Raw genomic sequence first — 55,270 nt, forward strand, 5'->3', positions numbered from 1 at the left:
CGAGACCAAGGACAAGTCCAAGCTGCGCGACGACGCCGACTCCGCGTCCAGCATCCGGCTGCTCGACCCGAACATCGTCTCCCCGACGTTCCAGCAGCGCCAGCAGATGAAGGACTACTACGGCTTCCCGTCCAATCTGGACGTGGACCGGTACAAGGACAAGGACGGCAAGGAGCAGGACACCGTCGTCGGCCTCCGCGAGCTGAACCTCGACGGTGTGCCCAAGAACAACTGGATCAACGACCACTTCCGCTACACCCACGGCTACGGCGTGGTCGCGGCGAAGGGCACCAGCGCCGACGCCCAGGGCCGCCCCGAGTTCACCGAGTCCGACCTGCCGTCCCGCGGCCAGCTCGGTGAGTACGAACAGCGGGTGTACTACGGCGAGAAGACCACCCACTACTCGATCGTCGGCGGTCCGCAGAAGGAGATCGACTACACCGACGACGCGGGCAACGAGAAGTCGTACCAGTACCGGGGCAAGGGCGGCGTCGATCTGTCCGGGCCGATCAACCGGGCCGCGTACGCGGTGGCCTTCGGGGAGCCGCAGATCCTCTACTCGGGGGCCATCGGCAAGGACTCGAAGATCCTCTACAACCGCACCCCGAAGGACCGGGTGGAGGCGGTGGCGCCCTGGCTGACCATCGACGGCGACGCCTACCCGGCGGTGGTCGACGGCCGCATCCAGTGGATCGTGGACGCCTACACCACCACCAACGGCTATCCCTACGCCTCGCGCACGACGCTCGGTGACACCACGGCCGACTCGCTGACCGCGCAGAACAACCAGCGCGCGGTGGTCGCCCAGCAGAACCGGGTCAACTACATCCGCAATTCGGTGAAGGCCACCGTGGACGCCTACGACGGCACGGTGAAGCTGTACCAGTGGGACACCAAGGACCCGGTGCTGAAGACGTGGATGAAGGCCTTCCCGGGCACGGTGAAGTCGAAGAGTGAGATCTCGCCCACCCTGCTGAGCCATCTCCGTTATCCGCAGGACCTGTTCAAGGTCCAGCGCGAGCTGCTCACCCGCTACCACGTGAAGGACGCGCAGACCTTCCTCAGCGGCAGCGAGGTGTGGCAGGTGCCGGACGACCCGACGAATAAGTCGGGCAATTCGGTACCGGCCTACTACCTGAGCATGAAGATGCCGGACCAGAAGCAGCAGGACTTCTCCCTCACCACCACCTTCACCTTCACCGGGCGGGACAACCTCAGCGCCTTCATGGCGGTGAACGCGGAGGCGGACAGCCCCGAGTACGGCAGGATCAGAATCCTGAAAATGCCGTCCAGCATCACCGTGGACGGCCCCAGACAGGTGCAGAGCAAGTTCAACTCCGAGCAGGACATCGCCGAGCAGATCAGACTCCTGCGCGGCGGCGACTCGGAGGTCGAGTACGGGAACCTGCTGACGGTGCCGCTGGACGGCGGGCTGCTCTACGCGGAGCCGGTCTATGTGCGCGGCGGCGGGCTCAAGTACCCGCTGCTGCGGAAGGTGTTGGTGACCTACGGTGGCGCCACCGCCTTCGAGGACACCCTGGACCAGGCGCTGACCAAGGTGTTCGGCGCGGATGAGGCGACGAGTCCGCCGGGTGACGGCCAGAGCGACCAGCCGCCACCGCCCAAGTCGAGCAACCCGACCGTGCAGAAGGCGCTGGAGGACGCGCAAAAGGCCTTCGAGGACGGGCAGTCGGCGATGAAGAAGGGCGACTGGAAGGCGTACGGCGAGGCGCAGAAGAAGTTGCAGGACGCCTTGCAGCGCGCGGCCGACGCCCAGGACAAGGGGGCGTCCGGCAGCAAGGACAGTAGTAAGGACGGCGGGAAGACGGGGGGCGGGTCGGGCGACAAGTCCGGTGACCAGGCTGCCGGTTCGGCCGCCCAGCCCGCCCGCAGAGAGAGCTGAGCAGGGCACGCCCCGCGTCGTGGTAGGTTGGAGTCACACGACGCGGGGTGGAGCAGCTCGGTAGCTCGCTGGGCTCATAACCCAGAGGTCGCAGGTTCAAATCCTGTCCCCGCTACTGCGGTTCGGAAGGCCCGGATCCTGGAAACAGGATCCGGGCCTTCCGGCTGTCCCGGGCCGTTAGCGTCAACTCGGCCGCGGATCACGGCACTTCGTTCACACGTTCCTCACTGGTTCAAGGCCGCGCCGTCTAGGGGGAGTTACCCCGACTGTGTTTCACTTATCGTTCTGTGGGCATGTCGACAAAACGCTGAAGTGACCTCACGGGCTGCGGTATTCCAGGTGTACCCAGGGTGCAGGTGGTGCGACGATGGATGTTATGGGGGAAAAGGCAACTCTGTTGGAGACGGGGCGGTTTGCACAGCCGACCGGTCGGGACGATCCCGGCCCGGCGCCGGACGAGGTGCGCCGACGGCTGGCAGCGGAGTCCGGTGACGTCGAGGCGATGAGCGTCCTCGGCGCGATGCTGCTGCGCCGCGGCGACCTGGACGGCGCCGAACCTCAGCTCCGTGCCGCCACCGCGGCCGGCGACCGCGCTGCCGCCAACAACCTCGGCGTCCTGCTCCACCAGCGGGGCTACGCGGACGAGGCGGCCGGCTGGTGGCGGGTCGCCGCCGTCGCCGGTTCCGCCGCCGCCGCCCACGCCCTCGGCCGGCACCACCGCGAGCGCGGCGACGAGCCGGCCGCCGAGTACTGGCTGCGGCAGGCCGCGGAGCAGGGCCACGCGCTGGGCGCCTACGCCCTCGCCGACCTGCTGGAGCACCGCGGCGACGAGGACGCCGGCCGCTGGATGCGGTCCGCCGCCGAGCGCGGCCACCGCGAGGCCGCGTACCGGCTGGCCCGCGCCCTGGACGGCGGCCAGCAGTCCGGCACCGCGGCCCGGACCGCCGCGGAGGAGGCCGAGCAGTGGTACCGCCAGGCCGCGGCCCGCGGGCACCGGAGCGCCGCCCTCCACCTCGGCACGCTGCTCGAACACCGCGGCGAGCTGAAGGAGGCCGGCCGCTGGTACCTCAACGCGGCCAAGGACGGCGAGGCCCGCGCCGCCTGCGCCCTCGGCTTCCTGCTGCGGGACGAGGGCGACGCGGAGAACGCCGCCGTCTGGTGGCTGAAGGCGGCCAAGGGCGGCGACGGCAACGCGGCCAACGCCCTCGGTGCCCTGCACGCCGAGCGCGGCGAGAAGCAGACCGCGGAGCGCTGGTACCGGGCCGCCATGGACGCGGGCGACGAGAACGGCGCGTACAACCTCGGGCTGCTCTGCGCCGAGCAGGGGCGGAACGCGCAGGCCGAGCAGTGGTACCGCCGCGCCGCCTACGCCGGGCACCGCGAGGCGGCCAACGCGCTGGCCGTGCTGCTGCTCCAGGGCGGCGACGCGGCGGGCGCCGAGCCGTGGTTCTCCAAGGCCGCCGAGTCCGGCAGTGTGGACGCCGCATTCAATCTGGGCATCCTGCACGCCGGGCGGGACGAGGAGCCGGCCGCGCTCGGCTGGTACGAGCGGGCCGCCGCGGCCGGGCACGCCGAGGCCGCGCTCCAGGTCGGCATGGCCCGGCTGCGGACCGGCGACGAGGCGTCTGCCGAGCGCCATCTGCGGTGCGCCGCGGGCGGCGGCAGCGCGGAGGCCGCGTACCGGCTGGCCACGCTGCTGGACGCGCGCCGCCCGCCCGCCCCCGCGCATGAGCTGGGCCAGCCGGCGGGCGAGAAGAGCGAGTGCGAGGAGTGGTACGAGCGGGCCGCCGGGCAGGGGCACCGCCCGGCCCAGGTGCGGGTCGGCATGTTGGCCGCGGCCCGCGGCGATGTGGTCGAGGCCGCCGACTGGTACCGCAGGGCCGCGGAGGCCGGCAGTCCCGGTGGCGCCTTCAACCTCGGCCTGCTGCTGGCCCGGGAGGGCGGCGAGCCGGAGGCCGCCGTCTGGTGGCGCAAGGCGGCGGACGCCGGTCACGGCCGGGCCGCGCTGCGCCTGGCGCTGCTCTTCGCGCGCCGCGGCGAGCTGGCCGAGGCGCAGCGCTGGAGCGGCCGCGCGGTGGACCTGGGTCCGCCCGAGGTCACCCGCCGCGCGGCCCGCCTGCGGGACGCGGTTCGGCAGGAACTCACGGCGTAGGCAAGCCGGTTGGGCGGTCCGGGCGCGGGCTCGGACCGCTCGGGCGGTGGCCGTTCCGAAAGGGATTTGCACTGCTCGGGGGATGGCCCGTAAGGTGGTGTTCACCGACGCGGGGTGGAGCAGCTCGGTAGCTCGCTGGGCTCATAACCCAGAGGTCGCAGGTTCAAATCCTGTCCCCGCTACTGAACCGGAGGCCCGGTCCTGATCTTTCAGGACCGGGCCTCCGATGTATGTGCAGATGTGAAGTGCCGCCGGGGTGACGGCAGTTGACGGAAGACCGCGGCCGCCGGGGACGGCGGGATTCGGTAAGTGGCCGGTGGGCGCGGGGAGTTCAGGCCTGGGTGCAGCTCGGGCAGAGGCCGCGGTAGGTGACCTCGACACCGGAGACCGTGAAGCCGAACCGCTCCGAGTCCGGCAGGTCGGCCAGTGGGTCGCCGGCCGGGTGCACATCGCGGATCGCGCCGCAGTTCGCGCACACCAGGTGGTGGTGCGGGCGGTGGGCGTTGGGGTCGTAGCGCTTGGCGCGGCGGTCGGTGGCGACCTCCAGGACCTCGCCCAGCGACACCAGCTCGCCCAGGGTGTTGTAGACCGTGGCCCGGGAGATCTCGGGCAGCTTGCCCACGGCGCGGGCGTGCACCTCGTCGGCCGTCAGATGGACATGGTCGCCGTCGAGGACCTCGGCCACCACGCGCCGCTGCGCGGTCATACGCCAGCCGCGTCCGCGCAGTCGCTCCAAGAGGTCACTCATACGACCAGCGTAACAGCAGCCAGACCAGATCCCGACCGGGTGTGGAATTGGAAGCCCGCTCGACTTAGACGAAGTCCATGTGGTGTCCCCGCTGCCCCGGTGGGCCTCAGTACCGCTGGTTGAGATAGCCCAGCAGCTCGTCGTGGAGCAGGCCGTTGGAGGCGGCGGCGTCGCCGCTGTGCGGGCCCGGGCGGCCGTCCAGACCGGTGAAGTGGCCACCGGCCTCGGTCACCACGATCGACGGGGCCGCCATGTCCCACAGCGACAACTCCGGCTCCGCGCACAGATCCACGGATCCCTCGGCCACCATCATGTACGGCCAGAAGTCGCCGTAGCCGCGGGTCCGCCAGACGGCGCGGGTCAGGTCGAGGAAGCCGTCCAGGCTGCCCCGGTCCTCCCAGCCGGTGAGGCTGGAGTAGGCGAGGGAGGCGTCGGAGAGCTGCGCCACCCGCGAGACCCGCAGCGGCGAGGCGGAGGTGAGGCTGCGCCCGGTGTACGCGCCGTGGCCTTTCGCGGCCCACCAGCGGCGGCCCAGCGCCGGTGCCGACACCACGCCCACCACCGGTTCGAAGCCCGTCTCGCCCGCCTCCATCAGCGAGATCAGCGTGGCCCAGACCGGCACGCCCCGTACGTAGTTCTTGGTGCCGTCGATCGGGTCGATCACCCAGCGGCGGGGGCCGGTGCCCGCCACGCCGAACTCCTCGCCGAGGACGGCGTCCCGGGGGCGGGCCCGCCCCAACTGGCCCCGGATGACCTCCTCGGCCGCCTTGTCGGCCTCGGTGACCGGCGTCATGTCCGGTTTGGTCTCGACCTTCAGATCGAGTGCCTTGAACCGGTCCATGGTGGCGGCGTCCGCGGCGTCCGCCAGGACATGGGCGAGCCGGAGATCATCGTGGTAGTCGGGCATGACTGCACAGTATCGATCTCCCTCGGCCCGCGGCCAGCACAGTCCGCGCAGCGACCCTTGACAGGCGGTCCGGGCGCGTCAACTCTGGCCGGGAGCGCGGCCGGTCGGCCCGGGGAGGCGAGGATGCCCACAGCGCGGGAGTCCCTGCTGGACGCGGCCGAGCGGGCGCTGGGCCGACTACCCTGGACCCGGATCCGGATGGTCGACGTGGCCGCCGTCGCCGGGGTCTCCCGGCAGACCCTCTACAACGAGTTCGGCTCCAAGGAGGGGCTGGGCCGGGCCCTGCTGCGGCGGGAGGCCGACACCTGCCTGGCCGGCGCGGAACGGGTGCTGGCCGGGCCGGGGCCACCCGAGGAGCGCCTCGCCGCACTCGCCGAGTGGATGGTGACGGCCGCCCGGCGCCCCCTCGCCCGCGCCCTGCTGACCGGCCTCTGGCCGCCCCGCCTCCCCGCCCCGGTACGGACCGCGATGCCGTCCGCCGCGGTGGCCCCGGCCCAGCGCCGGGCTGACCAACCGCTGCCGACGCCCGCCGAACTCGCCACCGCCATGAGGGACTTGGCCCTCACCGCGACCTGCCCGCCGGACACCGCACCCCGGACCCGCGCCGCCTGGTCCCACCGCTGCGAGATCACGGTACGGCTGGCGCTCTCCTGCCTGCTGGTCCCACCGGGCCCGGCGGGACCGGCGGCCCTGGTGGCGAGAGGAACCGGCTTGAGAAGGACAGGACCTAGTGGCCCGAGCCCGAGAGCTGGAGGCCGACGACGCCGATGATGACCAGGGAGATGGACACGATCTTGAGGGTGGAGACCAGGTCGCCGAGGAAGACCATGCCGTAGATCGCGGTTCCCGCCGCCCCGATGCCCGTCCACACCGCGTACGCCGGGCCCACGTCGAGGCGGCGCAGCGCGAGCGTCAGCAGGCCGAAGCTGCCCAGGGCGAACGAGGCGAAGGCGACGGTGGGCCACAGCCGGGTGAAACCGTGCGACAGCTTCAGGCAGACCGCGAACCCGGTCTCCAGCAGCCCGGCCACCAGCACCAGCACCCACGCCATGCCAACGCCCTCCGCTCGTACCGTGGTTCGCGCCGTCCCGCCCGTGCCCGACGGCGGGGGTGCCGCTCTCGGCGGTGCGATCCCGCCCCGCGGATTATGCCCTTACCTGTGCCGCGGCCGGGCAAACCCGGGCCGGGCTCAGTCGCCCTCGCGGCGCTCCCGGGTGGCCAGCAGCCGCCGCAGCGAGTACAGCCGGGCCGGCTCCGCGTGGCCCTCGGCCACCCAGGCGTCGAGCGCGCAGTCCGGTTCGTCATGGCTGCAGGCCCGCGGGCAGCCCTCGGTGCCGGGCTCCAGGTCGGGGAAGGCGTGGATGACCCGGGTCGGATCGACATGTGCGAGACCGAAGGACCGTACGCCCGGGGTGTCCACCACCCAGCCCCGCCAGTCGCCGCCGTCGCCGGTCCCGTCCCCGCTTCCGCCGAGCGGCAGTGCCAGGGCCGAGGTGGTGGTGTGCCGGCCACGGCCGGTGACCGCGTTGACATGGCCGGTGGAGCGGCGCCGGCCGGCCGGTACCAGCGCGTTGACCAGGGTGGTCTTGCCGACGCCCGAGTGGCCGACGAAGGCGGTGACCCGTCCGTCCAGCAGCCGCCGCACCCGGTCCGCGGCAGCGCCGTCCGCCAGCTCCTCCCGCGAGGTCACCACATACGGCACGCCCAGCGTCCGGTAGGTCTCCAGCAGCTTGTCCGGCGGCGCCAGATCGGACTTGGTCAGCACCAGCAGCGGTTCAAGACCCCCGTCGTAGGCGGCGACCAGGCAGCGGTCGATGAGGCGGGGCCGGGGCTCAGGGTCGGCGAGCGCGGTCACGATGGCCAACTGGTCGGCGTTGGCCACCACCACCCGCTCGTACGGGTCGTCGTCGTCCGCGGTGCGGCGCAGCACCGAGGCGCGCTCCGCGATCCGCACGATCCGCGCCAAGGTGTCCTTGTGGCCCGAGAGGTCCCCGACCAGCGCCACCCGGTCGCCCACCACGGCGGCCTTGCGGCCCAGCTCCCGCGCCTTCATCGCCATCACCACCCGGTCCTCGACCAGGCAGGTCAGCCGGCCCCGGTCCACGGTGAGCACCATGCCCTCGGCGGCGTCCTCATGCTTGGGCCTGATGCTGGTACGGGGCCGGTTGCCCTTGCGGTTGGGGCGGACGCGGACGTCGTCCTCGTCGGTGTGCTTGCCGTAGCGGCGCATGGCTCGATCCGCCCGTCAGTTCCCGAGCATCCCGGTCCACAGGGCGGGGAAGTCGGGCAGGGTCTTCGCGGTCGTCGCCACGTTCTCGATGTCGACGTCCTTCACGGCGAGGCCGAGTACGGCGCCCGCGGTGGCCATCCGGTGGTCGTCATAGGTGTGGAAGGTGCCGCCGCGCAGGGTGCGGGGTGAGATGCGCAGTCCGTCCTCGGTCTCCGCGACCTCGCCGCCGAGGCCGTTGATCTCCCGGGTGAGGGCGGCCAGCCGGTCCGTCTCGTGCAGCCGCAGATGGGCCACGCCGCGCAGCACGGAGGGGGAGTCGGCGAGCGCCGCCACCGCCGCGATGCCCGGGGTCAGCTCGCCCACCTCGGACAGGTCCGCGTCGATGCCGTGCACCCGGCCGGAACCGGTGAACTCCAGCCCCTGGTCGGTGAGTCGGCAGGAGCCGCCCATCTCGGTGAAGATCTCCCGCAGCCTGTCGCCGGGCTGGGTGGTGTGCGCGGGCCAGTCCGGGATCAGCACCCGGCCGCCGGTCACCAGCGCCGCGGCGAGGAACGGCTGCGCGTTCGACAGATCCGGCTCCACCGTCAGGTCCAGCCCCAGCAGCGCACCCGGGGTGACCCGCCACACATCGGGCTCGCCGCCCGACTCGGGGGTGTCCACCTGCGCGCCCGCGTGCCGCAACATGTCCACCGTCATCCGGATGTGCGGCATCGACGGCACCGCGGAGCCCACATGCCGCACCTGGACGCCCTGGTTGAACCGCGGCCCGGACAGCAGCAGCGCGGAGACGAACTGGGAGGACGAGGAGGCGTCGATCTCCACCGGCCCGCCGTCCAGCGCACCCCCGCCGAACACCGTCATCGGCAGCGCGCCCCGGCCGTCGTCGTCGATCCGCGCGCCCAGCGCCCGCAGCGCCCCGATCACCCCGTGCAGCGGCCGCTCGTAGCACCGCGGGTCGCCGTCGAAGCGGATCGGGCCGTCGGCCAGCGTCGCCACCGGCGGCAGGAAGCGCATCACGGTGCCCGCGTTGCCCACGTCGACGGTGGCCGGGCCGTGCAGGCCCGCCGGGATGACCCGCCAGGCCTCACCGGAGTCGGCGGCGCCGGCCGCGGCCGCCGAACTCGACGACACCGTCTCCTCGATGCCGACGCCCATGGCGCGCAGCGCCGCCGCCATCAGCAGGGTGTCCCGGGAGCGCAGCGGGCGGCGCAGCCAGCCCGGCTCGGCGGCCAGCGAGGCCAGCACCAGCGCGCGGTTGGTGACCGACTTGGACCCGGGTACCTGGACCGTCGCGTCGACGGCTCCGGTCGCGTACGGGGCGGGCCAGAGGGCGGGAGGCGCGGCATGTGCGGTCATGACCGCCACTTTAATCGCTGCCCGACGGGCCGAACCCGGTCATGGGCCGGCCCCGCACCGGTCAGGCCTGGTCAGAAGAGGGTGCCGACCTCGGGGGCGGCCAACTCCTTCAGCAGTTCGGGTCCGTTGTTGCGCACATTGCTGACGGCCGTCGACACCGGGTAGGCGCGCATCAGCCCCTCCGGCGGCGGCGCCAGCAGTTCCCGCAGCTCCTCCGGCCCGGTCCTGGCCGGATCGAGCCAGGCGTCCCAGCGGTCCGGGGTCAGCATCAGCGGCATCCGCGGATGGATGTCGGCCAGCGCCCCCGGGCCGTCGGCCGGGGCCGCCGCGAGCGGCGCGGTCTCCGCCTCGGTGGTGATCACCGAGCAGGTCACCCACCAGGCCCGCGGATGGTCGCCGGGCAGCGTCGGGTCCCGCCAGAACTCGTAGAGCCCGGCCATCGCGAAGACCGAACCGTCCGCCGGGGTCACGAAGTACGGCTGCTTGCGGGGCCGCTTCCGCTTGCCCTCCACCTCCAGGTCCCGCTCCTCGGTACCGGTGACCCACTCGTAGTAGCCGTCGGCGGGCAGGATGCAGCGGCGGGCCGCGAACGCCCGCCGGTAGGAGGGCTTCTCGTGCACCGTCTCCGCGCGGGCGTTGATCATCCGTGCGCCGCCCTCCGGGGTCTTCGCCCAGGACGGCACCAGGCCCCAGGTCAGTTTCCTGAGCTGGCGAACCGGACGGGGATCGGCGGCGTCCTTCTCCGGACGGTCCAGTACCGCGTAGACCTCCTTGGTGGGGGCCACGTTCCAGTCCGGTTCGAGGGACTCCTCGGCCGTGGCGGGCTCCCACCGCTCGATGCCGAAGATCCCGGCGAGGTCCTCCGGGCTGCGACTGGCTGCATATCGTCCGCACATGAGTGCCACACTGCCACGGCCGACACCCGACTGAGGAGCCGTCCGAGAAGCCATGGACCCCCTGCACCACATGGGCACCGCCCTCGCACCCCCGCCGCATCCCCTCGCCGTGGAGTCCCTGGCCTCGCTCTGGGACCGGATATTCGGCGGCCAGCCCGCCCCCGACACCTGGGTGGTGGTGGCCACCGGCGTCCTCGCGCTCGCCGTGGTGGTGCCGCACGGCATCTGGCTGGTGGCCCGTAACGCCATCACCATCGCGCACGAGGGCGGCCACGGACTGATCGCGCTCCTCACCGGCCGCCGCCTCGACGGCATCCGGCTGCACTCCGACACCTCGGGGCTCACCGTCAGCCGCGGCCGCCCCACCGGGCTCGGCATGATCCTCACCGCGGCCGCCGGGTACACCGCGCCCTCGCTGCTCGGCCTCGGCGGCGCCGCCCTGCTCGCGGCCGGCCACATCACCGCCCTGCTCTGGCTCGCCACCGCCCTGCTGCTCGCCATGCTCGTCATGATCCGCAACGCCTACGGGGCGCTCACCGTGGTCGTCTCCGGTGGCGCCTTCCTGCTGGTGTCCTGGCTGGCCGGGCCGCAGGTGCAGGCCGCGTTCGCTTATACGGTGGTGTGGTTCCTGCTGATCGGCGGGGTGCGGCCGCCCTTCGAGCTCCAGTCGAAGCGGCGCCGCGGCGGCGCCGGGGACTCCGACGCCGACCAGCTCTCCCGCCTCACCCATGTCCCGGCCGCGCTCTGGCTGTTCCTCTTCCACGCGGTGTCCGTCTGCTCGCTCCTCGGCGGCGGACGCTGGCTGGCCGGGCTCTGACCGGAGTGTGATTCCGGCCACCATCGGACCGCGCGGCAGGATGGACATGTGACCTCCTCCCACGAATCCCGCAGTCCCCGCAGCTCCGCGGACGCCGCCGCCCCCGTACTCGAAGTCCCCGACTCCGTGGACCCCGCCACCGTGGACACCGTGCCGACCGCCGTGGGGGACGCCCGGGTGAGCTGGTTCCCCGCGGGGGCGCCCCGGCTGGTGCTCGCGCTCGGGCACGGTGCGGGCGGCGGGATCGGTGCCCGCGACCTGGCCGCGCTCGCCGCCGCCCTGCCCGCCCGCGGCGTCACCGTCGCCCTGGTGGAACAGCCCTGGCGGGTCGCCGGACGCAAGGTGGCGCCCGCGCCGAAGACCCTGGACACCGCCTGGCGTGAGCTGTGGCCGGCGCTCACCGGGGCGGGTCCGCCGGTGGTGGCCGGCGGCCGCAGCGCCGGCGCCCGGGTCGCCTGCCGTACCGCGGGGCCGCTCGGTGCGCACGCCGTGCTGGCGCTGTCCTTCCCGCTGCACCCGCCGGGCCGCCCGGAGAAGTCACGCGCCGCGGAACTCCTCGGCACCGGGCTGCCCACCCTCGTCGTCCAGGGCGAACGGGACCCCTTCGGGCGGCCCCCGGAATTCCCCGCCGGGGACCACGAGCTGGCCGGGGTGCCGGCCGCCGACCACGGGTTCGCGGTGCCCCGGCGGGGCGGGCCCGGGGAGGCGGCGACCCTCGCGCTGATCGCCGGCCGGGTCGCCGGTTGGCTGGCGGCGCTGCCCGGCTGATCCGGGAATGCGGACCGCGGGACGGCTGTTGTGCCAGGCGTAACGAGCTGTTCAGCCCCGCGTACGAGAGGGAGTCCCCCGCATGGGTTCGACGTACTGCCCGGCCCGCCGCAGCGCTGAGGGTGCCGGGCTGGAGTGGTCGGTGCTGCACACCGCGGCCACCACCGGCGAGGCCTCTCGCGGAGCGGAACGCACAAGCCCGCGCGGCCCGGGTCGACTATTCTCCGAGGCAGGTGCGGCCACCTCGGCCCGCACACACACGGAGGAGGTGGGTCCGGTCACAGGGACCGACGCGGAGACCGGTCACGGCCCGGCGGAGCGGCCCGGCGAGACCGCCACGGAGCGCAGCGCACGATTCGAACGGGACGCGCTGGCGTTCCTCGACCAGATGTACTCGGCCGCGCTGCGGATGACGCGCAATCCGGCCGACGCCGAGGACCTGGTGCAGGAGACCTACGCCAAGGCGTACGCGTCCTTCCACCAGTTCCGCGAGGGCACCAACCTCAAGGCCTGGCTGTACCGCATCCTCACCAACACGTTCATCAACTCCTACCGCAAGAAGCAGCGCGAGCCCCAGCGCAGTGCCGCGGAGGAGATCGAGGACTGGCAGCTGGCGCGCGCCGAGTCGCATATGTCGACCGGGCTGCGCTCCGCCGAGTCGCAGGCCCTCGACCATCTGCCCGACTCCGATGTGAAGGCCGCCCTCCAGGCGATCCCCGAGGAGTTCCGGATCGCGGTCTATCTCGCGGACGTGGAGGGCTTTGCGTACAAGGAGATCGCGGACATCATGGGGACACCCATCGGCACCGTGATGTCCCGGCTGCACCGCGGCCGCCGCCAGCTGCGCGGCATGTTGGAGGATTACGCGAGGGACCGCGGTCTGGTCCCCGCGGGTGTGACGGACTCGGACGAAGCGAAAGGCTCGGGCTCATGAGCTGCGGAGAGCCGCATGAGACGGACTGCAGTGAAGTCCTGGACCATCTCTACGAGTTCCTCGACAACGAGATGCCGGACAGCGACTGCACCAAGTTCGAGCACCACTTCGAGGAGTGCTCGCCGTGCCTGGAGAAGTACGGCCTGGAGCAGGCCGTGAAGAAGCTGGTCAAGCGCTGCTGCGGCCATGACGACGTGCCGAGCGATCTGCGCGCCAAGGTGATGGGCCGGATCGACCTGATCCGCTCCGGCCAAGCCGTCCCCGAGCACGACGTCACCGCCACCGACGTCACCGCCACGGACATCTCCGCGACCGCCGAAGGCAGTTGACCTCCGCCCGCGCGAACTGCCGGGGAACCGAAGGCGGTTGACCCCGGCTCACCCGGAACTGCGAGAGCGCCGGGGGCGATTGGGACCGCCGGACACCGGCGCATCGCCCGCGCCGAGGCCCGGCGCAGACCCGCACCACGTCACCCGAACGTGCTAATCCGGCGCCGGGGCGCCACCCGATTCACCGCTGCCGCCCCCGCGCCGGTCCCCGCCGCCCTATTCTCCGGAACCTGACCGGACCCGTGTGTGCCGTCCCGGCACCCGGGTCCGCGACCGGGGGGAGGGGGCGTGATGCGACAGGTGCCGCCGGCCGGCACGCTCTGCGTTCTCGGTGCCGCGCTCGCCGCCCTCTGCTGCTGCCGCGCCGCCCTCGGACCCGGCACCCCCTGGGCAGCGCTGGCCCTGCTCGCCTCCCTGCACACGGCCTGCGCCCTGCTGCCGCGCCGCCGCCTCCTGGGCCGCCTGGTACCGGCCGCGTTCGGCACCTTCTTCCCGGTGCTGCTCGCCGCGGTCTTCGTACTGCCGCCCGCCGCGGCCGCCCTGGTCGCGGTGCCGGGGGCGCTCGCCGGGACCGGGGACGACCCGCGGCCGGTGTGGCTGCACCGGCTGTGGCGAGCCGCCCGGCTCGCCCTCGGAAGCTGGGCCGCGGCCACCGTCTGGCGCGCCGCCGGCGGCCCCGCCGACCTCCTCGGCACCTCCGGCGTGCCCCGCTTCCCGTACGCGCTGCTCCCCGCCGCGGCCGCGGTGCTGGCCTTCTGCCTGGCGCTGGCGCTGCTGGACGGGGCCGTTCTCGCCGCGGCCGAGCGGCGGGGCCCGCGGGCCGCCTGGCGCGGACGGCTGCTGCGGCTGCTCGGCCCGGTCGCGGTGCACGGGCTGGCCGGGCTGATGGCGGCCGTCCTCTGGCGCAGCCGCTACGGCCCGCCCGCCGCCCTCCTCGCCCTGCTGCCGATGTACGTCTCCTGCTGGGCCTTCGCCCAGTACCACCGGGAGCGCGCAGCGCACCGGAACACCATCCGGGCCCTGGTGCAGGCCGTCGACATCAAGGACGGGTACACCCGCGGCCACAGTGAGCGCGTCGGCCGCGCCTCGGTGCTCATCGGCCGCGAACTCGGCCTGGACGACGACCGGGTGGAGGCCCTGCGCTTCGCGGGGATCCTGCACGACGTGGGCAAGCTGGGGGTGCCCACCCGGCTGCTGCGCAAGGACGGCCCGCTCACCGCGGAGGAGCGCCGCGTCATCGAGCTGCACCCCGAGTACGGCCATGAGATGGTCCGCGGCATCGGCTTCCTCGGCGAGGCCAGGGCGGCGATCCTGCACCACCACGAACGGCTCGACGGCAGCGGCTACCCGTACGGTCTGGCCGGGGCGCAGATCCCGGAGTTCGCCCGGGTGGTGGCGGTCGCCGACGCCTTCGACGCGATGACCTCGACCCGTTCCTACCGTCGGGCCCGACCGGTGCCGGCCGCGCTGACGGAGCTGCGGCGGTGCGCCGGCGCCCAGTTCGACCCGCGGATGGTGACCGCCCTGGTGCGCGCCCTGGACCGCTGCGGCTGGCACCCGGCGGTCACCGCGGACACCCCACCACCCGCGTCCGCACCCCGCGCGGAGCCCAAGTCCCGTACGGAGCCCGCCTCGTGAGCCGTAGCGGTGGCGGGGCCGGGTGGCCGGTGCCGGTGGTGCGGGTGGCGGCCGGGGTGCTGGTGGTGGTGGCGCTGGGCGGGACGCTGCTGCGGGGGCTGGACGAGCGGGGCACCGCGTTCGCCTTCGGGGCGCTGGTCGCCGCGGGCGAGCTGACCCGGCACAGCGGCGAGGACCGGGAGCCGGCGCCCCTCGCCGCGGCCGGCGCCATCGCCTACGCGCTGCTCGCGCAGAACGCGGGCCACCCCACCCAGCAGGGCGTGCTCCAGACGGTGGCGGTGGTGACGGCCGGCACCCTGCTCGGCTCGGTACCGAGGGTGGCGGCCGGCCGCGGACCGACCCCGGACCAGTGCGTACGGCGGCTGTTCGGGGTGGCGCTGGCCGCGGTCTGTATGAGGCCGGTGCACGGCGGCGGACGGCTGGCGTCCCTGGCGGACGGCCCCGCCTATCCGCTGCTGATCACCGCCGTCCTGGCGGTGACCGCGCTCGGCGATGTGGTGCTGGCCGCGGCACTCGCCCGCGCTCGCGCCCGGACACCCGGCTTTGTGCCGCTGTTGCGGGAGGAGGCGCGCGGGCTGCTCGGTATCGGCTCCGCGGTGGGCGCCACCGGCGTCGTGCTGGCGCTCGCCGTCGCCGTCGCCGGACTGTGGGCGCTGCCCGTCTTCTCCCTGCCGCTGCTCCTCACCCAGCTCTCCCTGCGCCGGTACACCGCGGTACGCGCCACCTACCGCCAGACCATCGCCTCCCTGGCCCGCGCCACCGAGGTCGCCGGCTGCACCCCGCACGGCCACGCCCGCCGGGTCGCCGAGCTGAGCGGTGCCGTCGGCCGCGACCTGGGCCTGTGCGGGGAGCGGCTGAAGGTGCTGGAGTACGCGGCGCTGATGCATGACATCGGGCAGTTGTCGCTGGTCGACCCGGTGCCCGAGGGCGCCACCGCCGGTCTGCCGCCCGCCGAGCAGCGGCGGATCGCCCTCCTCGGCGGGGCGGTGGTACGGCAGACCGGGGTGGAGGCCGAGGTGGCGCGGGTGGTGGAGCAGCAGGCCGACCCGTACCGGGAGCAGCCGCTGGCGGCGCGGATCGTGCGGGTGGCCAACGCCTACGACGAACTGGTCCGCACCGAGGGGCCGGCCGGGGCGCTGACCGCGCTGGAGAAGCTGCGGCTGGCGACCGGGCGGGAGTACCAGCCGCAGGTGGTGGAGGCGCTCGGCCGGGTCCTCGGGGCGGGGGCGGCGGCGCTGCCGGGGCCGCGTATCGCGCCCGGTCACAGGGGTCTGACCGGGCCTCCAGCCGGGTAACCCATGGGTAATGAGCGGGCGTCGGACCGTCCGTGGTTGGATGCGAACGTGAGGGTGTCCGGGGGTGCAGGCGGACCGGGCTGTGCCCACCCGGGGGCGGCGGCCTCGTCGCTCCCGGTCGAGACGGCAGGCGGGAATCGTGAGGATCTTCGGCAAGGGACACAACAGGCCCTCCGCCTCCTGGCGGCAGGCCACCGACCGCGCGTTCACGCTGATCGGCGACGGCCGGTACGAGGACGCGGGGGCGCTGCTGACCCGCGCGGCCGATCTGGAGCCGTGGCTGTCGGAGTCCTGGTTCAATCTCGCGCTGCTGCACAAGTTCCGGCACGACTGGGAGCAGGCCCGTACCGCCGGGCTGCGCGCGGTGGCCCTGCTGGACCGGGAGGCCGGCGCCCCGGACTGGTGGAACGTGGGCATCGCCGCCACCGCACTCCAGGACTGGCCGCTGGCCCGCCGCGCCTGGCAGGCGTACGGGCTGCGGCTGCCCGGGGCGGGTCCCGCCGCGGCCGGTGAGCCGCTCGGCATGGAGCTGGGCAGCGCCGCGGTACGGCTGTCCCCGGAAGGCGAGGCGGAAGTGGTGTGGGGCCGGCGGATCGACCCGGCGCGGCTGGAGGTGCAGTCGATCCCGCTGCCGTCCTCGGGCCGCCGCTGGGGCGAGGTGGTCCTGCACGACGGGGTGCCGCACGGCGAGCGGACCACCGCCGCCGGGCACGCCTACCCGGTCTTCGACGAGATCGAGTTGTGGGCGCCGTCCCCGGTGCCGACCTGGGTGGTGCTGCTGGAGGCGGCGACCGAGGACGACCGGGACGCGCTGGAGCAGTTGGCCGCGGACGCCGGTTTCGCCGCGGAGGACTGGTCGTCCTCGGTGCGGCTGCTGTGCCGGATGTGCTCGGAGAGCCGGATGCCGAGCGACGAGGGCGACGGCGAGCACCTCGACCCGCACGACCACAGCGAGCCGGGCCACCCCGGTCCGCTGGGCCACCGTACGGACGGGCAGTTGTGGGTGCCGGAGCGGGAGTGCGGGATAGCCGCGCCCGCGTCGCTGGTGCGCGGGCTGCTGGACGGCTGGGTCGCCGACAGCCCGGACTCCCGGGACTGGCGGGATCTCGAAGAGGTCTGCTGAGCCGGACGTCTCCCGGATGAGGGCGGGGCGGGGCGCCGTAGGCTGTACCGCACGGCATTTCGTAGGTTCCCAGGAAGGCTCACGGCCAAGATGGCGCAGCAGGACACGGATCAGCAGCAGGACCAGGGGGTCCTCCCCGTCGACGACGAGGGCTTTGTCATCGACTCGCAGGACTGCGAGAAGCGCGAGGCCGCCTACCGGGAGCGCGGCACCTCCCGGCCGATCACCGTGGTGGGGAATCCGGTACTGCACCGGGAGTGCCGCGATGTCACCGAGTTCGGCGCCGAGTTGGCGGCGCTGGTGGACGACATGTTCGCCAGCCAGCGCACCGCGGAGGGCGTGGGCCTGGCCGCCAACCAGATCGGCGTGGACCTGAAGGTCTTCGTCTACGACTGCGGCGACGAGGACGGGGTGCGGCACGTCGGCGTGGTGTGCAACCCGGTGCTCCAGGAACTCCCCGCGGACCAGCGCAGCCTGGACGACGCGGGCGAGGGCTGCCTCTCGGTGCCGACGGCGTACGCCTCGCTGGCCCGGCCCGACTACGCGGTCGTCACCGGGCAGGACGAGCAGGGCAACCCGATCCGGGTGCGCGGCACCGGCTACTTCGCGCGCTGCCTCCAGCACGAGACGGACCACCTCTACGGCCGGCTGTACATCGACCGGCTCTCCAAGCGGGAACGGAAGGACGCCCTGCGGCAGATGGCCGAGGGCACCCCGCGCTACCCCGTGGTCGCCAACGACTAGGCCAACGACCAGCACCCGCAGGCGGGTTGACGCCCGGTCGGAGCTCCTGCTCCGGCCGGGCGTCTGCATATGCCAGGGGATAATGCGCGCATGGACCGGGGTGCGTAAGGGGATGTTCTTGGCATCACGGGGGAGTGAGTGGAGCAAATCTGTTCCCTGAACGGTCAGTTGTGGTGCTGAATGGAAAATGCGGGGATACTCGCGGAGCACATCTGCATGACCCGGGGGAGAGGTGTGCCCGCACCCGAAGACGGCGGAAGGAAAGTCAAGTGTCTGCTTTCACCTACAGCAGCGCGCCGGAACAGGCGGCACCACCCCCGGAAGTCCCCGTGCCGGCGGCGTTCCGGCTCCCGGTCGTAGAGGAGCGTTTTCCGCGGCACCGCCACCCGTATTGGCCGCGGCTCCAGGAGACGACGCGCGAGTGGCTGCTGGAGAAACGGCTGATGCCCCCGGAGAAGGTCGCACGCTACGCGGACGACCTGCGCTACACCGACCTGGTCGCCGGCTACTACACCGGGGCACCCGATGAAGTCCTCAGTGCGATAGCCGACTTCAGTGCCTGGTTCTTCGTCTGGGACGACATCCACGACCGGGACGCGGTGCACGGCCGCAGCGAGGCCTGGCGTCGGCTCAGCACCCTGCTGCACGCGGCACTCGACGCACCCGAGTCCCATCTGCACCACGAGGATCCGCTGGTGGCGGCCTTCGCCGACACCATCGTGCGGATCTTCTCCTATCTGGGCCCGCGCTGGAACGCCCGCTTCGCCGAGCACTTCCACTCCGTGATCGCCGCCTACGACCAGGAGTTCGAGAACCGCAGGAACGACTGCGTACCCCCCGTCGACGCCTATGTGGAACTCCGCCGCCACACATTCGGGCACTGGGTCTGGCTCGACCTTCTGGAACTCGCCGCGCAATGCGAACTCCCGGCCGTCATCCGTACCGATCCCGCATATCGGCGGGCCGCACTCACCAGTCAGGATTTCTCCGCCTGGTACAACGACCTCTGTTCACTGCCCAAGGAAATGGCGGGCGGTGAGGTCCACAATCTCGGTATCAGCATCATTCATCACAAGGGAATGACGCCGGACGAATCCATGGCGGAAGTCAGGCGCCGTGTGGGTACCTGTACCGCTGATTTCCTGGAGGCCGAGCAGGAAGTCCTCAGACTCGCCGCGGAATTCGGTGAGCAGAGCTCCGCGAGCGCGCGGACGGCCGACGGGATCCGGTCATGCCTCTTCAATATGCGCAACTGGTTCTCCTCCGTCTACTGGTTCCACCACGAGTCCGGTCGCTATCGCGTGGACACCTGGGAGGACCGCTCCAATCCCCCTTACATCAGCGACCCGGCAGGTGAGGTATGAGCAGCGAATCCACCGTGGCGGCGGACCCGGACACACCCCCGGCCGCCGCCGAACCCCCGTACGCAGGTGGCCGGTTGCCGCTGCTGGGGCACGCGGGGAAGCTGGTCGGCGACCCGCTGGGGTTCCTCGCCGGGCTCCGCGACCACGGCGACGTGGTGCGGCTGCGCCTCGGCCCGAAGACGGCGTACGCGGTCAACGACCCGGAACTTGTGGGGGAGTTGCTCAAGAGCCCGGGATATGAGGTCGGCGGGCCGCTGTGGGAGACCCTGGAGGTGCTTCTCGGCAAGGGCGTGGCCACCAGCAACGGGGCCGACCACCGCCGTCAACGGCGCATGATGCAGCCGTCGTTCAGGCCCGAGCGGATCGCCGACCACGGCCCCGTGATGGAGGAGGAGGCGCGGGCCACCGCCGACCGCTGGCAGCCCGGCGAGACGGTGGACGTGGCGGCCGAGACCTTTCGCACCGCGGTCCGCATCGTGTCCCGTTCGCTGCTGGAGGTGGACTCGATCGGGGAGAAGGCGGACCGGATCTCCGCCTCCCTCGGCACCGTCTTCGAGGGCCTGTACCGGCGGGTGGTACTCCCCGTGGGGCCGCTCTACAAGATGCCCACTCGGGCCAATCGGCGATTTGAGCGCGCACTGGCCGATCTGCACACCCTGGTCGACGAAGTCATTGCGGAACGTCGCTCCTCGGGTGCATTGGGTGAGGACCTGCTCGGGGTTTTGCTGACGGCCACTCAGGAATCCGGCGCACCCCTCGCCGACCAGGAGATCCATGACCACCTGGTGTCCTTGATCGTGGCCGGATCGGAGAATGTGGCCTCCACCCTCGCCTGGACCTTCCAGCTCCTCACCGAGCACCCGGAGCAGGAAACCCGGGTGGTTGAAGAAGTGAATTCCGTGACGGGTGACCGGCCGGTTTCATACGGTGACCTCGACGCCCTCGTCCACACCAAGAATGTGATCGTGGAGGCCATGCGGGTACGGCCCGCCGCCTGGATATTCACCCGGCGCTCGGTGGCCGAGAACGAACTCGGCGGCTATCGCATTCCGGCCGACACGGACATCGTCTACAGCGCGTACGCAATGCAGCGCGATCCGCGGTCGTTCGAGCGGCACCTGGAGTTCGACCCGGACCGCTGGCTGCCCGAACGGGCCGCGCGGGTACCGAAGTTCGCCATGATGCCGTTCAGTGTCGGCAAGCGTAAGTGCCCCGGCGACCACTTCAGCATGGCGGAGATCGCCCTGGTCCTCGCCACCGTGCTGCCGCGCTGGCACCTGGCTCCGGTCGCCGCCAGCGACCCGGCACCCAGGATCGGCATCACCCTCGCCCCCAAACGCCTACTGCTGCGGGCGGAACCGCGCTGAACCACAGCGGTCCCGCCCACCCGCGCGGCGCCCCGTGAGCGGCTAGAAGTCCTAGAAGTCGTCGTCGAAGGAGACCGAGCCCTCCACCGCGACCTGGTACGCCGAGGGGCGCCGTTCGAAGAAGTTGGTCAACTCCTGCACGCCCTGGAGCTCCATGAACGAGAAGGGGTTCGTGGAGCCGTACACCGGGGCGAAGCCCAGGCGGGTCAGGCGCTGGTCGGCGACGCACTGGAGGTACTCGCGCATGGAGGCGGTGTTCATCCCGGGCAGGCCCTCGCCGCAGAGGTCCCGGGCGAACTGCAACTCCGCCTCCACCGCCTCCCCGAGCATGTCCGCGACCTGCTGCTCCAGGGCGTCGTCGAACAACTCCGGCTCCTCCTTGCGCACCGTGTCCACCACGTCGAAGGCGAAGCTCATATGCATCGTCTCGTCGCGGAACACCCAGTTGGTGCCGGTGGCCAGGCCGTGCAGCAGGCCGCGGGAGCGGAACCAGTACACATAGGCGAAGGCGCCGTAGAAGAAGAGGCCTTCGATGCAGGCGGCGAAGCAGATCAGGTTGAGCAGGAAGCGGCGCCGGTCGGCGGCGGACTCCAGCCGGTCCATCTCCTCCACCCCGCCTTCAGATACAACGGCCATCCACTTGAAGCAGAACGCGGCCTTCTCCCGGATGGAGGGGATGCTCTCCACCGCGGCGAAGGCGGCGGCCCGGTCGTCGTGGTCGGGGAGGTAGGTGTCGAGCAGCGTCAGATAGAACTGGACGTGCACGGCCTCCTCGAAGAGCTGCCGGGACAGATAGAGGCGCGCCTCGGGCGAGTTGATGTGCTTGTAGAGGGTGAGCACCAGGTTGTTGGCGACGATCGAGTCACCGGTGGCGAAGAAGGCCACCAGCCGTCCGATGAGGTGCTGCTCCCCGGGCGTCAGCTTCGCCAGGTCCGCGACATCCGAGTGCAGGTCCACCTCCTCGACGTGCCAGGTGTTCTTGATGGCGTCCCGGTAGCGCTCGTAGAAGTCCGGGTAGCGCATGGGGCGCAGGGTCAGTTCGAAGCCCGGGTCGAGCAGGTTCTTGGTGGTGCCTTCGGCGGTCATCACTGGCAGGCCTCGCAGGTCTCGGGGTTTTCCAGGGAGCAGGTGACGGCGTCCGCCGCGGGGGGCGGCGCCGTGCCCGCGGCGGCGCGCGCGATCCGGGTCGCCGGCCGGGAGCGCAGGTAGTACGTGGTCTTGAGCCCCTGCCGCCAGGCGTAGGCGTACATCGAGGAGAGCTTGCCGATGGTGGGTGTCTCCAGGAAGAGGTTCAGCGACTGCGACTGGTCCAGGTACGGGGTACGGGCCGCCGCCATGTCGATCAGGCCGCGCTGCGGGATCTCCCACGCGGTGCGGTAGAGCGCCCGTACCTCCTCGGGGATCCAACTCAGGCCCTGTACCGAGCCGTTGGCCTCGCGCAGCGCCTCCCGGGTGCGGGCGTCCCACACCCCGAACTGCTTGAGGTCGTCCACCAGATACGAGTTGACCTGGAGGAACTCCCCGCTGAGCGTCTCCCGTTTGAAGAGGTTGGACACCTGCGGCTCGACGCACTCGTAGACGCCGGCGATGGAGGCGATGGTGGCGGTGGGGGCGATGGCCAGCAGCAGGGCGTTGCGCAGCCCGGTGCCGGCGATCCGCTCACGCAGCGCCGCCCACCGCTCGGGCCAGGCGGTCTCGGTGCCGTAGTGGTCGGGGTGGAGCACGCCCTGCGCGGTGCGGGTCAACTCCCAGGCGGGCAGGGGGCCATGCCGCTCGGCGAGGTCGGCGGAGGCCTCGTAGGCGGCGAGCATGACGCGCTCGGAGATCCGGGTGGAGAGGGCGCGGGCCTCGGCCGAGTCGAAGGGCAGCCGCAGCCGGAAGAAGACGTCCTGGAGCCCCATCATCCCCAGACCGACCGGCCGCCAGCGGGAGTTGGAGCGCCCGGCCTGCTCGGTCGGGTAGAAGTTGATGTCGACGACCCGGTCCAGGAAGGTGACTGCGGTGCGTACGGCCGCGTCCAGCCGCTCCCAGTCCAGCTCACCGCTTTCGGTGTCCACGAAGGCGCCCACGTTCACCGAGCCCAGATTGCAGACCGCGGTCTCCGCGTCGTCGGTGACCTCCAGGATCTCGGTGCACAGATTGGACGAGTGCACGGTGTGCCCGGGGGTCGCGGTCTGGTTGGCGGTGCGGTTGGCGGCGTCCTTGAAGGTGATCCAGCCGTTGCCGGTCTGCGCCAGGGTCCGCATCATCCTTCCGTACAGGTCCCGCGCGGGCAGGGTGCGCTGGGCGAGGCTCGCGGCCTCGGCGGCCTCGTAGGCCCGGTCGAACTCCTCGCCCCACAGGTCGGGCAGTTCGGGTACGTCGGCGGGGGAGAAGAGGGACCAGTCGGCGCCGTCCTGCACGCGGCGCATGAAGAGGTCGGGGATCCAGTGCGCCAGGTTGAGGTTGTGGGTGCGGCGGGCGTCCTCACCGGTGTTGTCCCGCAGCTCCAGGAACTCCTCGATGTCGGCGTGCCAGGTCTCCAGGTAGACGGCGGCCGCGCCCTTGCGCCGGCCGCCCTGGTTCACCGCGGCGACGGAGGCGTCCAGGGTCTTCAGGAACGGCACGATCCCGTTGGAGTGCCCGTTGGTGCCGCGGATCAGTGAACCGCGGGCGCGGATACGGGAGTAGGCGAGGCCGATGCCGCCGGCGTGCTTGGAGAGGCGGGCCACCTGGTGGTAGCGGTCGTAGATGGAGTCGAGTTCGTCCAGCGGCGAGTCCAGCAGATAGCAGGACGACATCTGCGGGTGCCGGGTGCCGGAGTTGAAGAGGGTGGGGGAGGACGGCAGGTATTCCAGGCGGCTCATCAGCCGGTAGAGCGCGGTGACCTCGTCCACGGCGGGCGCGCCCTCGTCCTCGGCGAGGCCGCAGGCGACCCGGAGCAGGAAGTGCTGCGGGGTCTCCAGGATGCGGCGGGTGTCGGGGTGGCGCAGCAGATAGCGGCTGTAGAGGGTGCGCAGCCCGAAGTAGCCGAAGCGGTCGTCGCCTTGGGGGTCGACGGTGGCGTCCAGGCGGGCGGCGTGGCGGGCGGCGAACTCGGCGGTGCGGTCGGCGACCAGGCCCGCCCGGTGGCCGGCCGCGATGGACTCGGAGAAGCTCCGTACGCCCTCGGCGGCGGCCTCCTCGGTGAGGGCGCCGGCGAGCAGGCGGGCGGCGAGCCGGGAGTAGGCGGGGTCCTCGGAGATGAGGCCGGCGGCGGCCTCGGTGGCCAGTTCGCGCAGCTCGGCCGCGTCGGCGCCGGCGGACCGGCCGCGGAGTGCGGCGGCGGCGACCCGGCCGGGGTCGGCGTCGGGCAGGTCGGCGGTGAGACCGGTCAGGGTCCGCAGCAGCGCGGCCCCGTCGTCGCCGGTCCGCTCCTGGAGTGCGGTCGGATCGGCTGGCGCGATGGTCACGGAAGCTCTCCCTCGCTCGGCTCCGGTCCCGCGGGGGCGGGGCGGCGAGGCGCGCGGGAGTGGCCGTACGAGGGCGGCACCCGGCGTCCACCGGCCCACTCCGCGAGGCCCGGACGTCATCGGTGCCCGGGCCGGACGGCCGGGCACACCGTCGGCAGGTCATCGGACTCACGGACCCGCGGGGGCGGGCCCGTTCACCGTTGCGGGACAGTTCCGGATTTTCACCGGATTCCCCTGCGGCGACAGCGGGATGAGCATACATCTGGTGCCGCCTGTGCTGAGCCACCCCCACATCTTGTGTGCCGGCCCGCGGCATACGTACGGGCCGCCGGGGGGATCCGGCGGCCCGTACGCAGGCGGTGGGGGGTTCGGGTGGGTCAGTGTGTGCTCTCCGCGGCGGTGGCGGGCGGCAGTTCGGTGCGGACACCGGGGTCGCCGGCGTCCGCGGTGTAGTCGCCGGGCGAGGTCTCGTCGACGCCCTCGGGTGCCTTCACCGCCTTGAGGACGACGGTGAGGACCACCGTCACCACCACATTGAGCACGAAGGCGGTGAGGCCGATGTAGCCGATCTCACCGATCCCGGGGATGGTGTCGGAGCTGCCGCCGAAGTGCTTCTGGGTGGGGCTGGCCACCCCGTACGCGGCGGACGTGCCGTAGACCATGCCGACGGCCCAGCCGGCCAGCAGCGCCCAGCGGTGGAACCAGCGGGTGAAGAGGCCGCCGACCAGAGCCGGGAAGGTCTGGAGGATCCAAATGCCGCCCAGGAGCTGGAAGTTGATGGCCACCGTCTTGTCCATACCGAGGACGAAGATCAGCGCGCCCACCTTCACCAGCAGCGACACCACCTTGGAGACCTTGGTCTCCTGTGCGGCGGTGGCGTCGGGTTTCAGGAAGTCCTTGTAGATGTTGCGGGTGAAGAGGTTGGCCGCGGCGATCGACATGATGGCCGCGGGGACCAGCGCGCCGATGCCGATGGCCGCGAAGGCGACGCCCGCGAACCAGTCCGGGAACATGTTCTCGAAGAGCTGCGGGATGGCCAGTTGGCCGTTGTCGACCTTGATGCCGGCGGCGATCGCCATGAAGCCGAGCAGCGCCAGCAGGCCCAGCATCAGCGAGTACAGCGGCAGGATGGTGGTGTTGCGGCGGATCACGTTGCGGCTGCGGGAGGAGAGCGTCGCGGTGATCGAGTGCGGATACATGAAGAGCGCCAGCGCGGAGCCCAGGGCCAGCGTGGCGTAGCCCCACTGGCCGGCCTCGGCGGGGGCGAGTGCGCCGCGTGGTTTGCCGGTGGCCGGGTTGGTCTGAGCGAAGGCGTCGTTCGCCTTGCTGAAGATGTCGTCGAAGCCGCCGAGTTTGATCGGGATGTAGATGATGGCGACCGCGATGACCAGGTAGATCAGCCCGTCCTTGACGAACGCGATCAGGGCGGGCGCCCGCAGGCCGGACGAGTAGGTGTAGGCCGCGAGCACCGCGAAGGCGAGGAGCAGCGGCAGGTCCTTCACGAACCAGTTGGTGTTGTCGCCGCCGCCGACCCCCATCACGTCCAACACGGCCTGGATGCCGACCAGTTGGAGTGCGATGTAGGGCATGGTGGCGAGGATGCCGGTGACCGCCACCGCCAGCGAGAGCCCCTTGGACCCGAACCGCCCGCGGACGAAGTCCGAGGTGGTGACGTACCCGTGGCGGTGCGAGACGGACCAGAGCCGCGGCAGGAAGGTGAAGATCAGCGGATAGACCAGGATGGTGTACGGCACGGCGAAGAAGCCGGCCGCCCCCGCCGCGTAGATCGCCGCCGGCACGGCCACGAAGGTGTACGCGGTGTAGAGGTCGCCGCCGAGCAGGAACCAGGTCACCCAGGTACCGAACGACCGCCCGCCCAGGCCCCATTCGTCCAGGCTCTGCTGATCGGCCGCCCGGCGCCAGCGTGCGGCGAGGAAGCCCATGACCGTGACGGCCGCGAAGAAGAAGATGAACACCGCGAGTGCGACACCGTTCACTCCGTCCTTCACCGCACGTCACCTCCCTTGCCACCGGCGGCAGTTGAGGTGGCGGCCGCGGCGCGGGCCCGCTCGTCGCGCCGCCACAGCTTGTACGCGGTCATGGTGAGCGCGGTGGAGATCACCACCCACAGCATCTGGTACCAGTAGAAGAAGGGGATTCCGATGAACGTCGGGTCGATCTTTGCGTAGGTGCTGACCTGGAGCAGCGCCACGAAGGGCGCGATCAGGCACAGCGCGATGACGACGCGGACCGGTGTGACCACCGGCCTGCCGACTTCCGGCACTTCTGACATGGTGCGGTTCCGTCCCCTCAGCTCGCCTTGCTGATCACCTGGACTTGCGCAGGAAAAAAGTAGGCGACGGCACCGCCTGTGGGAACCCCCGAGAAATAACGGTTCGTCGGCGCCCCGCACCTGCCCGAGCTGGGCACTTGCGCGAACTGGGAAAACGGGTTCCGCTCAGCTCGACCGGATGTGCGCCCCGGCTCAGTCCACCGGCCGCTTGAGCCGCGCCACGAACTTGTAGCGGTCGCCGCGGTAGACGGAGCGCACCCATTCGACGGGCTTGCCGGTGCCGTCGATGGAGTGGCGGGAGAGCATCAGCATCGGCAGGCCCACGTCCGTACCGAGCAGGCCCGCCTCGCGCGGGGTGGCCAGCGAGGTCTCGATGGTCTCCTCGGCCTCCGCCAGATGCACGTCGTACACCTCGGCCAACGCCGTATAGAGAGACGTGTACTTGACCAGGGAGCGGCGCAGCGCGGGGAAGCGCTTGGCGGAGAGGTGGGTGGTCTCGATGGCCATCGGCTCGCCGCTGGCCAGCCGCAGCCGCTCGATCCGCAGCACGCGCCCGCCGGAGTTGATGTCCAGCAGCCCGGCCAGCATGTCGTCGGCGGTGATGTACCCGATGTCCAGGAGCTGGGAGGTCGGGTCGAGGCCCTGGGCGCGCATGTCCTCGGTGTAGGAGGTGAGTTGGAGCGCCTGGGAGACCTTCGGCTTGGCCACGAAGGTGCCCTTGCCCTGGATCCGCTCCAGCCGGCCCTCCACCACCAGCTCCTGCAACGCCTGCCGCACGGTGGTGCGGGAGGTGTCGAACTCGGCGGCCAGTGTGCGCTCCGGCGGCACCGGGGTGCCGGGCGGCATGGTCTGCGTCATGTCCAGCAGATGCCGCTTGAGGCGGTAGTACTTGGGCACCCGTGCGGTGCGCCCGGTGCTGCCCGCCTCGGTGGCCGTGGCCGGCTTCGTTGAGGTACTGCCCGCCTCGGTGTCCATCGTCCGCCTTTCCGGCTCCGTGTGTGCCGCCGTCACCGGATCCTTCGTCCTGTGCGCGTCACATGGTGGCACGGGCGGGCCCTCCGGGGGCGCTCTCCCCCGGATGTCGGTCCGGTAACGGACGTGGCCGCCCTGCTGACCGAACCCTTGACACCCTTAAAGGTATAGGCCAAGCTCCCGGTGATGGTCTAAACCACTTGGCGATCAGTCCCGGTCCACGGGTACGGGCGGACGTCCGGCGCCCTGTGGCTTCGCGGTGGGCAGGGGGACTTTCCCGAGGTTTCCCGAGGAGGGTGGCGTGAAACGCAAGCTCATCGCGGCGTGGGGGCCGCGGCCATGGTGATCGGCCTCGCGGGCGTCAACAAGGAGTTCGAGGCCCACCAGGGCGTCGAGGCCAGGTCGAGACCCAGCAGTGGAACGGCGTCCGCTGATGTCGACCTCGCTCTTCGGATTCATCACCGCCTGGAACGAGTTCGCCATGATCCTGATGCCGAACAAGCACCCGGACGCGCAGCCGCTCACCCTCTGGCTGACGCGGTTCCAGACCGCGTTCGGCGGCGACTGGGGTGCGACCATGGCCGCGTCCACCCTCTTCGCCCTGCCCGTACCCATCGTCTTCCTCTTCCGCCAACGCCGTGCCGTCGGCGGTACGACCGCCGGCGCGGTGAAGGGACAACGCCCCCATGACGACGCTCGCCCCCCGCACCGACACCCTCACCCGGGACGCGCTCGCCGTGCTCCAACCCGGCTTCGACGGCACCCGCGCCCCGGACTGGCTGCTGCGCCGGATCGACGAGGGCCTCGGCTCCGTCGGCCTCTTCGGCCGCAATGTCACCGACCCCGGCCAGGTCGCCGCACTCACCGCCCAACTGCGCGCGGTCCGCGAGGACATGCTGGTCGCCATCGACGAGGAGAGCGGTGACGTCACCCGGCTCGAAGTCCGCACCGGCTCCTCCTTCCCCGGCAACCACGCACTGGGCGCCGTGGACGACACCGACCTCACCCGCGACCTCGCCACCGAACTCGGGCGCCGCCTCGCCGCCTGCGGAGTCGACCTCAACTGGGCGCCGTCCGCCGACGTCAACTCCGACCCCGGCAACCCGGTGATCGGAGTGCGCTCCTTCGGCGCCGACACCGCCCTGGTCGCCCGGCACACCGCCGCCTACGTCGAAGGGCTCCAGGAGGCCGGAGTCGCCGCCTGCACCAAGCACTTCCCCGGCCACGGCGACACCTCAGTCGACTCGCACCACGCCCTGCCCCGGATCGACGTGGACGCGGACACCCTGGACACCCGTGAACTGGCGCCGTTCCGGGCCGCGTTCGCGGCCGGCAGCCTCGCGGTGATGAGCGCCCACATCCTGGTACCGGCACTCGACCCGGAGCACCCGGCCACCCTCTCCCGCCGCGTCCTCACCGGACTGCTCCGCGAGGAACTCGGCTACCAGGGCCTGATCGTCACCGACGGCATGGAGATGGCCGCGATCTCCGCCACCTACGGCATCGCACGCGGCAGCGTCATGGCGATCGCGGCCGGCGCCGACGCCATCTGCGTCGGCGGCGGACTCTGCGACGAGGGCACGGTGCTCCGGCTGCGGGACGCCCTGGTCACCGCGGTGCGCTCCGGGGAACTCCCCGCGGCCCGACTGGCGGACGCGGCCCGCCGGGTACGGGAGTTGGCCGCCTGGACCGCGGCCGCCCGCGCCTCCGGACGACCCGGCCCCGCCCCGCGGGACGGCATCGGCCTCTCCGCCGCCCGCCGCGCCGTCACCACCACCGCGGCCCCCGGCTCAGCGCCCCTGATCCCGCTGGTCGCACCCCCGTACGTCGCCGCGCTCACCCCGATGGCGAACATCGCGGTCGGCGAGGAGACGCCCTGGGGGGTCGCCGCCGAACTGGAGCGGCTGCTGCCCGGCACCGAGACCGGCGGCTGGTCCGGCCGGGAGGCGGGCGCCGAGGTGCTGGCCGCGGCCGGCCCCCGGCGGATCGTGGCCGTGGTCCGCGACGAGCACCGGCACCCGTGGATGGCGCGCACCCTGGACACCATCCTCGCCGCCCGGCCGGACACCGTGGTGGTGGAGATGGGCGTACCGCAGACCCCGCCGCGGGGCGCCCTGCATATCGCCACCCACGGCGCGGCCCGGGTCTGCGGCCGCGCCGCGGCGGAGATCATCGCCGGGGCATGACGGGGGACACCCCCTACAGCCCCTGCCAGTCCGGCTTGTGGGCGTAGGCGTGGCGGAAGTAGCCGGCCAGCTTCAGCTTGGCGGCGGCCGGCTCGTCCACCACCACCGTTGCGTGCGGGTGCAGTTGGAGCGCGGAGGCCGGGCAGACCGCGGCCAGCGGCCCCTCCACGGTGGCCGCCACCGCGTCCGCCTTGCCCTCGCCGGTGGCGAGCAGCACCAGATGGCGGGCCTCCAGGATGGTGCCGATGCCCTGGGTGATGACGTGGTACGGCACCTGGTCGACGTCCCCGCCGAAGAAGCGCGCGTTGTCCTCCCGGGTCTGCTCGGTGAGCGTCTTGATCCGGGTGCGGGAGGCCAGCGAGGAGCAGGGCTCGTTGAAGCCGATGTGCCCGTCGGTGCCGATCCCCAGCAGTTGGAGGTCGACCCCGCCGGCCGCGGCCAGCGCCGCGTCGTAACCGGTGCAGGCGGCCCGCACGTCCTCGGCGCTGCCATCAGGCCCGAGGAAGGCCGCCTTGGCGATGCCCAGCGGCGCCAGCACCTCCCGCGCCAGCACCGAGCGGTACGACTCGGGGTGGTCGGCGGGCAGCCCCACATACTCGTCGAGCTGGGCGACCCGGGTCCGTGCGGTGTCGACGGTGCCCGCGGCGACCTTGGCCGCCAGTGCCTGGTAGACGGGCAGCGGGGTCGAGCCGGTGGCCACGCCCAGCAGGGCGTCGGGCTTGCGCCGCAGCAACTGCGCCATGGCCTCGGCGATCAGCTCGCCGCCTGCCCTGGCGTCCGGGACGATGACAACTTCCACGCTGGTCCTGCCGATCTTGAAGAGGGCTCAACTCATATAGTGGACTAGACCAATCCTAGCCCCAATCTAGCAGAACGGACCCCGGCGTACCCGGCCCGCCCGGCGCCCATCAGACGCCGGAGGCCAAGGTCGAGTGCCCCCGCCGAGGCACCCCGACCCACGGCCCCGCCTCCCCTCCCACTCTGCGACACTTGGGCGGCCCGGCGGGTACCGCAGCCCGCCCCGGCGTACCCGTGGACAACCAGGAGGCAGACGAGTGCCGCAGCATCCGCGCACCCGGCGGCGCCCCACCCGCCCCCGCCCGACGGCCACCGCGGACGCGGGCGCAGATACGGGCACAGGCGCGGGCTCCGGTGCCGGTCCCGGCGCGGAGGCCGACCGGCTCGGGCTGCACGCCGACTGCACCCGGTGCTTCGGCCTCTGCTGCACGGTGCTGCCCTTCTCCCGCTCCGCCGACTTCCCCGAGGACAAGCCCGCCGGACGCGCCTGCCGCCACCTCCGCCAGGACTTCCGCTGCGGCATCCACAGCGAACTGCGCGACCGCGGCTACACCGGCTGCACCGTCTTCGACTGCTTCGGCGCCGGCCAGAAGGTCTCCCAGGCCACCTTCGGCGGCCGCGCCCCGCACACCGCCCCCGGCGACCTCGCCGCCATGGCCGAGGCCTTCTCCGTACTGCGGCCGCTGCACGAACTCCTCTGGTACCTCGCCGAAGCGCTCCGCCTGCCCCGCACCGAACCCCTGCACGGCGAGCTGCGCACCGCACTGGCCGCCACCGAGCAGCTCACCCTGGGCGACCCGGCACAACTGGCCGCGGTCGATGTGCCCGCCCACCGCGCCGAGGTGAACGACCTGCTGCTGCGGTCCAGCGAACGGGCACGGGCCGGCATCCCGGGGCGCCGCGACCACCACGGAGCCGACCTCGCCGGGGCCCGGTTGCGCGGGGCCCGGCTGCGCGGGGCGTCCCTCCGCGGCGCCCTGCTGATCGCCGCCGACCTCACCCGCGCCGACCTCACCTCGGCCGACCTGATCGGCGCCGACCTGCGCGGCACCCTGCTGGCCGGCGCCGACCTCACCGGCGCCCTCTTTCTCACCCAGGCCCAGCTGAACGCGGCCCGCGGGGACACAGCCACCGTGCTCCCGGCCCACCTCTCCCGCCCGTACCACTGGGTGAGCTGACCCACACCGCGTCCCGGGGCTGTCCCCTCCGCCGCACCCCGTGGCAGGGTGGCGCCGAGCACACCGCACCCCGTCGCGGCCATGAAAGCCATGGACAGGACAGAGTGGTCTAGTCCACAATGGCGGGGATCGAGCCTCCGTCCTTCCCGCACAGAAGGACGGACCCGGGGACCGGCGCTCTCTGCCCTGACCGCGCCGCTCCCCTCCTACGGCCGGACCGGGACCGCACACCCACCGGCCGGATTGCTCCGGGCTGCGGTGCCGGGAGGGTCGAGGGTCCCTCCCAGGCGCCGCGGCCCGCGGGTTGGACGCGCGTTTCTCAAGGCTCGGTTCGCCTCCGGGGCGCGGCCGGTCGACTCGGGGACCCGGACGGGCTCCGTACCGGACGGGTTAACCTCGGCGGCGTGCCCTCGATGAACGATCTCGTACGCCAGCACACCGCTCTCGGTGACGCCGACCTCGACTGGCTCCATCTGCTGGTCTCGGAGTGGCAACTGCTCTCCGACCTGTCCTTCGCCGACCTCGTCCTGTGGGTGCCCACCCGGGACGGCACCCGCTATGTCTCGGTGGCGCAGATGCGGCCCAACACCGGGCCCACCTCCTACCAGGACGACATGGTGGGGCACCTGGTGCCGCGCGGCCGGCGCCCCATGCTGGACGCCGCGCTGGACGAGGGCCGCATCGTGCGCGAGGGCGATCCGGAGTGGCGCGAGGAGGTACCGGTCCGGGTCGAGTCCATCCCGGTGCGCCGCGAGAGCCGCGTCCTCGGGGTCATCGCCCGCAACACCAACCTGCTGACCGTGCGCACCCCGTCCCGCCTCGAACTCACCTATCTCCAGAGCGCGTCCGACCTGGCGCAGATGATCGCCCAGGGCACCTTCCCGTTCCCGGAGCAGCAGTCCGACATGGACGTCTCACCGCGCGCCGGCGACGGCCTGATCAGGGTGGACGCCGACGGCATCGTCCAGTACGCCTCGCCCAACGCGCTGTCCGCGTACCACCGGTTGGGGCTCGCGGTGGATCTGGTGGGGCACCATCTGGGCACCCTCACCGCGGAACTCGCCCCGTCCCGCGGCCCGGTGGACGAGGCGCTGACCAAGCTGGCCAGCGGCTGGGCGCCGCGCGAGTTCGAGATCGAGGGCGGCGAGGACGGGGTGATCCAGGTCCGCGCCATCCCCCTCAAACCCAAGGGCCCGCGCATCGGTTCCCTGGTACTGCTCCGCGATGTCACCGAACTCCGCCGCCGCGAACGCGAGTTGATCACCAAGGACGCCACCATCCGGGAGATCCACCACCGGGTGAAGAACAACCTCCAGACGGTGGCCGCCCTGCTGCGGCTCCAGGCCCGGCGGATCGGTTCGGAGCAGGGGCGGGAGGCGCTGGAGGAGGCGGTGCGCCGGGTCGGTTCCATCGCCATCGTGCACGAGACGCTCTCCCAGACGCTGGACGAGCGGGTGGAGTTCGACGAGATCGCGGACCGGGTGCTGGCCATGGTGGCGGAGATCGCACCCGGAAAGGTCACCGGCCGCCGCACCGGCCGCTTCGGCATTCTCGACGCGGAGGTCGCCACCCCGCTCGCCATGGTCCTCACCGAAGTTTTGCAGAACGCCCTGGAGCACGGCTTCCGACCGGGGGAGCGGGGCGCCGTGGAGGTGTCCGCGGTCCGCGGCGGCACCAGCAGACAGGCCCGCCTGCTGGTCACGGTGCAGGACGACGGGGTGGGCCTGCCCGAGGACTTCGACCCGCACCGCTCCGGCAATCTGGGGCTCCAGATCGTACGGACCCTGGTGGAGGGCGAGTTGGGCGGCAGCTTCGACATGGCGCCGGCGCCGGAGCGCGGTACCCGGGTGATGCTGGACATCCCGGTGCGGGCCGAGAAGCAGATCCGCGCGGAGGCATAGCGCGAAGTGGCCCGGCGGGCCGGTGAGTTGGAGGGGAACGGCACGGAGCCCCGGACCTTCGTCGGTCCGGGGCTCCGGCTCATCTGGGCGGATACTGCGCGCTGCGACTCGGGGGCGGAAGATGCGTAGGTGTCGTCAACGGTTCTTGCCGTCGGGCACACGCGCCGCCTTGCCCAGGCTCGTTCGGGGTTGGGGTGTCAGGCGCTGGCCTGACGGGCCCGGTTGCGAGCAGCGCGGCGCTTCATCGCGCGGCGCTCGTCCTCGCTGAGGCCACCCCAGACGCCGGAGTCCTGACCGGACTCAAGCGCCCACTGCAGGCACTGATCCACGACGGGGCAGCGACGGCAGACGGCCTTGGCTTCCTCGATCTGCAGCAGCGCAGGACCGGTGTTGCCGATGGGGAAGAAGAGCTCGGGGTCTTCCTCGCGGCAAACGGCGTTGTGACGCCAGTCCATGGCTGCTACCTCTCTCGGTGTGTAGTGCAAGTGGTGCGAGTTGCTTGTGAATGTGAACGCTTTCACGAATCCCCCGACAAGGGAAGGCCCAGCAACCGGACGAGCCGGCGTTGGTCCTTGCAGTGAGGTGGGATTCCGGAACTCTGGGGCCGATGCTGCGGGCCGTCCTGAGCGCCACCTAGAGATTCCCAAACCTCGGCGGCGGATACAACCCCTTGAGAAAAGTTTTTTTGGATTCCTCGGTGTCGACTAGGTCACAGCCGTAATTCCATGGGGTGGACCGTGGCCTAAACGTTCGAGTGAAAGGAGTTTTGCTCCTTCTACTCACACAATCACACGCAGTGCACGGCGTACGCCTGTGAACGTCACGCTTCTACGCAGCCCCAGGTGGTCACCGTCCATCTGAAGGGGCAGCGGCACCTTGGAATGCAAGGTGAAGTCGGTGAGGTCGTGCAGCGAGACCGCGTGCCTGCCGTGCGGCCCCCGTTCCGGTGTGGAACGGAGCAGTTGAGTGCCGATCCGGGCCACCGCCGGGGTGGAGAGCCGGCGCACCCCGAGCACGTCGAGCCCGGTGTCGAAGGAGGCCTTCGGGGAGGCGTAGAGCGGGCGATTGCCCAGGTAGCTCCAGGGTGCGGTGTTGCAGACTATGGACAGCACCAGCTCCTCGATCGGGTCCTGGCCGGGCTGCTCCAGGGTAATGGTGCCGTGCCGGCGGTTCGCCTCCCCGAGGAACTGGCGCAGCACCTGCCGCACATACAGCGGATGCGTGGACCGCTTCCCCAACTCCCGCTGCTGTTCGACTCGTCCGACCACTCCGGCGTCGAATCCGAGCCCCGCGCAGAACGTGAACCAGCGGCCGGGTGCCGCCTCGTCCTCGGTGCCCGGGGTGCCGAACGCCCGGCCCAGGCCCACCGTCCGCTCGGTGTTCTGCCGCAGCGCGTCCAGCAGGGCGCCGGTCGCCTCCACCGCGTCGTTCGGCAGGCCGAGGGCGCGGGCGAAGACATTGGTGGAACCGCCGGGCACCACCGCGAGCCGGGGCAGCCGCTCCGGGTCGGGACCGTGGTGCAGCAGGCCGTTGACGACCTCGTTGACCGTGCCGTCCCCGCCGAGCGCCACCACCAGGTCGATGTCCTCGCGCTCCGCGGCCTGCCGCCCGAGGTCTCTGGCATGGCCGCGGTACCCGGTGCTCACCGCGTCCAGTTTCATCTCGCTGGCCAGAGCGTGAGTGAGGACGTCGCGGGTGCGGGCGCTGGTGGTGGTGGCTGCTGGGTTGACCACGAGGAGAGCACGCATGAGGTGCAGGGTACCCACCGGATGACATGGCCCTGCTCCCCGCCCCGGTGGCCCCGCGGCTCCGTCCGGCCGGGGCCGCGGGGCTTCGCGGAGACGGCCGGGGGCTACCCTGCTGGGGTGAGTTCCGAGCAGTCCGCGCAGCCATCCGCACCCGATACGGCGCGTCCCGGCCGGCTGACCGGCGCCGCCGCGCTGACCGCCCTGGAGGGGCTGGCGCTGCTGGTCGGCGGCGTGTTCATCCTGGTCGAGGCGTTCACCGGGGCGCCCGACAACCGGCAGCAGGCGGTGACCGGCGGGATCACGCTGATGGTGCTGGCCGCGCTGCCGCTGCTCGCCGCCCGCGGGCTGCTGGGGCGCCGCAGTTGGGCCCGCGGCCCGGCGGTCATCACCCAGATCATGGCGCTGCCGGTGGCGTGGACGCTGCTTCAGGCCGACAGCATGTTGATCCCCGGCGGGATCGTGCTGGCGGTGGTCGCGGTGACGGCCCTGGTGCTGCTGGTGAGTTCCGCCACCACCGCCGCCCTGGGCATCCGCCGCCCCGGAGATCCAGACGACGGAGATCCACACGACACCCCCCAGACCTGACGGTGCCCGGCTTTACGGTGAGGGGCTGGAGATCCCCTCACCGTATTTCCACAATTCCCCGGCCAACTCCCCTTAAGGGAAGCGGCTATTCCTCGACGAGGAGCTTCTCCCGGAGCTGGGCGAGAGTGCGGGCCAGCAGCCGGGAGACATGCATCTGCGAGATACCGACTTCCTGCGCGATCTGCGACTGCGTCATATTGCCGAAGAAACGCAGCAGCAGGATCCGCTTCTCCCGCGGCGGCAGATCCTCCAGCAGCGGCTTCAGCGACTCGCGGTACTCGACGCCCTCCAGCGCCTCGTCCTCGGCGCCGAGGGTGTCCGCCACCGCCGGGGACTCGTCGTCGGTGTCCGGTACGTCGAGGGAGAGCGTCGAGTAGGCGTTGGCCGACTCCAGGCCCTCCAGCACCTCCTCCTCGGAGATGCCCAGCTTCTCGGCCAGCTCGTGCACCGTGGGGGAGCGGCCGTGCAACTGGGACAGCTCCGCCGTCGCCGTGGTCAGCGAGAGCCGCAGCTCCTGCAACCGCCGCGGCACCCGTACCGCCCAGCCCTTGTCCCTGAAGTGCCGCTTGATCTCGCCGACGACGGTGGGCGTGGCATAGGTGGAGAACTCCACGCCGCGCTCCGGGTCGAAGCGGTCCACCGACTTGATCAGGCCGATGGTGGCGACCTGGGTCAGGTCGTCCAGCGGCTCGCCGCGGTTGCGGAAGCGCCGGGCCAGATGCTCCACCAGCGGCAGATGCATCCGCACCAGCCGGTTGCGCAGCTCGGCGTACTCCGGGGAACCGGCCGGCAGGGTGCGCAACTCCACGAAGAGGGCGCGGGCGCCGCTGCGGTCGTGGGGGTCGTGCGGCGCCGGACGACCGGTGCCGGCCGGCTCGTGCCCGGCCTCCTGCCGCGGCTCGCCGGAGCCGGCCGCGACACCGGCGACACCGGCGGGACCGGTGGTGCCCGCGGTGCCGTGCGCCGTCTCCTCGGCGTCCTGACTGACGTCTCGCCCGTGCTCGCTCATCTGTTCCGCCCTCCCCCGACTCCCGCCGGGAGGTGCCCCGGGACCGCTGTCCCGGCCGACCGGTGCCTCGCCCTCGTCCGACTCGACCGCCTCCGTCCGCGGGGACGCGGCGGATCGCCGATCGGTGCCCGCCGGCTCCGCGGCGGCGTCCGGCGCGCCCTCCTCGGGGTGCGGCCGGGCCTGCTGCTCCGGGATGCCGCTCGCCGTACGCCGCGGCCCGGTGCCGTCCGCCGAGGGTGCCCGCCGGGTGCCGCCGTCGCCCTGCCCGTCCTCCGGCACCGGCCCGTCCCCGTTCGTCACGCCGGCCCGGGTCCCGCGCCGCGCTGCTTGTAGAGGCTGATGGCGACGGTGTTGTCGTCGTCGACCGTGGATTCGACCTTGCCCGCGAGGGCCGAGAGCACCGTCCAGGCGAAGGTGTCCCGCTCCGGGGCGCGGCCGTCGGTGGTCGGCGCCGACACCGTCACCTCAAGGGACTCCGCGTCCGGGGTTCCGAGGCGGAAGACGCAGCTCAGTACGGAGCCCGGCACCGCCTGCTGGAGCAGGATGGCGCAGGCCTCGTCCACGGCGATGCGCAGGTCCTCGATCTCGTCGAGGGTGAAGTCCAAACGCGCCGCGAGACCGGCCGTGGCCGTCCGCAGCACCGACAGGTAGGCACCCGCAGCCGGCAGGCGGACTTCCACGAAGTCCTGCGTCCCGGGCTCGCCCGCGATCTCGGACACCCTCACCTCCAAGGTGGTACACGCTCGGCCCGAGGGAGTCCCCCGGGGAACACGACAGGTGGTTCAGCGGTGACGCTATCGCGCTCCCGGGTCCCGTGTCGCACGGCCCCCGACCCTCGCCGTCACACATGGTAAACCCACGGGTACGCACCGTGGCAGGGGTCGGGGCGCCCCGGTCGGAGAGCGCGCCGCCGGGGTGACGTACCCAGGTGGGGAAGGTGTGAACCGTCGAACACCCGGGCCCCGCGCGGGAGTCAGACCAGTACGTCGTCCACGAAGCACCAGCGCCAGTCCTCGCCGGGCTCGAAGGAACGCATCACCGGGTGCCCCGTCGCGCGGAAGTGGGCCGTGGCGTGACGCAGCGGAGAGGAGTCGCAGCAGCCGACATGGCCGCAGCTCAGGCAGAGCCGCAACTGCACCGGCTCGGTGCCCGCCGCGCGGCACTCCGGGCAGGTCCGGTCGAGCGGGGCCGGCTCGGGGTCCGGCAGCGCCGGGACATGTGCGCACTTCTTCATGTGCCGCCTCCTTGGCGTGGGTCGACCGCCAACACCCGGGCGGGCGCCGCGGTCCCGGACAACGCCTGAAGGCCAAGGTTACGATGCCTGACCTGCGAAGGGCCGGGCCCGCAGGCAGACGGCGGCACCGCTCGCCGCCCCCGGCGGCGGAGGCGGCGAGGAGACGGGGGCTGGTATGGAGGCGTTGCCGCTGCTGCTGCTCGTCGCGGGCAGTACGACCGTGGCCGGGCTGGCCCGCCGCACCCCCGTACCGGCGCCGCTGCTGCTGGTCACGGTGGGGCTGCTGGTCTCCTATCTGCCGGGGGTGCCGGAGTACCGGCTGGCCCCGGGGGTGGTGCTGCCGCTGCTGCTGCCGCCTCTGCTGTACACCGCCGCGGCCGACAGCTCCTATCTGGGACTCCGCGCCCATCTGCGGCCGGTGGCACTGCTCTCCGTCGGCTATGTGCTCTTCGCGACGTTCGCCGTGGGCTGGGCCGCGTATCTGCTGGTGCCGGATCTGCCGCTGACCTCGGCGCTGGTGCTGGGGGCGGTGGTGGCGCCGCCGGACGCGGTGGCGGCGACGGCGGTGGCGCGGCGGATCGGGCTGCCGTCCCGGATCACCACCATCCTCCAGGGCGAGTCCCTGGTGAACGACGCCACCGCGATCACCGCGTACAAGGTGGCGCTGGCCGCGGCCGTCGGGGAGGGCGCGAGCTGGGGGGCCGGTATCGGGGAGTTCCTGCTCGCCGCCTTCGGGGGGATCGGTGTCGGGCTGGTGCTGATGGTGCCGCTGCACTGGCTGCGCACCCACCTCACCGAGGCGCTGCTGCAGAACACCCTCTCCCTGCTCATCCCCTTCGTCGCGTACGGCGTCGCCGAGGAGCTGGGCGCCTCCGGGGTGCTGGCCGTGGTGGTCGTCGCCCTCTACCTCGGGCACCGCGCCTGGCAGGTCGACTTCGCCACCCGGCTCCAGGAGGACGCCGTGTGGCGGATGGTCGCCTTCATCCTGGAGACCGCCGTCTTCGCCCTCATCGGCCTCCAACTCCCCGTAGTACTCCGCGGATTGGGCCCGTACGCCGGGAGCACCGCGGCCTGGTACGCGGTGGCCGTCTTCCTGGCGGTGGTCGCCGCCCGCTTCGTCTGGGTGTTCCCGGCGACCTTCCTGCCGCGGTGGCTGTCCGCCCGGATCAGGGAGCGGGAACCGGACCCGGGGTGGCGAGGGCCGGTCATCATCGGCTGGGCCGGGATGCGCGGTGTGGTGTCCCTCGCCATCGCCTTCTCCATCCCGCTCACCGTGCACGGCGGCGGCGCCTTCCCGGGGCGGAACCTGGTGCTCTTCCTCACCTTCAGCACCGTCATCGGCACCCTGGTGGTGCAGGGCCTCACGCTGCCCTCGCTGATCCGGTGGCTGCGGCTGCCCGCCCCCGACGTCCGCCGCGAGACCCTCCAGGAGGCGCAGGCCCAGGCACAGGCCTCACGCGCCGCCGAACAGCGCCTGGAGGAACTGCTCGCCGACGAGCGCAACTCCCTGCCCGGACCCCTCGCGGAACGCCTGCGCACCGTACTGGAACGGCGCCGCAACGCGGTCTGGGAGCGGCTCGGCGCCGTCAATCCGGCCACCGGCGAGACCGCCGACGACACCTACCGCCGACTGGCCCGCGCCATGATCGGGGCCGAACGCGAGGTCTTCGTACGACTGCGGGACGGCCGGTACATCGACGACGAGATGCTGCGCACCCTGCTCCGCCGGCTCGACCTGGAGGAGGCGGCGGCCTACCGCGAGGCGGCGGACTGAGCGGCGCCCGCACCGGTGGTGGGCGGGGGGAACGGGGCGCCGCTGACGACCGCGGCCAGTCTGGTGCCCGGCGGGAAGGCGCCCTCCGCGGCCAGTGCGACCAGGCCGGCCAGCAGCTTGGCCACGTAGAGCCGCTCCACCGGCAGACCGTGCCGCTCCTCGAAGTCCTCGGCGAAAGCGTCCAGTTGGGGCCCGGTACGGCCGTAGCCGCCGCCGTGGAAGCGGTGGTCCAGGCTCCAACTGCCGCGCGGCCCGCCGAAAGCCGCCCGCTGCAACTCCCGTACCTCGCCGTCCAGGAAGCCGCCGCGCAGCACGGGTATGCCGAGGGCGCGGGCGCCGGGGCCGAGACCGGCGGCGAGACCGGCCAGGGTGCCGCCGGTGCCGCAGGCCACCGCGGCCACCTCGGCCCGGCCGGACAGCTCCTCGCCCAGCGTGCGGCAGCCCGCCACCGCCGCCGCGTTGCTCCCGCCTTCCGGCACCACATACGCGCCCTCGGCGCCGGCCGCCCGGCACAGCGCGGCCAGCACCGCGGGCTCCCGCTTGCGGCGGTACTCGGAGCGGGCCGCGAAGTGCAGCCGCATACCGTCGGCGGCGCAGCGTGCCAGCGACGGGTTGAGCGGCCGGCCGGCCAGCTCCTCGCCGCGCACCACACCGACCGTGGGCAGCCCCAGCAGCCGCCCGGCGGCCGCGGTGGCCCGCAGATGGTTGGAGTAGGCGCCGCCGAAGGTGAGCAGCGTACGGCCCTCGGCGCGGGCCAGATTCGGGGCGAGTTTGCGCCACTTGTTGCCCACCAGATCCGGGTGGATCAGGTCGTCCCGCTTCAGCAGCAGCCGCACCCCGTACCGCTCGAAGCGCTCGTCCCGGACCGGCTGGAGCGGGGAGGGCAGGCGGGGGCGCAGCCCGGCGGGCACGGGCGGGTCGGTGCGGCTCACCCGTGCCATTGTGCCCGCGGGCGTGGTGGGTGCGGTGGGCCGGTCAGGAGTTGAGGAAGCCGGATCCGTGGGCGGCGATGTGGCTCTCCAGGGCGCTCAGCGCGGAGGCGGTGGCCTCCGGGGTGCCGCTGCCGCTGCGCTCCGCGTAGTAGGCGGCGCCCAGCTTCTTCAGCAGTTCGTTCCCGGCGCGCTGGGCCTGCACGTCGTCCAGCTTCTGCTTGCCCTGCTCAAGGCCTTGCCGCGCCTGCTCCTTGGCGCGGTCGAGGAAGCCTGTCATCGGTCTCTCCAATGGTGAGGTGCGGGAGGTGGCGGTCGGTGACCGGCCGGTACCAGGTGTAACGGACGGGCCCGGTGCCGGGTTCCTCCCCGGGACTGACGAGTAGCCCGGGCAGGGGGCGGCCGAAACGCGAAAGCCGCCTCGGTGGCCGAATTCCGCGCCCGCGGCCGGAACCCGCCGCTGCCGGACGCCTCGCGTCCGCGATGCCCCGCCAACCCCCCGTTCATTCCCCCTCATTTGTGTAATGGCGATGCGACGTTCCGCGGTGGAAGGGTGGTCCCCGCAGGTCAGTGCATGATCGGGAGGGAACATCACATGTCGGTAGGCGAAGAGATCCGTACGGAAGAGCCGAAGCCCCAGCAGAGTCTCGGCACTTCGGCCGCACGGAATCTGGCCACCACCACCAAGTCCGCACCGCAGATGCAGGAGATCAGCTCCCGCTGGCTGCTGCGGATGCTGCCCTGGGTCAACGTCCAGGGCGGCACCTACCGCGTCAACCGCCGCCTCAGCTACTCGGTGGGCGACGGACGGGTCACCTTCGTGAAGACCGGGGACCGTGTCCAGGTCATCCCCGCGGAGCTGGGCGAGCTGCCCGTGCTGCGCGGCTACGAGGACCAGGAGGTGCTCCAGGACCTCGCCCAGCGGTGCGAGCAGCGGGAGTTCGAGCCGGGGCAGGTGCTGGCGTCGTTCGGCAGCCGCGCAGACGAGGCCTATCTGCTGGCGCACGGCCGGGTGGAGAAGGTCGGCCCCGGGCCCTACGGCGGCGACGCGGTCCTCGGGGTCCTCGCCGACGGCTCCTACTTCGGCGAGCAGGCCCTGCTCGACGCGGAGGCCATGTGGGAGTACACCGCGCGGGCCGCGACCGCCTGCACCGTACTGGTGCTGCCCCGGCGGGAGTTGGAGCAGATCGCGGAGCGGGCCGAGTCCCTGGACGCGCATCTGCGGCAGTTGCGCACCGTGCCCCAGCAGCGCACCAACAAGTACGGCGAGAAGCAGATCGACCTCTCCGCCGGCCATGTCGGCGAGGCCGAGGTGCCCGGCACCTTCGTCGACTACGAGGCGGCGCCGCGCGAGTACGAGCTGAGCGTGGCGCAGACCGTGCTGCGGGTGCACAGCCGGGTCGCCGACCTCTACAACCAGCCGATGAACCAGACCGAGCACCAGTTGCGGCTCACCGTGGAGGCACTCAAGGAGCGGCAGGAGCACGAGCTGGTCAACAACCGCGAGTTCGGCCTGCTGCACAACTGCGAGTACGACCAGCGGATCCAGCCGCACGACGGGGCGCCGGGCCCCGACGACCTGGACGAGCTGCTCAGCCGGCGCCGCGGCTCCAAGCTCTTCCTGGCGCACCCGAAGGCCATCGCCGCCTTCGGCCGGGAGTGCAACCGGCGGGGCCTGGTCCCGGAGAGCGTCGACATCGCGGGCAACCGCATCCCCACCTGGCGCGGTGTGCCGCTCTTCCCCTGCAACAAGATCCCGGTCAGCGACGCCCGCACCACCTCCATCATCTGTATGCGTACCGGTGAGGCGGAGCAGGGCGTGGTCGGGCTCCAGCAGGCCGGCATCCCGGACGAGATCGAGCCGAGCCTGTCGGTGCGCTTCATGGGCATCAGCGAGCAGGCGATCATCTCGTACCTGGTGACGACGTACTACTCGGCCGCGGTGCTGGTGCCGGACGCGCTGGGCGTGCTGGAGAACGTCGAGATCGGGCGCTGGCAGTGAGCGGCCCGCATACCGGGACCGCGGCCCCGCCGCCCCCCGACACCGCGCCGGGTCCGATACAGGGAGCCGTGCCGGTCGGGGAGGGCGGTGCGGGCGGGGCGGTCCCGGAGCAGGCGGAGGTGCTGCTCGGGGCGGCCCGTGCCCGGGTCGACCCGGAGCTGCGCCGGGCGATCGGCTCGCTGCCCGCGGCGATGCGGCGGGTGGCCCGGCACCACTTCGGCTGGAGCGATGGCCAGGACGCCGTCCCGGTACCGCGCCGCCCGGCGGGACCTCCGCCGGGCGCCCCGCCCGGGCGGGCCGGTAAGGCGGTGCGGCCGGCCCTGGTGCTGGCCGCGACGGAGGCCCTCGGCGGCCGCCCGGAGACCGCCGTACGGGCCGCCGCGGCAGTGGAGTTGACGCACAACTTCACCCTGCTCCACGACGACGTCATGGACCGCGACACCACCCGCAGGCACCGGCCCACCGCCTGGACGGTGTTCGGTGACGCGGACGCGATCCTCGCCGGGGACGCCCTCCAGGCCCTGGCGCAGCGGCTGCTGGCCGACGACCCGCATCCGGCGGGCCCGGCCGCCGTGGCCCAACTGGCGCACTGCGTGGTCGAGTTGTGCGAGGGCCAGCAGGCGGACACCGCACTGGAGCGGCGCGCTCCGGCCGAGGTGACACTGGACGAGTGCCTGGCCATGGCCGAGGCGAAGACCGGCGCCCTGCTGGGCTGCGCCTGCGCCCTCGGCGCGCGCTACGCCGGGGCCGGTCCCGGCGCGGTGGCCGCGATGGACGCCTTCGGCCGGGAGGCAGGGCTCGCCTTCCAGTTGATCGACGACATCATCGGCATCTGGGGCGACCCGGCCCGCACCGGGAAGGCGGCCGGGGCGGATCTCCTCGCGCGGAAGAAGTCGCTGCCGGTGGTGGCCGCGCTGACCTCCGGTACGGCGGCCGGCGCGGAGCTGGCAGTGCTCTACGCGCGGCCACCGGGCGAGGGCGAGTTGCCGGCGCTGGTCTCCGCGGTGGAGCGGGCCGGCGGGCGGGACTGGGCGCAGGCGCAGGCCGCGGACCGGATGTCGCGCGCCGTACAGGACCTCTCCCGCGCCGTCCCCGAACCGGGCGCCGCGGAGGGCCTGTTGGCCCTGGCGGAGTTCGTCACCCGGCGCTCCGCCTGACGGCGGCGCGCCGGTCGAAGAGGAGCGGTCCCGGGCACCTCCCCCCCGCCCGGGACCGCTCCGGCCTGTCCGGCGGCGGCCCGCGCGGGAGCGGCTGCCGGCCGCCGCGGCCCGCCGCTTCTACGCGGACGGAGCGGCGGCCACCGGAATCGACGCCCTCACTGTCGAGGCCGGGGTCGCCGTGGGCACCGTGGTCTCCCTCGGCACCGCCCCGCTCGCCTCCGCCCTGATCGAGCGGGCCGTGGACCGGCGCCGGCTGACCCGCCGCTGGACCTGCGCCGCCTCCCTCGGACTGCTCGGCACCGTACTGCTGTGTGTGGCGGAGGCCGGTGGCGGGGCGGGCGGCGGACGTCTGGGGGCCGTGGCGCGGTCTGCGCCGGGTGCTCGCCGGGCACGCGGCCGCGCTGACCGCCGGTTGCCCTCGGCGGCACGGTGGTCGGCACCCTCGGCATCTCCCACGTCCCCGCAGCCGCCACGGCCCTGCTGGCCCTCTCCTTCCTGCTCGCCCCGAGGACACCGCCGAAGCCCCGGGAGTCCGCCCAACAGCCGTGCGCCCAGGGCGACTTGACCCCGCGTCCGTAGCCAGCCGGACCGTACCTGGGCGGGAGAGGTGAAGCTCCGTCAACGACGATGCAGGCGGCGCCCCCCGCTGCGTATCCTCACGGGCGACAGCGGAAGACCGCACCGGGGGACGGGGGACGCCGATGAGCGGCGGCGCGGGGCAGGGGCCGTGGGGACCTTACGGAGGACCGCAGCCGGGCGGCGGCCAACCGGGCTGGCCACCGGGTCAACCAGGCTTCCCACCAGGGCAACATGGCTGGCCGCCGGGCCAACCGGGCTGGCCGCCGCCCGGTCCGCCGCGGCGCCCCTCCCCGATCCGGCGGTTCTTCGGCCTGTTCAATCCGATCGGGGTCGGCCGCCGGGTGTTCAAGCCCTCGCGGCCCGGCCTGGTGCAGGACCCCGCCGTACGGAAGATGCAGATCCTGCGCACCGTGCTCGGCCTGTTCGCGGTGGTGTGGATCATGTTCACCTACCAGGTCGTGGCGGACACCGATGCGCTGGTGAACGACCGCACGGACCAGTTCGAGCTGTCGATGAACGTGATGGCGGGGACCTTCCCCGTCGTGGTGGGCATCTTCATCGCGGCGTCCCGCCCGCCCAACCGGCGGCTCTATCTGAAGCGGGCACTGAAACCGTTCGGTTCCCTGCTGGCCCTGTTCGGCACGGTCGTCGGCGTCCTGCTGCTCGCCGCCAGCCCCCTCGTCGACGGCAAGGCCCCCACCGAACCCTCCCCCCGCGCCTACGCCGTACTCGCCCTGCTCCTCTTCCTCTGCCTCTGGGTCCTCCCGTTCCTGCTCTACGGCTTCGCGATGAGCCTGCTGTACGTCTTCCGCACCGCCGACGTCCACGAGGTGCTCTCGCCGATCCTGGTCATCATCCTGGCCTGGGAAGTCGGCCTGGTGGACCTGTTCTCGGACGACTACGACCATGTGTCCCTCGCCGTACGCGCCGCCCTGGTCCTGGGCGGCCCGGTCTCGGTCACCGCGGTGAGCCTCTGGGAACTGCGCCGCCTGCGCACCCGCCACGGCCTCACCCTCCGCGGCGCCCTGCTCCGCTGACCCGCGGCCCGGAACGAGAACCACACCCGTCCCCACATGCCGCCGGGTGGGGCGGCGCGAGGGAACGGGTGCGGGGAGGACCGGGTGACCGGGTGGGTCGCGGTCGGTGGGAGCAGAGGGGATCAGCCCTTCTTGGTCTCCCAGAAAATCTTGTCGACCTGGGCGATGTAGTCCAGCGCCTTCTGGCCGGTGGCCGGGTCGGTGGAGCCCTTGGCGGCCGAGAGGGCCTTGAGGGTGTCGTTGACCAGCTGGTGCAGCTCCGGGTACTTCTCGAAGTGCGGGGCCTTGAAGTAGTCGCTCCACAGCACCGAGACATGGTGCTTGGCCAGCTCGGCGCGCTGCTCCTTGATGACAATGGCGCGAGCCTGGAAGTGCGGGTCGTCGTTGGCGGCCATCTTCTCCTGGACGGCCTTCACCGATTCCGCCTCGATGCGGGCCTGGGCGGGGTCGTAGACGCCGCAGGGCAGGTCGCAGTGGGCGCTGACCGTCACCTTGCGGGCAAACAGGCGGGAGAGCATCTGGCTGTCCTTCCTCGTGATCGTCTTCTCAGGTGGGAGATTACTCCGTGGCGCACGCCTTTTCGCGGGTGCCCCCGAGGGCTTAGGACAAAAGTCCGGGCGAGACCTGGCCGGGTGGCCGGCGGCCCGGGACGCTTCGGCCGAGGGCCGGGCGGGTCGGCGCCGGGTTCGTACATGGAGGGTTTTTGATGCCGCAGATGGCCGAAGGGCGGGAGGCCCGGGCGCTGTTCGGGATCGCCGAGGTCGAGGGACCGTCGATGGTGCCCACGCTCTACCAGGGCGACCGGCTGCTGATCCGCTACGGCGGGCGGGTGCGGCCGGGGCACATCGTGGTGCTGCGGCATCCGCTCCAGCAGAACCTGCTGATCGTGAAGCGCGCCGCCGAACTCCGCGACGGCGGCTGGTGGGTGCTGGCGGACAACCCCGGCGCGGGCGCGGACAGTACCGAGTACGGCGTGGTGGCCGAGGAGTTGGTGCTGGGGCGGGCGCTGGCCCGGTACCGGCCGCGGCGGACGGCGCGCGCTCAGCGTCCGGGGCTGGGGGCGGCGCTGGCCTCGGTGGTCTGGGCGCTGTCCGCGCTGCGGCCGGTACCGGCGGACCGGTCCGCCGCCAGCCGTTTCCGGGCGCGGTAGGCGGCGACGTTGGCGCGGGTGGCGCACCGGTCCGAGCAGTAGCGGCGGGACCGGTTGGTGGAGGTGTCCAGATAGGCGTTGCGGCAGGGGGCGGCCTGGCAGAGGCCGAGCCGGTCGGCGCCGTGCGAGGTCAGATGGAAGGCGAGGCCCATCGCGGCGATCGCGGCGTATCCGGCGGTGGCGTTGGACGGGTGGTCGGCGAGGTGCATGTGCCAGCGGGGGTGGCCCTCGTCGTCCAGGTGGTCGTGCCCGGAGATCTGCGGGCTGACGGGGAACTCCAGCAGCAGGGAGTTGAGCAGGTCCACCGCGAGCCGCGGGTCGTCGCCGTCGGCGGCCTCGAAGACGGCGCGGAGCCGGGCGCGTACCGAGCGGAAGCGGGTGACGTCGGCGTCGGTGGCGCGGCGGGCGGCGGAGTGGTTGGCGCCGAACAGCTCCCGTACCGCGTCGACGGTGGTGAGGCGGTCGGTGCCGCGGTCCGGCTCCTCGCTGTTCACCAGGCGTACGGCATAGTCCGAGTAAGAGGCCAGTTCCACTTGTAGTCCTTACGTGGCGCGGTTATCGTCGGCAGGGAGCGAGTAACGGCTGCGTTTGCTTCGAGGGTATTACTCAGGCGCGGGTGGCGGCGCGACACCAGGGAAAGAGGTTTTCATGACCGAGACGACCGGCACGACCGATCGGGCCGGGCAGGCCGCGGGCTCCGACTGGCAGGCCTGGCAGGCGAGTTGGGACCGGCAGCAGGAGTGGTACATGCCGGACCGCGAGGAGCGGTTCCGGGTGATGCTCGACATGGTGGAGGCCGTCGTGGGCCGCGAGCCGCGCGTCCTCGACCTGGCCTGCGGCACCGGCACCATCACCGCCCGGCTGCTTGACCGCTTCCCCGGCGCCACCAGCACCGGCGTCGACCTCGACCCGGCGCTCCTCGCCATCGCCCGCGGCACCTTCGCCGGCGACGAGCGGGTCCGCTTCGTCACCGCCGACCTCAAGGACCCGCAGTGGACCGGCCTGCTGCCGGACGGCCGCTACGACGCGGTGCTCACCTCCACCGCCCTGCACTGGATGCACAGCGAACCGCTCACCGCCCTCTACCGGCAGCTCGCAGGCCTGGTCCGGGACGGCGGCGTCCTCATGAACGCCGACCACATGCCCGACACCACCACGCCCCGGATCAACGCCGCCGAGCGCGCCCACCGGCACGCCGCGATGGACCGCGCCAAGGCGTCCGGCGCCCTGGACTGGGCCGACTGGTGGGCGCTGGCCGCCGCGGACCCGGTACTCGCCGAGCCCACCGCCCGCCGGTTCGAGATCTACGGCGAGCACGCCGACGGCGACACCCCGCCGGTCGACTGGCACACCCGGACCCTGCGGGAGGCCGGATTCGCCGAGGCCCGCGCGGTGTGGCGCTCACCGTCGGACGCGCTGGTACTGGCCCTGAAGTAGCCGGGCAGAGCGGAGGGGCGGCCCCGGCCACCGGCCGGAACCGCCCCCGCGGTGCGAGAGGACCGTTACAGCACCTTCGACAGGAAGGACCGGGTCCGCTCGTGCTGGGGGTCGGTCAGCACATCGCGCGGCAGGCCCGACTCCACGACGACCCCGGCGTCCATGAAGACCAGCGAGTCGCCCACCTCGCGGGCGAAGCCCATCTCATGGGTGACCACGATCATCGTCATGCCCGACTCGGCCAGGTCCCGCATCACGTCCAGCACATCGCCGACCAGCTCCGGGTCGAGCGCGGAGGTCGGCTCGTCGAAGAGCATCAGCTTGGGATCCATGGCCAGGGCGCGGGCGATGGCCACCCGCTGCTGCTGGCCGCCGGAGAGCTGGGACGGGTAGGTCCGCGCCTTGTCGGCGAGGCCCACCCGCTCCAGCAGCGCCCCGGCCCGCTCCCGGGCCGCGGCCCTGCCGGCGCCCTTGACCTGGACCGGCGCCTCCATGACGTTCTCCAGCGCGGTCATGTGCGGGAAGAGGTTGAAGCGCTGAAAGACCATGCCGATCTCGCGGCGCTGCCGGGCCACCTCGCGGTCCCGCAGCTCGTACAGCTTGTCGCCCTGCTGCCGGTAGCCGACCAGCTCGCCGTCGACGTAGAGGCGGCCGGCGTTGATCTTCTCCAGGTGGTTGATGCAGCGCAGGAAGGTGGACTTGCCGGAGCCGGAGGGGCCGATCAGGCAGAACACCTCGCCGGTCTTCACCTCCAGGTCGATGCCCTTGAGGACCTGCACACTGCCGAACGACTTGTGCACGCCCTCGGACCTGACCATCGCGGCGCGGGTGCCGCCCTGCTGCTCGGCCGGAATGGTCATGCCAGGCCTCCCTTGGGTCGGCCCAGGGACGCCAGGTTCGCCTTGACCTTCTGGAACGGTGTCGGCGGCAGGCTGCGGCTGGAGCCGCGGGCGTAGTGCCGCTCGATGTAGTACTGCCCGACGCTCAGGACCGAGGTCATGATCAGATACCAGGCGGCCGCCAGGAAGAGCATCTCCACCGGGGCGCCGGACGTCTGCCCGATGTCCTGGGCATAGCGCAGCAGTTCGTAGTACTGCACCGCGGAGACCAGCGAGGTCGTCTTCAGCATGTTGATGACCTCGTTGCCGGTGGGCGGCACGATCACGCGCATCGCCTGCGGAACGATGATCCGGCGCAGCGTCCTGCCGTGGCTCATGCCCAGCGCGTGCGAGGCCTCCGTCTGCCCCTCGTCGACCGAGAGCAGACCGGCACGGCAGATCTCCGCCATGTACGCGGCCTCGTTCAGCCCGAGACCGAGCAGCGCCGTCAGGAACGGCGTCATAAAGCTGGACCAGTAGTCCTTGTAGAGCGGCAGCAGGTCGATGTACTCGAAGACCAGGCCCAGGTTGAACCAGACGAAGAGCTGGACCAGGACCGGGGTGCCGCGGAAGAACCAGATGTAGAACCAGGCGATGGACGAGGTCACCGGATTCCTGGACAGCCGCATCACGGCCAGCAGGATGCCTCCGACCACACCGATCACCATGGACAGCACGGTCAGCAGCAGGGTCTGCCCGACGCCCTTGAGGATGCGGTGGTCGAAGAAGTAGTCGGGTACCGCGCCCCAGTTGATCTTGCCCTGGGAGAAGGCGTACACGATGGAGACGAGGACGGCGATGGCGACCACGGCGACGAGGTAACGCCCGTAGTGGCGCACCGGGACCGCCCGAATCGTCTCGGGGGTGGGGGGTGCGGCCGGCGGCGGGAGGTCTGTGGGACCGCCGCCGGTCTTGTGGATGTCAGCGGACAAGGTTGATGCCTTTCGATGGCCCGGCGGACGGCGGGTACGCCGCCCCCGCGGCCTGACTGGATGCCGTCAACTCCGGGATCACTGGCCGCCGTTGACGGTGGACTTGCTGACGGCCCCGGCCGACACACCCCACTTGAGCAGGATCTTGGTGTACTCGCCGTTCTTGATCACGGCGTCCAGGGCGGCCTTGATCGCGTCCCGCAGCTTGGTGTTGCCCTTGGCCACGGCGATGCCGTACGGCGCCGCCTCCACCTGCTTGCCGACCATCTCGAAGTCCTTGCCGCCGCCGGAGGTCTTCGCGGCCCACGCGGCGACCGGGAAGTCGGAGGAGCCGGCCTCGGCGCCGCCGGAGCGGAGCCGGGTCTGCGCCTGCTGGTCGTTGTCGAAGGCCTCGATGGACAGCTTCTTGCCGGCCGGGCACTTCTTCGCCTGCGCCTTCGCCAGATTGTGGGAGACGGTGCCGCGCTGTACCACGATCTTCTTCCCGCACAGGTCGGCCCAGGACTCGATGCCCTGGGTCTTGCCCTTGGGGGTGTAGATCGAGACGCCGGCGTTGAAGTAGTCCACGAAGTCGACGCCCTCGCCGACCTTCTTGCCGGTGTCCGAGTCGATGCCGTTCTGGCGGTCCTTGGTGTCCGTCATCGCCGACATCGCCAGGTCGTAGCGCTTGGAGCGGAGGCCGGTGATGAGGGTGTCGAAGGTGCCGTTCTCGAACTCGAAGGTCACCCCGAGCTTCTTCCCCATCGCGGCGGCCAGATCCGGGTCGATACCGGAGGTCTTGCCGGACTTGTCCTTGAACTCGACGGGCGGGTAGGCGATGTCGGAACCGACCTTGATGGTGCCCTTGTCGCGGATCTCCTTGGGGAGCAGATCGGCGAGCGGCGCCGCGGCGCTCTGGTTGTCGCTGCTGCCGGACTCGTCCTTGGTCTGGTCGCCGCAGCCGGTCAGCAGCAGGGTGCCGGCGACCGCGAGCGCTCCGAACGCGGCAAGCCTGGACTTCGCGGCGGTCGGGCGGGGGGTGATGCCTGCGGTCATGGTCTGGTTCCTCCGGCTGGGATTCGGAAGTTGCCGACGGCCGGGGGCACCGCTTCGGATGCCGCGGCCATGAGTGGTTACGGCATCTTGCCATTCGGATTACTCCATACAGCGGGCTGACTATGTCAAAATCGGATAACGGGTAACCCCCGAACCACGACAGGCCGGTACAGCCCGTACAGAAGGCCGGACCTTCTACGGGACGCCGTCCCGGCAGCCGGAGAATCTCCGGCGGAACCGCGCCGCAGGACTGCGGCGTCTGTGGCGGTGGCCGACCGGCACATCCGCTCCGCGGACACCGCCGGGAGTCAGGCTATGAACCCTGTCTGCGATGAGGTATGGACTCGTCCCAGGCATGGTCCGTCCGGTATGAAGGTTCCCCACACCCCTCATCCGGGGCCCAGGGCGCGTGTGCGGCGCGCCCGTCGCGCGCGTGCCCGTTCCACTCTGGACCCGGCCGTGCGCGGTGCCCGCCCACCCCTCAACCAGGAGTGGTCACCCTCAACCTTTACGAATTAAGGGGTCTTAGAAGTGGCAGCGGAGATCGTCAATCCCCGTAGCGACGCCGGTACCGACCACGGGGACGGCGAGGAGCCGTTCGACGCGGCGTTCGCTCTCCATCGCGGCGGCAAGCTGGCCGTCCACGCGACCGTTCCGGTCAAGGACGCGGACGACCTGTCCCTCGCCTACACACCGGGCGTGGCCAAGGTGTGCAGCGCCATCGCGGAGCAGCCCGAGCTGGTCCACGACTACACCTGGAAGTCCCAGGTGGTGGCCGTGGTCACGGACGGTACCGCGGTGCTCGGCCTCGGCGACATCGGGCCCGAGGCCTCCCTCCCGGTGATGGAGGGCAAGGCCATCCTCTTCAAGCAGTTCGGCGGGGTGGACGCGGTCCCGCTCGCCCTCGGCACCACCGACACCGACGAGATCGTGGAGACCGTCGTCCGGCTCGCGCCCTCCTTCGGAGGGGTCAACCTGGAGGACATCGCGGCACCCCGGTGCTTCGAGATCGAGGCGCGACTCCAGGAGCGTCTGGACATCCCGGTCTTCCACGACGACCAGCACGGCACGGCGATCGTCACGCTCGCCGCGCTGCGCAACGCCGCCCGGCTCACCGGCCGGGCCCTCGGGGATCTGCGTGCGGTGATCTCCGGGGCGGGCGCGGCGGGTGTCGCCATCGCCAAGTTCCTGCTGGAGGCCGGTATCGGCGATGTGGCGGTCACCGACCGCAAGGGCATCGTCAGCAGCGACCGGGACGATCTCACGCCGGTCAAGCGGGAGTTGGCCGGGATCACCAACAAGGCGGGGCTCACCGGCTCCCTGGAGTCGGCGCTGGCCGGGGCGGACGTCTTCATCGGCGTCTCCGGCGGCACCGTGCCCGAGCCGGCGGTGGCCTCGATGGCGCAGGGCGCCTTCGTCTTCGCCATGGCCAACCCGACCCCGGAGGTCCACCCGGAGATCGCCCACAAGTACGCGGCCGTGGTCGCCACCGGCCGCTCCGACTACCCGAACCAGATCAACAATGTGCTGGCCTTCCCCGGGATCTTCGCCGGTGCGCTCCAGGTGCGGGCCTCCCGTATCACCGAGGGCATGAAGATCGCGGCCGCCGAGGCGCTGGCCGATGTGGTCGGTGACGAGCTGTCCGCGGAGTATGTGATCCCCTCGCCGTTCGACGAGCGGGTGGCCCCCGCCGTGACGGCCGCGGTCGCCGCGGCGGCCCGCGCGGAGGGCGTCGCCCGCCGCTGACCCGGCATAGCGCCTGTCCGGCGGATCTTCGTGGGCCCACGACTCCCCAGTCCGGCCGGGAGGTGCCCCCAGGCACGTGCTCTCGCCGCACGCCCGAATCACCCAAGTACGTCCAGTACGAGGGCGACCCGGGCGCACGTCGAGAGCACGCACCATGGGGGCACCTCTCAGCCGCCAGGCTGGGGGAGCCGCGGGCTGCTCCACGAGGATCCGCCGGACAGGCTCTAGCGCACACACCGTCAGATCGGAAGGCCGGTCCCCGCTCCCCGGGGGTCGGCCTTCCGGTTGTCCGTGGGGCCGTGGCGCTGCGACGGGACTCACGGCGGTGGGTGGTTCCCCGGTCCCGGGGCCGGGCCTAGGGTCAGGGCATGTTCGCTGCCTACGCCGCCCGAATCGACCGTGACCAGCCGCTGAACGGCCTTGAGTTGGGGGAGCGCCCGGCCCCCGAGGCACGTCCCGGCTGGACGACCGTCAATGTCAGAGCCGCCTCGCTGAACCACCATGACCTGTGGTCGCTGCGCGGGGTCGGCATCACCGAGGAGCGGTTGCCGATGATTCTCGGCTGTGACGCCGCCGGGGTCGACCAGGACGGCAACGAGGTCGTCCTGCACTCCGTCATCGGCCAGAGCGGTCACGGAGTCGGCCCCACCGAGCCCCGTTCCATCCTGACCGAGCGCTATCAGGGCACCTTCGCCGAGCAGGTGACGGTGCCCACCTGGAACGTACTGCCCAAGCCCGCCGCGCTCAGCTTCACCGAGGCCGCCTGCCTCCCCACCGCCTGGCTCACCGCGTACCGGATGCTGTTCACCAACGCCGGTGTGCGGCCCGGCGATTCGGTACTGGTGCAGGGGGCGGGCGGGGGAGTCGCCACCGCCGCCATCGTCCTCGGCAAGGCTGCCGGACTGCGGGTCTTCGCCACCAGCCGGGACGAGGCTAAGCGGAAGCGGGCAGTGGAACTCGGCGCGGTGGAGGCCGTGGAGACCGGTGCCCGGCTGCCGCAGCGGGTGGACGCGGTGATCGAGACCGTGGGTGCCGCCACCTGGTCGCACTCCATCAAGTCGCTGCGTCCCGGCGGCACTCTGGTCATCTCCGGTGCCACCAGCGGCGACCGCCCCTCGCACGCGGAGCTGACCCGCGTCTTCTTCCTGGAGCTGAGGATTGTCGGCTCCACCATGGGGACCAAGGACGAGCTGGAGGACCTGCTCTCGTTCTGCGCGGCCACCGGGGTGCGGCCGGTGATCGACGAGACGCTGCCGCTCGACCGGGCCCGGGAGGGCTTTGAACTCATGGAGTCCGGCGGCCAGTTCGGCAAGATCGTACTCACCGTCTGATCCCCCGCCCGACTTCCTGGGACGGTGCTCCACCTCTCTCATGTCAACTCGGGTTGACGTGAGAGAGATGTCAACGTACATTGACAGTCATGACCGAGGCAACGGATCTCGCAGAGCGCGCGGGCGACCGCGATCCGCGGATCGGGCTGCGGGCCGTCGTCGCACTGCGGCGGCTCCTGGAGCAGCTCGAAGCGGTACAGGTACGCAGCGCGCGGCAACAGGGCTGGTCGTGGCAGGAGATCGCCGGTGTGCTGGGCGTGAGCCGGCAGGCCGTACACAAGAAGTACGGGAGGCAGTGATGTTCGAACGCTTCACCGAGGATGCCCGCAGTGTCCTGACGGACGCCGCCGCGCACGCGGGACAGGCAGGGGAGCGCGTCGTCGACGACGGCGATGTCCTGCTCGCCGTACTGCTGCGGACCGACGGGCGGGCCGCCGCCGTGCTCGATGAGCTGGGGGCGGGCGAGCGGCGTACGGAGATCCGACAGGGCCTCGCCGAGACCCGGCGCCGCGCGGGCCTCACCCGCGCCGACGCCGAGGCCCTCGCCGGGCTCGGGATCGACCTGGGGGAGATCGTCTCCCGCGTCGAGGAGGTGCACGGCGAAGGGGCGCTCGCCGTACGCGGGCGGCGGACCCGGAGCCCGCGCCTCACCCCCGCCGCGAAGCAGGTACTGGAGCGGGCGCTGCGGATCGCGGCGGGGCACCGGGACCGGTTCATCGGCGACCAGCATCTGCTGCTCGCTCTGCTGTCCGCCCCCGGCGCCCCCGCCGACGCCCTCGCTGAACAGGGCGTCACCTATGAGGCGGCGCACCGGCTCCTCTACCCGGATGCGGACGGCGAGGGCGACGGCGGTGTGGCGCGGGCGAGCTGACGGCTCCTCCGTCAACTCCCGTTCCCTGGGCGGTTCCTGAGCCGGCTTCTGGTCCAGCCCCCTATCCCTCGGCGGACCCGGACGACGGGGGTGACGGGGGCGGTGACGGGTCCGCCGGGGTGAGTATCGCGGCGATGCCGGCCGCGGCGGCCGAGAGGTGGCGGCGGGCGCCGCTGAGCTGCTCCTCGGTGACGCCGTTGTCGCGGGCCGCGTCGCGGATGTCGTCGCGGAAGCGGTCCAACATACGGTCCAGATCGCGGTCCGGGTCGCCGCTGGACGGCTCGTGCGCCCACTTCGGCGTATAGGCGAACGGCAGATCCTCCTCGCCGGGATCAAAGACGAGGGGCTCGCCCTGGGGGCGGTCCTCCGCCCGGCCGCCGGAGCCGCCCGTCTCGTGGCCGGAGCCGCCGAGGCCGCCGAAGCCCTTGCCGAACTCGTTGAACTCCTTGGCCAGTTCGCTCAGGCCCTCGCGGACGCCCGTCGGCCAGTCGCCACGGGCGAAG

53 protein-coding genes, 2 tRNA genes, 1 pseudogene and 1 riboswitch (2 of these 57 only partly in view) are annotated in these 55,270 nt (G+C 72.1%); of the genes and pseudogenes, 31 read left to right on the forward strand and 25 right to left on the reverse strand.

The window, feature by feature from the left end; translation table 11 throughout:
* From ACFVST_RS06180 to ACFVST_RS06195, 4 genes are all read left to right on the forward strand, one after another.
* Positions 1-1,903, forward strand: partial view of a UPF0182 family protein gene (locus tag ACFVST_RS06180; protein ID WP_390147454.1) — the 3' portion only. Its footprint begins 1,076 nt before the window's first position; the window shows 1,903 of its 2,979 coding nt (coding positions 1,077-2,979); the start codon falls outside the window, past its left edge; its stop codon occupies positions 1,901-1,903.
* 41 nt (positions 1,904-1,944) lie between these two features.
* Positions 1,945-2,018 (forward strand) — tRNA-Met (locus ACFVST_RS06185).
* Positions 2,019-2,270: 252 nt separating this feature from the next.
* Complete coding sequence (locus ACFVST_RS06190) at positions 2,271-4,055, forward strand: sel1 repeat family protein (protein WP_390147359.1); 1,785 nt, start codon at positions 2,271-2,273, stop codon at positions 4,053-4,055.
* A gap of 108 nt (positions 4,056-4,163) precedes the next feature.
* Positions 4,164-4,237: transfer RNA gene (locus ACFVST_RS06195), tRNA-Met, on the forward strand.
* A gap of 149 nt (positions 4,238-4,386) precedes the next feature.
* On the opposite strand, the gene ACFVST_RS06200 is transcribed toward ACFVST_RS06195, so the two are convergent.
* Both ACFVST_RS06200 and hisN read right to left on the reverse strand, forming a co-directional pair.
* Entirely contained in the window at positions 4,387-4,803 is a 417-nt protein-coding gene (locus ACFVST_RS06200; RefSeq protein WP_390147361.1) for a Fur family transcriptional regulator, read from the reverse strand.
* 106 nt (positions 4,804-4,909) lie between these two features.
* Positions 4,910-5,710, reverse strand: a complete 801-nt coding sequence (gene hisN / locus ACFVST_RS06205; protein ID WP_390147363.1) for a histidinol-phosphatase — start codon at positions 5,708-5,710, stop codon at positions 4,910-4,912.
* 123 nt (positions 5,711-5,833) lie between these two features.
* Between hisN and ACFVST_RS06210 the strand changes: the two genes are divergently transcribed.
* Complete coding sequence (locus ACFVST_RS06210; RefSeq protein ID WP_390147364.1) at positions 5,834-6,481, forward strand: TetR/AcrR family transcriptional regulator; 648 nt, start codon at positions 5,834-5,836, stop codon at positions 6,479-6,481.
* Here ACFVST_RS06210 and ACFVST_RS06215 read toward each other — a convergent pair.
* The 4 genes from ACFVST_RS06215 to ACFVST_RS06230 form a co-directional block, all read right to left on the reverse strand.
* A complete protein-coding gene (locus ACFVST_RS06215; RefSeq protein ID WP_390147366.1) occupies positions 6,438-6,761 on the reverse strand; it encodes a DMT family transporter in 324 nt (107 codons plus the stop codon). The two genes, ACFVST_RS06210 and ACFVST_RS06215, sit on opposite strands and share 44 nt — an antisense overlap.
* A gap of 138 nt (positions 6,762-6,899) precedes the next feature.
* A complete protein-coding gene (gene rsgA, locus ACFVST_RS06220) occupies positions 6,900-7,940 on the reverse strand; it encodes a ribosome small subunit-dependent GTPase A (protein ID WP_390147368.1) in 1,041 nt (346 codons plus the stop codon).
* 15 nt (positions 7,941-7,955) lie between these two features.
* Positions 7,956-9,296 (reverse strand): 3-phosphoshikimate 1-carboxyvinyltransferase, encoded by a 1,341-nt coding sequence (aroA, locus tag ACFVST_RS06225; RefSeq protein WP_390147370.1) that lies wholly within the window; start codon positions 9,294-9,296, stop codon positions 7,956-7,958.
* A 71-nt stretch (positions 9,297-9,367) separates the two neighbouring features.
* The gene (locus tag ACFVST_RS06230) at positions 9,368-10,192 is read right to left on the reverse strand and encodes an SOS response-associated peptidase (RefSeq protein ID WP_390147371.1); all 825 of its coding nucleotides are present in this window, start codon (positions 10,190-10,192) and stop codon (positions 9,368-9,370) included.
* Positions 10,193-10,262: 70 nt separating this feature from the next.
* On the opposite strand from ACFVST_RS06230, the gene ACFVST_RS06235 reads away from it, so the two are divergent.
* From ACFVST_RS06235 to ACFVST_RS06280, 10 genes are all read left to right on the forward strand, one after another.
* A complete protein-coding gene (locus tag ACFVST_RS06235) occupies positions 10,263-11,009 on the forward strand; it encodes a M50 family metallopeptidase (protein WP_390147456.1) in 747 nt (248 codons plus the stop codon).
* A gap of 126 nt (positions 11,010-11,135) precedes the next feature.
* A complete protein-coding gene (locus ACFVST_RS06240) occupies positions 11,136-11,777 on the forward strand; it encodes an alpha/beta family hydrolase (protein ID WP_390147458.1) in 642 nt (213 codons plus the stop codon).
* A 268-nt stretch (positions 11,778-12,045) separates the two neighbouring features.
* Positions 12,046-12,711: a sigma-70 family RNA polymerase sigma factor gene (locus tag ACFVST_RS06245; RefSeq protein ID WP_390147460.1), complete on the forward strand. Its 666-nt coding sequence runs from the start codon at positions 12,046-12,048 to the stop codon at positions 12,709-12,711.
* Positions 12,708-13,040, forward strand: coding sequence for a mycothiol system anti-sigma-R factor (gene rsrA, locus ACFVST_RS06250; RefSeq protein ID WP_390147373.1), 333 nt, complete (start codon positions 12,708-12,710; stop codon positions 13,038-13,040). Before ACFVST_RS06245 ends, rsrA begins: the two co-directional genes overlap by 4 nt.
* Before the next feature lie 291 nt (positions 13,041-13,331).
* Complete coding sequence (locus tag ACFVST_RS06255) at positions 13,332-14,678, forward strand: HD-GYP domain-containing protein (protein ID WP_390147375.1); 1,347 nt, start codon at positions 13,332-13,334, stop codon at positions 14,676-14,678.
* Positions 14,675-15,973: an HD-GYP domain-containing protein gene (locus ACFVST_RS06260; protein WP_390147377.1), complete on the forward strand. Its 1,299-nt coding sequence runs from the start codon at positions 14,675-14,677 to the stop codon at positions 15,971-15,973. The genes ACFVST_RS06255 and ACFVST_RS06260 overlap by 4 nt, the downstream gene beginning before the upstream one ends.
* A gap of 139 nt (positions 15,974-16,112) precedes the next feature.
* On the forward strand, positions 16,113-17,096 hold the full coding sequence (locus ACFVST_RS06265; RefSeq protein WP_390147379.1) for a tetratricopeptide repeat protein: 984 nt from the start codon (positions 16,113-16,115) through the stop codon (positions 17,094-17,096).
* Between the two features lie 90 nt (positions 17,097-17,186).
* Positions 17,187-17,840 carry a peptide deformylase gene (def, locus tag ACFVST_RS06270; protein WP_390147381.1) on the forward strand — a complete coding sequence of 218 codons (654 nt, stop codon included), beginning with the start codon at positions 17,187-17,189 and terminating at the stop codon, positions 17,838-17,840.
* 269 nt (positions 17,841-18,109) lie between these two features.
* On the forward strand, positions 18,110-19,204 hold the full coding sequence (locus tag ACFVST_RS06275; RefSeq protein ID WP_390147383.1) for a multidrug MFS transporter: 1,095 nt from the start codon (positions 18,110-18,112) through the stop codon (positions 19,202-19,204).
* Positions 19,201-20,571, forward strand: coding sequence for a cytochrome P450 (locus ACFVST_RS06280; protein WP_390147385.1), 1,371 nt, complete (start codon positions 19,201-19,203; stop codon positions 20,569-20,571). Before ACFVST_RS06275 ends, ACFVST_RS06280 begins: the two co-directional genes overlap by 4 nt.
* Before the next feature lie 51 nt (positions 20,572-20,622).
* Here ACFVST_RS06280 and ACFVST_RS06285 read toward each other — a convergent pair whose 3' ends face one another.
* From ACFVST_RS06285 to ACFVST_RS06305, 5 genes are all read right to left on the reverse strand, one after another.
* Positions 20,623-21,657 carry a ribonucleotide-diphosphate reductase subunit beta gene (locus ACFVST_RS06285; protein ID WP_390147387.1) on the reverse strand — a complete coding sequence of 345 codons (1,035 nt, stop codon included), beginning with the start codon at positions 21,655-21,657 and terminating at the stop codon, positions 20,623-20,625.
* Positions 21,657-24,002, reverse strand: a complete 2,346-nt coding sequence (locus ACFVST_RS06290; protein WP_390147389.1) for a ribonucleoside-diphosphate reductase subunit alpha — start codon at positions 24,000-24,002, stop codon at positions 21,657-21,659. The genes ACFVST_RS06285 and ACFVST_RS06290 overlap by 1 nt, the downstream gene beginning before the upstream one ends.
* Positions 24,003-24,137: 135 nt before the next feature.
* Positions 24,138-24,290: riboswitch (cobalamin riboswitch) on the reverse strand.
* 89 nt (positions 24,291-24,379) lie between these two features.
* Positions 24,380-26,011 carry a monocarboxylate uptake permease MctP gene (mctP, locus tag ACFVST_RS06295; protein ID WP_390147391.1) on the reverse strand — a complete coding sequence of 544 codons (1,632 nt, stop codon included), beginning with the start codon at positions 26,009-26,011 and terminating at the stop codon, positions 24,380-24,382.
* Positions 26,008-26,295 carry a DUF3311 domain-containing protein gene (locus tag ACFVST_RS06300; protein WP_390147393.1) on the reverse strand — a complete coding sequence of 96 codons (288 nt, stop codon included), beginning with the start codon at positions 26,293-26,295 and terminating at the stop codon, positions 26,008-26,010. The genes mctP and ACFVST_RS06300 overlap by 4 nt, the downstream gene beginning before the upstream one ends.
* 192 nt (positions 26,296-26,487) lie before the next feature.
* Positions 26,488-27,270, reverse strand: coding sequence for a GntR family transcriptional regulator (locus tag ACFVST_RS06305; protein WP_390147395.1), 783 nt, complete (start codon positions 27,268-27,270; stop codon positions 26,488-26,490).
* 427 nt (positions 27,271-27,697) lie between these two features.
* Here ACFVST_RS06305 and ACFVST_RS06310 point away from each other — a divergent pair.
* Together ACFVST_RS06310 and ACFVST_RS06315 are read left to right on the forward strand one after the other, a co-directional pair.
* A pseudogene (locus ACFVST_RS06310) lies at positions 27,698-27,943 on the forward strand (carbohydrate ABC transporter permease); the annotation flags it as partial.
* 10 nt (positions 27,944-27,953) lie between these two features.
* On the forward strand, positions 27,954-29,453 hold the full coding sequence (locus tag ACFVST_RS06315) for a glycoside hydrolase family 3 protein (protein ID WP_390147397.1): 1,500 nt from the start codon (positions 27,954-27,956) through the stop codon (positions 29,451-29,453).
* Between the two features lie 13 nt (positions 29,454-29,466).
* Here the strand turns inward: ACFVST_RS06315 and nagB are convergent, their stop codons facing one another.
* On the reverse strand, positions 29,467-30,252 hold the full coding sequence (gene nagB, locus ACFVST_RS06320) for a glucosamine-6-phosphate deaminase (RefSeq protein ID WP_390147399.1): 786 nt from the start codon (positions 30,250-30,252) through the stop codon (positions 29,467-29,469).
* Positions 30,253-30,508: 256 nt separating this feature from the next.
* Between nagB and ACFVST_RS06325 the strand changes: the two genes are divergently transcribed.
* Positions 30,509-31,429 carry a pentapeptide repeat-containing protein gene (locus ACFVST_RS06325; RefSeq protein ID WP_390147401.1) on the forward strand — a complete coding sequence of 307 codons (921 nt, stop codon included), beginning with the start codon at positions 30,509-30,511 and terminating at the stop codon, positions 31,427-31,429.
* Positions 31,430-31,842: 413 nt separating this feature from the next.
* Positions 31,843-33,330 (forward strand): sensor histidine kinase, encoded by a 1,488-nt coding sequence (locus tag ACFVST_RS06330; protein WP_390147461.1) that lies wholly within the window; start codon positions 31,843-31,845, stop codon positions 33,328-33,330.
* A 197-nt stretch (positions 33,331-33,527) separates the two neighbouring features.
* On the opposite strand, the gene ACFVST_RS06335 is transcribed toward ACFVST_RS06330, so the two are convergent.
* On the reverse strand, positions 33,528-33,785 hold the full coding sequence (locus ACFVST_RS06335) for a WhiB family transcriptional regulator (protein WP_390147403.1): 258 nt from the start codon (positions 33,783-33,785) through the stop codon (positions 33,528-33,530).
* A 324-nt stretch (positions 33,786-34,109) separates the two neighbouring features.
* Positions 34,110-35,078 (reverse strand): diacylglycerol/lipid kinase family protein, encoded by a 969-nt coding sequence (locus tag ACFVST_RS06340; protein ID WP_390147405.1) that lies wholly within the window; start codon positions 35,076-35,078, stop codon positions 34,110-34,112.
* 117 nt (positions 35,079-35,195) lie between these two features.
* Between ACFVST_RS06340 and ACFVST_RS06345 the strand changes: the two genes are divergently transcribed.
* Entirely contained in the window at positions 35,196-35,663 is a 468-nt protein-coding gene (locus ACFVST_RS06345; protein WP_390147407.1) for a hypothetical protein, read from the forward strand.
* Positions 35,664-35,748: 85 nt separating this feature from the next.
* Here ACFVST_RS06345 and ACFVST_RS06350 read toward each other — a convergent pair whose 3' ends face one another.
* The 3 genes from ACFVST_RS06350 to ACFVST_RS06360 all read right to left on the reverse strand — a co-directional run bounded on the left by ACFVST_RS06350 (position 35,749) and on the right by ACFVST_RS06360 (position 37,906).
* A complete protein-coding gene (locus ACFVST_RS06350; RefSeq protein ID WP_390147409.1) occupies positions 35,749-36,972 on the reverse strand; it encodes a SigB/SigF/SigG family RNA polymerase sigma factor in 1,224 nt (407 codons plus the stop codon).
* Positions 36,969-37,391: an anti-sigma regulatory factor gene (locus ACFVST_RS06355; RefSeq protein ID WP_390147463.1), complete on the reverse strand. Its 423-nt coding sequence runs from the start codon at positions 37,389-37,391 to the stop codon at positions 36,969-36,971. The genes ACFVST_RS06350 and ACFVST_RS06355 overlap by 4 nt, the downstream gene beginning before the upstream one ends.
* A gap of 254 nt (positions 37,392-37,645) precedes the next feature.
* Complete coding sequence (locus ACFVST_RS06360) at positions 37,646-37,906, reverse strand: UBP-type zinc finger domain-containing protein (RefSeq protein WP_390147411.1); 261 nt, start codon at positions 37,904-37,906, stop codon at positions 37,646-37,648.
* A gap of 175 nt (positions 37,907-38,081) precedes the next feature.
* Here ACFVST_RS06360 and ACFVST_RS06365 point away from each other — a divergent pair, with 175 nt between their 5' ends.
* On the forward strand, positions 38,082-39,680 hold the full coding sequence (locus tag ACFVST_RS06365; protein WP_390147413.1) for a Na+/H+ antiporter: 1,599 nt from the start codon (positions 38,082-38,084) through the stop codon (positions 39,678-39,680).
* Here ACFVST_RS06365 and ACFVST_RS06370 read toward each other — a convergent pair.
* Together ACFVST_RS06370 and ACFVST_RS06375 are read right to left on the reverse strand one after the other, a co-directional pair.
* Positions 39,659-40,621 carry a 1-aminocyclopropane-1-carboxylate deaminase/D-cysteine desulfhydrase gene (locus tag ACFVST_RS06370; RefSeq protein WP_390147414.1) on the reverse strand — a complete coding sequence of 321 codons (963 nt, stop codon included), beginning with the start codon at positions 40,619-40,621 and terminating at the stop codon, positions 39,659-39,661. The genes ACFVST_RS06365 and ACFVST_RS06370 overlap by 22 nt on opposite strands.
* A 34-nt stretch (positions 40,622-40,655) precedes the next feature.
* Complete coding sequence (locus ACFVST_RS06375) at positions 40,656-40,889, reverse strand: hypothetical protein (RefSeq protein WP_390147416.1); 234 nt, start codon at positions 40,887-40,889, stop codon at positions 40,656-40,658.
* A gap of 315 nt (positions 40,890-41,204) precedes the next feature.
* Here ACFVST_RS06375 and ACFVST_RS06380 point away from each other — a divergent pair, with 315 nt between their 5' ends.
* The 4 genes from ACFVST_RS06380 (at position 41,205) to ACFVST_RS06395 (ending at position 45,387) form a co-directional block, all read left to right on the forward strand.
* Complete coding sequence (locus tag ACFVST_RS06380; RefSeq protein ID WP_390147417.1) at positions 41,205-42,611, forward strand: family 2B encapsulin nanocompartment shell protein; 1,407 nt, start codon at positions 41,205-41,207, stop codon at positions 42,609-42,611.
* A 56-nt stretch (positions 42,612-42,667) separates the two neighbouring features.
* Positions 42,668-43,768, forward strand: a complete 1,101-nt coding sequence (locus ACFVST_RS06385; protein ID WP_390147465.1) for a family 2 encapsulin nanocompartment cargo protein polyprenyl transferase — start codon at positions 42,668-42,670, stop codon at positions 43,766-43,768.
* A gap of 432 nt (positions 43,769-44,200) precedes the next feature.
* Positions 44,201-44,350, forward strand: a complete 150-nt coding sequence (locus ACFVST_RS06390) for a hypothetical protein (protein WP_390147419.1) — start codon at positions 44,201-44,203, stop codon at positions 44,348-44,350.
* A gap of 341 nt (positions 44,351-44,691) precedes the next feature.
* Entirely contained in the window at positions 44,692-45,387 is a 696-nt protein-coding gene (locus tag ACFVST_RS06395; protein ID WP_390147420.1) for a hypothetical protein, read from the forward strand.
* A 122-nt stretch (positions 45,388-45,509) separates the two neighbouring features.
* Here the strand turns inward: ACFVST_RS06395 and sodN are convergent, their stop codons facing one another.
* Positions 45,510-45,905: a superoxide dismutase, Ni gene (gene sodN, locus ACFVST_RS06400; RefSeq protein ID WP_390147422.1), complete on the reverse strand. Its 396-nt coding sequence runs from the start codon at positions 45,903-45,905 to the stop codon at positions 45,510-45,512.
* A 188-nt stretch (positions 45,906-46,093) separates the two neighbouring features.
* Here sodN and sodX point away from each other — a divergent pair, with 188 nt between their 5' ends.
* Positions 46,094-46,537 carry a nickel-type superoxide dismutase maturation protease gene (sodX, locus tag ACFVST_RS06405; protein ID WP_390147424.1) on the forward strand — a complete coding sequence of 148 codons (444 nt, stop codon included), beginning with the start codon at positions 46,094-46,096 and terminating at the stop codon, positions 46,535-46,537.
* On the opposite strand, the gene ACFVST_RS06410 is transcribed toward sodX, so the two are convergent.
* Positions 46,429-47,070 carry a CGNR zinc finger domain-containing protein gene (locus ACFVST_RS06410; protein WP_390147425.1) on the reverse strand — a complete coding sequence of 214 codons (642 nt, stop codon included), beginning with the start codon at positions 47,068-47,070 and terminating at the stop codon, positions 46,429-46,431. The two genes, sodX and ACFVST_RS06410, sit on opposite strands and share 109 nt — an antisense overlap.
* A 115-nt stretch (positions 47,071-47,185) precedes the next feature.
* Between ACFVST_RS06410 and ACFVST_RS06415 the strand changes: the two genes are divergently transcribed.
* On the forward strand, positions 47,186-47,974 hold the full coding sequence (locus ACFVST_RS06415) for a class I SAM-dependent methyltransferase (protein WP_390147427.1): 789 nt from the start codon (positions 47,186-47,188) through the stop codon (positions 47,972-47,974).
* Between the two features lie 65 nt (positions 47,975-48,039).
* On the opposite strand, the gene ACFVST_RS06420 is transcribed toward ACFVST_RS06415, so the two are convergent.
* The 3 genes from ACFVST_RS06420 to ACFVST_RS06430 form a co-directional block, all read right to left on the reverse strand.
* Positions 48,040-48,792: an amino acid ABC transporter ATP-binding protein gene (locus ACFVST_RS06420; protein WP_390147467.1), complete on the reverse strand. Its 753-nt coding sequence runs from the start codon at positions 48,790-48,792 to the stop codon at positions 48,040-48,042.
* Positions 48,793-48,830: 38 nt separating this feature from the next.
* Entirely contained in the window at positions 48,831-49,784 is a 954-nt protein-coding gene (locus ACFVST_RS06425) for an amino acid ABC transporter permease (protein WP_390147429.1), read from the reverse strand.
* 78 nt (positions 49,785-49,862) lie between these two features.
* On the reverse strand, positions 49,863-50,819 hold the full coding sequence (locus ACFVST_RS06430; RefSeq protein ID WP_390147431.1) for an ABC transporter substrate-binding protein: 957 nt from the start codon (positions 50,817-50,819) through the stop codon (positions 49,863-49,865).
* Between the two features lie 531 nt (positions 50,820-51,350).
* Here ACFVST_RS06430 and ACFVST_RS06435 point away from each other — a divergent pair.
* The 4 genes from ACFVST_RS06435 (at position 51,351) to ACFVST_RS06450 (ending at position 54,767) form a co-directional block, all read left to right on the forward strand.
* A complete protein-coding gene (locus tag ACFVST_RS06435; protein WP_390147432.1) occupies positions 51,351-52,565 on the forward strand; it encodes an NADP-dependent malic enzyme in 1,215 nt (404 codons plus the stop codon).
* Positions 52,566-52,933: 368 nt separating this feature from the next.
* The gene (locus tag ACFVST_RS06440) at positions 52,934-53,896 is read left to right on the forward strand and encodes a zinc-binding dehydrogenase (RefSeq protein ID WP_390147434.1); all 963 of its coding nucleotides are present in this window, start codon (positions 52,934-52,936) and stop codon (positions 53,894-53,896) included.
* A gap of 89 nt (positions 53,897-53,985) precedes the next feature.
* A complete protein-coding gene (locus ACFVST_RS06445; RefSeq protein WP_390147436.1) occupies positions 53,986-54,195 on the forward strand; it encodes a helix-turn-helix domain-containing protein in 210 nt (69 codons plus the stop codon).
* Positions 54,195-54,767 (forward strand): Clp protease N-terminal domain-containing protein, encoded by a 573-nt coding sequence (locus tag ACFVST_RS06450; RefSeq protein ID WP_390147438.1) that lies wholly within the window; start codon positions 54,195-54,197, stop codon positions 54,765-54,767. Before ACFVST_RS06445 ends, ACFVST_RS06450 begins: the two co-directional genes overlap by 1 nt.
* A 61-nt stretch (positions 54,768-54,828) precedes the next feature.
* Here the strand turns inward: ACFVST_RS06450 and ACFVST_RS06455 are convergent, their stop codons facing one another.
* Positions 54,829-55,270, reverse strand: partial view of a helix-turn-helix transcriptional regulator gene (locus ACFVST_RS06455; protein ID WP_390147439.1) — the end only. 677 nt of this gene lie beyond the right edge of the window; 442 of the gene's 1,119 nt are visible here — the last part of the coding sequence; the start codon falls outside the window, past its right edge; it ends in the stop codon at positions 54,829-54,831.

Origin of the sequence: Streptomyces sp. NPDC058045, assembly GCF_042885635.1 — a bacterium.
Taxonomy (GTDB): Bacteria; Actinomycetota; Actinomycetes; order Streptomycetales; family Streptomycetaceae; genus Streptomyces.

Excerpts from the sequence above, each read along its gene's own strand:
- ACFVST_RS06190 (WP_390147359.1), top strand. The coding sequence starts at position 2,271 with ATGGATGTTATGGGGGAAAAGGCAACTCTGTTGGAGACGGGGCGGTTT.
- ACFVST_RS06200 (WP_390147361.1), bottom strand. The coding sequence starts at position 4,803 with ATGAGTGACCTCTTGGAGCGACTGCGCGGACGCGGCTGGCGTATGACC.
- hisN (WP_390147363.1), bottom strand. The coding sequence starts at position 5,710 with ATGCCCGACTACCACGATGATCTCCGGCTCGCCCATGTCCTGGCGGAC.
- ACFVST_RS06210 (WP_390147364.1), top strand. The coding sequence starts at position 5,834 with ATGCCCACAGCGCGGGAGTCCCTGCTGGACGCGGCCGAGCGGGCGCTG.
- ACFVST_RS06215 (WP_390147366.1), bottom strand. The coding sequence starts at position 6,761 with ATGGCGTGGGTGCTGGTGCTGGTGGCCGGGCTGCTGGAGACCGGGTTC.
- rsgA (WP_390147368.1), bottom strand. The coding sequence starts at position 7,940 with ATGCGCCGCTACGGCAAGCACACCGACGAGGACGACGTCCGCGTCCGC.
- aroA (WP_390147370.1), bottom strand. The coding sequence starts at position 9,296 with ATGACCGCACATGCCGCGCCTCCCGCCCTCTGGCCCGCCCCGTACGCG.
- ACFVST_RS06230 (WP_390147371.1), bottom strand. The coding sequence starts at position 10,192 with ATGTGCGGACGATATGCAGCCAGTCGCAGCCCGGAGGACCTCGCCGGG.
- ACFVST_RS06235 (WP_390147456.1), top strand. The coding sequence starts at position 10,263 with ATGGGCACCGCCCTCGCACCCCCGCCGCATCCCCTCGCCGTGGAGTCC.
- rsrA (WP_390147373.1), top strand. The coding sequence starts at position 12,708 with ATGAGCTGCGGAGAGCCGCATGAGACGGACTGCAGTGAAGTCCTGGAC.
- ACFVST_RS06255 (WP_390147375.1), top strand. The coding sequence starts at position 13,332 with ATGCGACAGGTGCCGCCGGCCGGCACGCTCTGCGTTCTCGGTGCCGCG.
- def (WP_390147381.1), top strand. The coding sequence starts at position 17,187 with ATGGCGCAGCAGGACACGGATCAGCAGCAGGACCAGGGGGTCCTCCCC.
- ACFVST_RS06280 (WP_390147385.1), top strand. The coding sequence starts at position 19,201 with ATGAGCAGCGAATCCACCGTGGCGGCGGACCCGGACACACCCCCGGCC.
- ACFVST_RS06285 (WP_390147387.1), bottom strand. The coding sequence starts at position 21,657 with ATGACCGCCGAAGGCACCACCAAGAACCTGCTCGACCCGGGCTTCGAA.
- ACFVST_RS06300 (WP_390147393.1), bottom strand. The coding sequence starts at position 26,295 with ATGTCAGAAGTGCCGGAAGTCGGCAGGCCGGTGGTCACACCGGTCCGC.
- ACFVST_RS06305 (WP_390147395.1), bottom strand. The coding sequence starts at position 27,270 with ATGGACACCGAGGCGGGCAGTACCTCAACGAAGCCGGCCACGGCCACC.
- ACFVST_RS06315 (WP_390147397.1), top strand. The coding sequence starts at position 27,954 with ATGACGACGCTCGCCCCCCGCACCGACACCCTCACCCGGGACGCGCTC.
- ACFVST_RS06330 (WP_390147461.1), top strand. The coding sequence starts at position 31,843 with ATGAACGATCTCGTACGCCAGCACACCGCTCTCGGTGACGCCGACCTC.
- ACFVST_RS06335 (WP_390147403.1), bottom strand. The coding sequence starts at position 33,785 with ATGGACTGGCGTCACAACGCCGTTTGCCGCGAGGAAGACCCCGAGCTC.
- ACFVST_RS06340 (WP_390147405.1), bottom strand. The coding sequence starts at position 35,078 with ATGCGTGCTCTCCTCGTGGTCAACCCAGCAGCCACCACCACCAGCGCC.
- ACFVST_RS06360 (WP_390147411.1), bottom strand. The coding sequence starts at position 37,906 with ATGAAGAAGTGCGCACATGTCCCGGCGCTGCCGGACCCCGAGCCGGCC.
- ACFVST_RS06365 (WP_390147413.1), top strand. The coding sequence starts at position 38,082 with ATGGAGGCGTTGCCGCTGCTGCTGCTCGTCGCGGGCAGTACGACCGTG.
- ACFVST_RS06370 (WP_390147414.1), bottom strand. The coding sequence starts at position 40,621 with ATGGCACGGGTGAGCCGCACCGACCCGCCCGTGCCCGCCGGGCTGCGC.
- ACFVST_RS06375 (WP_390147416.1), bottom strand. The coding sequence starts at position 40,889 with ATGACAGGCTTCCTCGACCGCGCCAAGGAGCAGGCGCGGCAAGGCCTT.
- ACFVST_RS06380 (WP_390147417.1), top strand. The coding sequence starts at position 41,205 with ATGTCGGTAGGCGAAGAGATCCGTACGGAAGAGCCGAAGCCCCAGCAG.
- sodN (WP_390147422.1), bottom strand. The coding sequence starts at position 45,905 with ATGCTCTCCCGCCTGTTTGCCCGCAAGGTGACGGTCAGCGCCCACTGC.
- sodX (WP_390147424.1), top strand. The coding sequence starts at position 46,094 with ATGCCGCAGATGGCCGAAGGGCGGGAGGCCCGGGCGCTGTTCGGGATC.
- ACFVST_RS06415 (WP_390147427.1), top strand. The coding sequence starts at position 47,186 with ATGACCGAGACGACCGGCACGACCGATCGGGCCGGGCAGGCCGCGGGC.
- ACFVST_RS06420 (WP_390147467.1), bottom strand. The coding sequence starts at position 48,792 with ATGGTCAGGTCCGAGGGCGTGCACAAGTCGTTCGGCAGTGTGCAGGTC.
- ACFVST_RS06430 (WP_390147431.1), bottom strand. The coding sequence starts at position 50,819 with ATGACCGCAGGCATCACCCCCCGCCCGACCGCCGCGAAGTCCAGGCTT.
- ACFVST_RS06440 (WP_390147434.1), top strand. The coding sequence starts at position 52,934 with ATGTTCGCTGCCTACGCCGCCCGAATCGACCGTGACCAGCCGCTGAAC.
- ACFVST_RS06445 (WP_390147436.1), top strand. The coding sequence starts at position 53,986 with ATGACCGAGGCAACGGATCTCGCAGAGCGCGCGGGCGACCGCGATCCG.
- ACFVST_RS06450 (WP_390147438.1), top strand. The coding sequence starts at position 54,195 with ATGTTCGAACGCTTCACCGAGGATGCCCGCAGTGTCCTGACGGACGCC.